Raw genomic sequence first — 55,423 nt, 5'->3', positions numbered from 1 at the left:
TGTTTGAAAGATATTTCTAATTTTATTAAAAAGTCGTATCAGGTGTGGTGCTGATTCTTTAATAGTACGCAGCTAACCTGCCATCGGCAATATAGAGATAAGTACAGATGCAGTGGATCTATGGTTTTAATTTGAACAATCTCCGAGGTGACCTATTAGGCGGACTGACGGCAGCTGTTGTGGCGTTACCCCTGGCACTTGCGTTTGGCGTGTCATCCGGAGCCGGGGCGATTGCCGGGGTATATGGCGCCATTTGTGTCGGTTTCTTTGCTGCTCTGTTTGGCGGGACGCCTTCACAGGTATCAGGACCAACCGGGCCGATGACTGTGGTAATGGCCGCGACTTTCACTCAATACAGCAGCATCGATCCGGAGCAGGGGCCTGTGCTGGCCTTTACGGTGGTCATACTTGCCGGTGTTATGCAGATAGTGTTGGGGCTTTTCAGGCTAGGGAAATACATCACTCTGGTGCCTTTTCCGGTCATATCAGGTTTTATGACGGGTATTGGGGTGATTATTATTTTATTACAACTGGCACCCTTCCTGGGCCATTCTGCACAGGCATCAGTGCTGGAAGCGATCAGGGTATTGCCAGCGGACCTTCGGCAGTTAAATGTGTGGGCTGCGGGCCTTGGCTTGTTGACGCTACTGATAGTCTTTTTCTGTCCGCGTAAGGTTACTCAGGTGCTGCCGTCAGCGTTGATTGCCTTAATTGCGGGCACATTGCTGGCGATACTTCTGGTCCCGCAAGATGCTGTTGCGGTATTGGGTGAGATACCGACGGGGCTTCCTTCGATGGTGTGGCCGCAAATTTCGTCTGCCCTGCTGGGCGATATGCTGCTCTCTGCACTGATGCTGGCGATACTGGGTGCCGTCGATTCACTGCTGACATCACTAGTGGCGGATAATATTACTAAAACCCATCACAGCTCTGATCGTGAACTCATCGGTCAGGGGGTGGGTAATATGGTGGCAGGTTTATTTGGCGGCTTGCCGGGTGCAGGTGCCACCATGCGCACGGTGGTTAATGTTCGGGCCGGGGGTAAAACACCAATATCCGGCGGGTTTCATGCGTTGATTTTGCTGCTGATCGTGCTGGGCGCTGGCCCTTTGGCAGAGCATATTCCCCATGCGGTACTGGCAGGTATATTGCTGAAGGTTGGTATCGATATTATTGATTGGAAGTTTCTCAGCCGGTTACACCGAGCGCCCTTATTTGTCATCTGTCTGCTGTTGCTGGTTCTCTGCCTGACCGTTTTCGTTAACTTGATTGCGGCGGTATTTATCGGCGTATTCCTGGCCAATATAGTGACATTAAAACGCTTGGCGGATAGCCAGATTGATGCGATGTCAATCATAGCGGATCAACCTGAAATATTGCCTGACCTGAATCCAGCGGAGCAGACCCTGTTACGTGAGGCGGGAGGGAAAATGCTGTTGTTTCATTTTGAAGGCCCGGTGAGTTTTGCATCTGCCAAGGGAATGTCCAAAAAGCTTGGGGTGAAGCAGCCTCATGATGTGGTGATTATGGATTTTGTCAGGGTACCGTGGATCGATGTGTCCACCGCGATGGTGATAGAAGACCTTATTGTCGATGCCCGTCAGGCTGGGCGGGAAGTGCTGCTGGTAGGGCTGAACGAGGCGGTGCTGAATGTGTTTGAACGTTTACGTATTCTGGCCTGTATCCCACCGGAACACCTGTTGGCTGAGCGCCAGGCTGCGTTAGAGTATGCCGCCGCGTTAGTGTCGAGTCAGCCCAGCTGACCGGCACCGATATATACCCGGCCAAACCACTTGGGTTGCTCAAGGTGGTCTCGCAACTCGACGATAAGCTGCGTCAGAGTGATGTCAGATGCTTGTAGCGCTTGCCAGTCTTCTTCCAATAGCAGGACTTCCAGATCAATCAGGTCCTTGCGGTAATGCAGGGTTATCCGCCAGGGTTTAAGGGGTGTGGGTAGCGCGGCAAAAAAACGTTCAATATCCGGCTCAAGGCTGCTACGCATGGGTAGGGGAGTGAAGAAGCCTTTCTGGTCAATTTTTGCATCATCATAGGTATCGATATGATAGATGATGTGGCTGATGTCAGTATTGTGCTTGAGCAGTTTCAACATCGCGTTATCGCCAATCTGGTGGCCTTCGGACGCGCTGACAAAGGGTGCCACTTGTATATGCATCTCCAGCAGACTGCTGCTACCCATGCTACGGCTTTTAAAACTGTGCACGCTAAGCACGCCATCGACGGACATAACCAGAGTTTTAAGCCGCTCTACCTCTTCAGCAGGTAAGCCAGTATCCACCAGTTGTCGCAGGCTGTCCCAGGTCAGTTCCCAGCCAATTTTGCCCACCAGTAGTGCTACGATGACCGCAGCCGCTGCATCCAGCCAGAGCCATCCCAGCATGGCACCAGCCACACCAATCAAGACCACCACCGAGGACAAGGCGTCGGAACGGCTGTGCCAGGCATTGGCGATGATCAAGTCGGATTTAATCTCTTGGCCTACCCGCAGGGTGTAGCGGAATATCCATTCCTTACCAATGATAGACAGTGCCGCAATCAGCAGAGCAGGCCACTCGGGAATGGGTAGCGGGTCGCCGCTGAACAGGGTGCTTAAGCTGTTAAATGCCATGGCGCCGGCAACTGCTATCAGAATGCTACCCAGAATGACGGTGGCAACAGTTTCAAAGCGGGCATGTCCCCAGGGGTGGTTTGCATCGGGGGCCTGGCCGGAAAAGCGCAGCACCACCAAAACCAACGCATCAGTGAGGAGGTCGGATAGCGAGTGAATACCATCAGCAATCAGGGCACTGGAGTGAGAAATGACACCAAACAGAATTTTAAGTATGCCTAAAACCGTATCCAGTACTGCGCCATGCAGGGTGACTCTGGTCGCGATAGAGGTGTGTTCGGGGTGCTGATACATAATGAAACTCACACATTTAAGTGATAATAAGTAGCCTAACAGGCTGAGATTAAAAGCATAAGACCTATTGTCTGATAATCTGCTCTGTGGACAGTGTTGTATTCACCCCTTTGCCAGCAACGCCATAATGTGAAAATCAGTGACTTGCAGAGGTTGGTTAACGCGGGAGAATTTTTATGTTTTTTCGCTATTCTCGCCGGTAAAACACTGAAAAATAACAAGTTGTAAATTATCTGTACAAAAAGTGTACAGTTTGAAGTCAGGCCAGTAATGGTGGGGGGTAGATGACGTTTTCGTGTCGGAATTCACAGTGTTATCCACAGCCTGTGTGGGTACAACGCGCGAGACACCGCCAACGCTGACTTTGCTTAATTTTATCTGAATAAATTCATGTTGAGAGAGGGATGATGAGCGCAACCAGCTTAATTCCAGTTATCCTGCCTCTGGCGTTGTTTTGTATCATGCTGGGGGTGGGAATGTCGGTGGAGTTGCATGCTTTCCGGCAAACCCTGCAGCAACCCCGATTGTTGCTCACCGGTGTGCTGTTGCAGTTAATTGGCTTACCCATATTGGGTGGTTTGGTCATATGGCTGTTTCAGTTACCGCCACTGCTGGCATGCGGGTTGATGATTCTAACGCTGGCACCGGGTGGCGCCACTTCAAATATGATTACCTATCTCGCCAGAGGTGATACTGCGCTGTCTATCTGCCTGACCGCGATGGCTGGCATTATCACGCCCATATCGCTGCCATTATTCAGTGCCATGGCAATTGATTTCTGGCTGGGAGACGGTTCAGATTTTGATTTCCCAGTGTTGCAGACTATGGCCAAGCTGGCACTGGTGTCGCTGCTACCTGCACTGCTGGGGAGCGCTTTGCGGCACTTCTATCCAGATTTTTGCCTGCGTTCGGCCTTCGCTGTAAAACTGATTACGGTGCTGTTTATGGTGCTGGTGGTGGTTGGGCTGGTGAAGCAAAATGGTCAGCAGTTGCTTGGTTTGATACCTGACCTGCTTTGGGTTCTGCTCAGTTTGCTGGTACTGGCCATGTTGCTGGGGTGGCTAATAGCGAAATGTCAGGGCAGGAGTCAGCAAAGTGCCGTGACGTTGTCGATTGAGGTGGGCATCCAGAATGCGGCCATTGCTCTGTTATTGACCGCAGGGATTTTGCAAAATACCGAGATGGCAGCAGTTGCACTGTTTTATGGGGTGTTAATGAACCTGCCGGCACTGTTGCTGATTATCTGGCGTAACCGTTTGGGGTTACGTTGGGCCAGTGCTTAGTCGATATGTAAAATCTTGTGCTGTTGCAGACTGAGTTTCCACTTAGGGTGTTGCAGGCAATAATCCAGAGCCTCTTTGGTATGCATGGCCCGCAGTGGACTGTCCATTGGCTGCAGATAAAAATGTGCAAAAGTCATTACTGCAAACCGCTCAGGCGGCGCTAAAGGTTGCGGATAAACTAACTTGAGTTCATCACCTTGGCTGATCACCAGCTCGGTATCTGCTTTTGGGCTGACACAGATCCAGTCAATGCCATTCGGCAGAGGACGGGTTCCATTGGTTTCGATCGCTACCAGACAGCCTGCTTGGTGGCAGCTGTCCACTAACGCCTGATCTAACTGCAAGGCTGGCTCGCCCCCGGTAAAAATTAAGTACGCTGGTTGGTCAGACTCTGGCCAGAATGCCAGCAAGTGCTGAACCAGCTCATCTGCAGACGTAAACTGACCACCGTTCTGACCGTTGGTACCGATAAAGTCGGTATCACAAAAATCACACACCGCTTTGGCTCGATCTTGTTCTCGGCCAGACCATAGGTTACACCCGGTAAAACGGCAGAAAATGGCGGCGCGCCCTGCTTGTGCGCCTTCGCCCTGCAAGCTGAAAAATATCTCTTTTACCGAGTACATATGATAAGGTCGATTCGCTGTTTGTCTGGAAGGCGCAGAGTGTACACCGTACATAATTGTCATGCGACAACTGCACAATAATCAAAATAATATCTGACGATCAGGTTTATGCTATGACATTGCGAGAAATTGATAAGACGCTATATAAGCAAAAGCAACGGAAGCTGGCGCTCTGCCTCTGTGTCATCTTCTTTATACTGGCAATGGTGTTTAGCACCATGCTACGGACTTACTTCGGCAACCCCGAAGGCTCAAATACCTGGGTTAATCTGACCGGCGTTCTGATTGGTTTGGCATTAACCGCAGGGTTATTTACCCTGGTCTCCGGCCATGCCTCTTTGGATGAAATCCGGTATGCCTGGCGTTTGAAACGCCAGACCCTGAAAATTCAGAATAAACTACATCACTGGGAAGCTAATCTGGCGCAAGGTGATCAGACTGCTGCCACGGTTATTGCATTTTATTTCCAGGGGGTATTGCAGCTGCAGAAACTCGAGGGTAACGACTTTGGTTATTCGGAAACCCGAGCCCGGGAGGCACGCTTCCGTAATCAATGTCGTGAGCTTGGCCTGCGTGCCAACCCCGAAGAGTTTGAACAGGATCTGCTGGTCACGCTGAATGCCTGAATAGACTGAGTGTTATTACCATAAAAAACGCGGCTGAAGGGCCGCGTTTTTTATGGTCTAGTCAGCTTACTGACGCTGTAATTCACCACCAAATACCGCAAGTAATTCAGGTAACAGGCGATTAAATTCTAATCCCATCTGTACCATATCGGCATCATACTGGGCGATAGCATCATCAGAAGATTCTGTAGCCATCTGCTCTTGCAGCTGCTCGCTGAGTTTCAGGCGTTTTATAGCCAGATCATCCTGCAACAAAAAGCGCAGTTGCTGGTCCCACTCCAATGCCAGCTTAACGACGCGTTTGCCCGCTTCCAGGTGGGCAATAAATTCTGAATCTTCCAGCTGCTGACCCTTGATGCGAATAACGCCACCTTCGGTCACGCTATCGCGCAGTTCGCACTCATCCAAAGTGGTAAAAGCGGCGGGCTGTGAGGTGGGTTCAGATAACCAGTCTGACAGAACGGCAGAGGGTGAGTGCTGTACATCCAACCGGGTTACCGGCAACGATCCCAGGCTGCCACGAAGGTGGCTAAGCAGAGCTTCGGCACGAGCTGTACTTGAAGAGTCCACCGCGATCCAACCCTGCTGCGGTGCGATAAGTGCAAAGGTCTGTTGGTGGCGACTGAAGGCGCGGGGTAGCAGGTCAAGAATGATTTCATCCTTGAGCTGATCCTTCTCCTTTTTGAAGACTTTACGTTCCTGTTCAATCTTGGCAACACGCTCCTGCAATGCTTCTTTAATCACGCCAGCAGGTAGGATCTTCTCCTCTTTACGGGCTGCAATCATGATAAAGCCCTGAACGTTATGCGCCAGTTCATTGTCTAGCTCGTTGCAGGGTGATACCCAGCCGTAACGGCTTATCTCTTGAGAGCGACAGGGACTGAAGGCCTGCTCCGCCAGCTTGTCCTGCAGATCTGCCAGAGGCAGGTTAAACCCGTCCTGCAACCGATAAAAAATCACATTTTTAAACCACATAAAAGCTCCATGCATTGAGGCCGGGCATCTTAACAAAGTTTTATCTACGGGGAGCGGTAAATCGTATTACCGATCGGAGGATTCAAGCTGCTGCCAGCTTTGCTGTAACGCCTGGTCCAGATAAAAACCATATAATTCCGGTGTAGTGTAACCAATCAGAGGTTCAGACAGTTGCTGCCCAGTCGGGTCAAGTAACAGTAGGCTTGGGGTCATACTGATGGCATAGCGTTTAGCAAATGCATTGGCCGTGATGCTGTTACCGTCGAAGTCGGTAAATTGCTGCTGGGTATTAATCTCGATACGTAAAAACCGGGTACGGTTGGTATAACCCGTATTGCGTTGCATGGGTTGTAACAGGTCATTGCTGAGCTGAATACAATAGATACAATCTGGTTGGGACACCAGCAGTAGAATGACTCTCTGCTGCTGGGCCGGGCTGTCATCAGTGATTTTCGGCGGCATCAGGTCATGAGCGAGAGGAATATCTGCCTGCACATGCCCGCTCAGCAGGAAAAGGACGCAAAGTAGGGAACCTAAGTAATACATATTCAGGGTTCTATCAATGAGATCATGTATTCGACCGCGCCAAGCATAAACTGACTCCAAAACAATGCGATGCCATCAGAAGAAAATATTAAATGCGTGCCTAGTCCGGTTCGCCGGATAATGAACCAGTTGGCATGACAACCCACGGCTAGAGCAGTGTCAGTCATGCCCCTATCGTGGGTCAATCCTTAAACCGGCTTACAGGCCTTCATAAGCGATCAGGGTATGTACCGGAATACCGGATTCCTGAATCAGGGTTGAGCCTTGCAGGTCTGGCAAGTCGATCAGGGCTGCCGCTTCGCTGACCGTAGCACCAAGCTGTTTTACCAGAGTGCAGGCCGCGAGGATTGTGCCGCCTGTGGCGATTAAGTCATCAAATATCAGTACCTTATCGCCAGGGCCGACCGCATCAAGCTGCATCTCTACGGCGGCGCTGCCATATTCCAGCGCGTATTCCTGATGGATGGTCTCGCCCGGCAGTTTGCCTTTCTTACGTACCAGCACCAACGGCAGATTAAGGTGGTAGGCCATGATGGAACTGATCAGGAAGCCGCGGGCATCAATGCTGGCAATATGGGTGATGTCACTGTCGATATAGCGTTGTATAAATGCATCAGACACCATGCGCAGGGCTTTTGGGTCTTTAAAAATTGGTGTGATGTCCCGAAATTGTACCTCTGGCTCTGGCCAATCAGGAATGGTGCGGATTACGGATTTGACATAACACTCGTCATAGGACATCGGGTTCTCCTTGTTATAAAAGCTGGGCGCAGGGGCAAGGCTGCAAGCTGAGCAGATTCATGGGCATCCCTGCGGAGATAGTAATCAGGAACAGTCGGTTTTACGCTGTTCGGTAGGGTCGACTGTGCTGGGACATTCACCAGAAAGCTGGTACAGCTGGTCGAGGTCAGTGAGCTGTACTTCCTTACCCTCAACACCCAACAGTCCACTTTTCTGAAAGCGGGTAAAGATACGGCTGACGGTTTCAACGGCCAAACCGAGGTAGTTACCAATTTCATTGCGGGACATAGACAGGCGGAAGCTGGTTTCTGAATAACCCCGCTGTTTGAAGCGCTGAGATAACTTAATCAAAAAGGTGGCGATACGCTCATCGGCATTCTTCTTCGAGAGTAACAGCATCATCTGCTGCTCTTCGCGGATCTCTTTGCTCATGCTGCGTAGCATCTGGCGGCGCAGTTCCGGCAGTTGTCCGGCCAGGTCATCCAGTCGCTCAAAGGGAATTTCACATACCGTGGTGGTTTCCAGTATCTTGGCTGCTACCGGGTATTCATTGCAGTCGAAACCGCTCATGCCTACCAGCTCACCGGGAAAGAAAAAACCGGTGATCTGCTCTTCACCTTCATTCGTCAGGGTATAGGTTTTTACCGAACCGGCACGAATCGCATAGATGGAGGTAAAAGGCGTTCCCTGGGTAAACAGGTGGTCACCTTTCTTTAACGGCTTACTTTTATCGATGATGTTGTCCAGCCGTTCCATCTCGGTCATATTGAGCGAGACTGGCAGGCACAAACTACTCAGACTACAGGTTTGGCAAGTTACCTGGTGGAGGCTGCGTAATTTACCCTCAGTCGAGTTATGATCCGCCATTGTCCCATCCTGTTAGTAATAGAAACTTGATTATCACCTAATATATTGACGCTGAAAAGCCGTGATCAGATGATCCGGGAGAATCTTTGCAGGGTCTCAGACTTAGGTATATAGGCGTCAAAGCTCATGCAGATGCGGCGAATTAACAGCCGGCCCGCAGGCGTCACTTTAATGTGTTCACTGCTTAATTCTACCAGTCCGTCATCAGTAAACTGCGCCAGTTCACTTAAAGCATCGGTAAAATATTGGTCAAACTGAATACCAAATTCGGTTTCAATTTGGCGTTTATCCAGCTCAAAGTGGCAGATCAACTGGGTGATCACCCGACGCCGCAGGTGGTCATCGGCGTTTAGTTGCACGCCACGCTTGATAGCATGCTGTTCGGATTCAACTGCTTTTGTATACGCGGCGATCTCGTGCTGGTTCTGGTAATAAACTGAACCGATCTGGCTGATGGCGGAAACGCCCATGGCCACCAGATCGCAATCTGCATGGGTGGTGTAGCCCTGAAAGTTTCGGTGCAGGTGTCCTTCGCGCTGAGCAATGGCTAGCTCATCGTCTGGTTTGGCGAAATGGTCCATACCGATATACACGTAGCCGGCCTGCAACAGGGTATTAATGGTGCTTTCCAGAATCGCCAGTTTTGTATCCGGGCTGGGCAGGGTGGCCGCGTCAATATGCTTCTGCGAGCGGAATCTATCCGGCAGGTGCGCGTAGTTGAATACCGATAACCGGTCCGGGTTCATCTCAATGACTGTGTCCAGAGTCCGTTGGAAGCCTTCCAGACTTTGAAATGGCAGTCCATAAATCAGATCCAGGTTAAGGGAGCGGAAGCCTTCAGCACGAGCAGCTTCCAGAATCAGCGCGGTCTGTTCAACACTTTGGACACGGTTGACGGCCTGTTGTACCTCAGGGTCTATATCCTGCAAACCCAGGCTAATGCGATTAAAGCCAATGTCCCGCAGTACTTTGATGGTTTCTACGGACGCTTCCCGCGGATCAATTTCAATCGAGTAGTCACCACTGTCATCATCCAGCAGGTTGAAGTGCTGGCGCATCTGCCCCATCAGTTCACGCATCTGGTCGTGGCTGATAAAGGTAGGAGTACCGCCGCCCCAGTGCAGTTGGTTTACCTGGCGGTTATTACTGTACCACTCTGATAGTTTTGCCATTTCACGATAAACGGTATCCAGGTAGGGCTGGGCTTTATTGCGGTTACGGGTGATGACTTTATTGCAGGCGCAGTAATAACAAACATGCTCACAAAACGGAATGTGGACATAGAGTGACAAGGGTGCGGTCTTATCCAGGGTCGTTTGTGCGACTTGTACAAGATCGGTTGCAGACAGATCTGGATCAAATTGAACGGCGGTCGGGTAGGAGGTGTAACGCGGCCCGGAAAGGTCGTAGCGTTTAATTAGCTCTAAATCCCATTTGATCAGGTTGTTGTCCACGGAGTATACCCTCAAGTCTGTGCAGTGATCGGTGTCAGATCTGCTGCAGGTAATCAATTAGGCCCCGCCAGGGCAGGCTGAATAGCCCCATGGCGATGATTGTCAGTCCGGCCAGTTGCCGGGTTAATTGTTGCTGTAGCAGTTGTTTGACCTGCTGGGCGAACAAGCCGGTTAACAACATCACCGGCAGGGTGCCAAGGCCAAATCCGGCCATCAGCAGTGCGCTGCTACGCCAGTCTGCGGCGGCGGCGGCCCAGAGCAGGGTGCTGTATACCAGTCCGCAGGGCAACCAGCCCCAGACACTGCCTAGCACAAATGCCTGACCGATATTGCGCGCGGGTAGCAGGCGCCCGGCAATAGGACGTAAGCGTTGCCATATTAGCCCGCCGGCGCTTTCCAGCCGGGTAAGACCTAGCCACCACTGACCGATGTACAGGCCCATGGCTACCAGCATCAGGCCTGCCAGAGAACGAAGGGCAAGTTGTAACTCTAAATTACTCAGCAACCAACCGAAACTGCCGAACAAGGCGCCGGCGAGACTGTAGCTTAAAACCCTGCCTCCATTGTAACCAAGCAATAAGCCTAGGCCACGTTTCCCCGCGGGTGCCTGCAGTGCTACCGAACTAGCAATGCCACCACACATGCCGAGACAATGGGTGCCGCCTAATAATCCGAGTATAAATGCCGTTGGCAAGGCCAATGCTTCAGTCATTGGGTTTCCGAGGCGGTTTCGCGTCCTGCGGAATCAGGTCTTCATCATCGTCGAAGAGAATACGGTGGGCGGGAGAGTCCAGGTCATCGTACTGGCCACTGTTTACGCTCCAGAAGAATGCCCATACCCCGCATCCGGCAAGGATCACAGCAATTGGTATCAGCAGGTAGATAATATCCATGGCGTTGGCACTAGATAGCCCTAATAAATATGGGTCTATAGTTTACCTGATTTTGCCGCTGGCAGCAGCCTTGTTTTTAGGTATACGGCCAAGTCTTAATGCGTTGCTGACCACGACTAATGAGCTGAGTGACATGCCCAAAGCTGCCATATATGGGGCAATGAAGCCAAATGCTGCCAGGGGCAGTGCGGTCAGGTTATAACACAGTGACCAGGCCAGATTTTGCTGGATAATACGGCGCGACTTGCGTGCCAGCCGAATGCCGTCCGCCAGACGAGTCAGATCATGATTTACCAGCACTGCATCAGCACTGGTTTTGGCCAGATCGGTTGCGCTGCCCATGGCTATCGATGTTTGCGAGCCCGCCAGAACAGGAATGTCGTTGATGCCGTCACCCACCATGATTACGCGCTTTCCCTGTGCCTGAAGTTGATTGACATACTGCAGTTTCTGCTCAGGACTGGCGCCTGACATACAGTAATCCAGGCGTAATGCGGTGACGGTTTCATTGACTGCGCTGGAGCTGTCGCCTGTCAGCAGGTGACAACTGAGCCCAAGTTGTTGCAAGGCTTGGATTGCGGTACTTGCTTCGGGTCGTAGATGATCATTCAGGTGAAACCAGGCCAGGGGAGAGTGCTCATCACAGAGCAGTAACCATAGACCACTGTCTGTCGGTGGTGTGACCGATTGTGTCGGGCAAATTTCCAGGGCATATTCTGGTTTGCCGATGCGTAACACGGTGGTATCGATACGTCCCTGTAGCCCCAGCCCCAGACTGACTTCAATGTCAGTTGCGGTTAACTCAGGGTTGTTTTCCTGAAAAGCATGGGCGATAGGGTGTTCGCTGTGGCGTTCAAGCGCCGCAGCCAGCTGGGTACATTGTGCGGCGCTAATGTTCGCCAAAGGGATGATCTGCTGCAGGGTCAGCTTGCCTGCAGTCAAGGTACCGGTCTTGTCGAATACAATATCGTCAGCTGCGGCCAGTGCTTCCAGTACATGACCACGGGTGATCAGTAAGCCATGTTCACGCAGGGTGGCGGTAGCGGCAGTCAGGGCTGTGGGAGTCGCCAATGATAGCGCACAAGGGCAGGTGACAACCAAGACTGATAGGGTAATCCAGAATGCATTGGCAGGGTCTAGCAACCACCAGCTAATACCGACCACCGATGCGGTTATCAACACTATTGCGACAAAGTAGCTGGCTACCTTGTCAGCGATTTTGGCCACTGTCGGTTTGTCTGCCTGTGCCCGCTCCAGCAGGCGTACGATGGCGGATAGCTGAGTATCATTACCGGTATTGGTGATTTTTACGGTGAGTGGATTCTCCACATTCATGGTACCGCCAACCACGGGTTCACCAATCTGCTTGGCAACTGGCAGATACTCTCCGGTTAGCGCGGATTCATCAACCGAGCTTTGGCCAGCAATAATCTCACCATCAGCGGGGATGGTTTGGCCGGGCTTGACCAGTATTTGCATGCCGGGGCGCAGGTCACCTGCGGGAATCAGTCGCTCGGTACCGTCAATAAGCTGGATGGCGCTATTGGGAATCAGATTGAGCAGGGCGTTACCAGCACGACCTGATCGGTGTCTGGCTTTCATTTCCAGGAAGCGCCCGGTAAGCAAGAACAGCGTGAACATAGTGACAGAGTCGAAATAAATTTCACCGCTGGCGGTAATGGTCGCCCAGACACTGGCTAGATAAGCACCGCCAATCGCGATGGAAACGGGTACATCCATGGTCAAATGTCGGGTTTTCAGATCCCGTAACGAGGCCTGAAAAAACGATTGCGCGGAATACAAAACGACAGGCGTTGCAAATATCAGGCTGATCCAACGCATGAAGCTTTCATACTGTGCTTCCATGCCTTGCAGCGCACCGCCATAAAGGGCGATGGCCAGCATCATGGTTTGCATCATGCCAATACCGGCAACACCGAGTCGCCGTAGCGCCTTTTTCTGCTCTAACGCCAGTCGCTGCTCTTCGCGGTCGGCCTGATAGGGGTGGGCTTGATAGCCGATGCGATAAATTTCCGCCATGATTTGGCTGAGTTGCTGTTGTGATGAGTCCCAACGGATTATCGCGCGATGATTGGTTAGATTAACCTGCACCTGAAGTATTCCATCTAGTTTGCTGAGATGGTGCTCCAGCAGCCAGATACATGCCGCGCAGGTGATACCCTCAATTACCATGGTGGCTTCGCGTTTCTCATCGCTTGCAACCACAAACTCACGTTGTAAGTCAGGGTTGTCGTATAGCGCGAGCTCCTTGAGAAAATCGGTTTTTAGTTCGCGGGTGCTAATCTCCGGGGCATCGGCGGGACCGGTCCGGTGTTTATAATAGTTTTCAAGGCCGCTGGCGGCGATGGTTTCAGCTACAGCCTGACAGCCGGGGCAGCACATGGCCCGTGGCTGGCCCTGAATCATGGCGCTGTAATCAACACCGGCTGGAACAGGCAGGCCGCAATGAAAGCAGCCAGCCTGACCCTGTGCTGCTGGCACCACCGGAGAAGTTGCAGTCATAGACTCAGTTGTCGGCTCTTAGCTCAATGGTATTCTGGTCATAAGGAGGAAGTACCTCGGCCCGCAGTCGCCATAGCTGGCTTTCTGGCTCCAAGACCAGGTAGCGCTTGCCCTTGAGGGCAGCCTGCAGGCTGCCAGTGTAGGCCATACTGCTGGGTACCCGCCTCAGGGTAATACTTTGATCATACTTTTGATGCGTTGGATGCACGATGCTGAGCTGCAGAGTGTCAGGTGGAGTGTCCTGATTAGTTTTGAAATGTAGCATCAGGTCCCCGGTCATATTATCCAATAACAGGTCACCACTGATGCCCATGGTATGTGCAGCTTCGATTCGGCTGGGGTCTAGCAGATGGTTACGCGCCACCTTGTAATAGTCATCTTTTACCACGCCGTCCATGGTCACAATGGAAAGGTATAGAAAGGTCGTACCGTAGATAAATACGGCGATCAGTGGGGCCAGGATAAACCAGAGCCAGGGCTGTTTGTACCAAGGAGCAGGGGGTGTTTGTTCGTTCATAGCTATACCATATATAAAAAGCTGCCGGGTAACCGTGGTTACGGTACCGGGCAGCTATTCTAACCGATTTTTGTCAGTGTATTGCAATCGCCTTAACGTGCCGGTGCTGGGCCAATAAAGCGACTCTCTTCTGTAATGCTGATGTCAGGCTCATCAACAGCTGTGACAGTAAACATTATTTTCGTATTTGCGGTTTCCAAATACCGAGGGTCGATGTCTAGCCGCACCGGTAGGTCAAGCAATTCCCCTGCGGAGATCAGGACTTCTGACTTGCCGATCAGTTCAAGGCCCTCCAGGCCAGAGACAGCGATAGTGTAACGGTGATTCACCTGCTCTTTATTCGCCAGCTTGAGGGTATAAACGTTTTCGATCATGCCTGCCGGGGTTTCAACAAACAGGTGGCTGCGGTCCCGCAGAATATCGACTTCCAGAGGTACCCTGCTATACAAGGTATAACCAAAAGCAATAAACATGGCACAGAGCACGGCGAAATAACCGATGAGTCGAGGACGGAAGATATGGGTCTTATTGCCATTTAATTGATGTTCGGTGGTGTAGCGTACCAGTCCTTTAGGGTAGCCCATGCGCTCCATAATATCGTCGCAGGCATCTATACATGCGCCGCAGGCGACACATTCGTATTGCAGACCATCACGAATATCGATACCAACAGGGCAGACATGTACACAGTTGCCGCAGTCAATGCAGTCACCCAGCCCCTGTGCTTTATAATCCGCATTCTTTTTGCGTTTACCGCGAGTTTCACCCCGGGTTTCATCATAGGAGATGATCAGGGTGTCCTGGTCGAACATCACTGACTGGAAGCGGGCGTAAGGACACATATAAATACAGACCTGTTCACGGAGCCATCCAGCATTGCCGTAGGTAGCTACCGCGAAAAATGCCAGCCACCAGGTTTCCCAGGGGCCCAGGTTCCAACTGAAAATATCAGGAATCAACTCTTGTATTGGTGAAAAATAACCCACAAAGGCGATGGCTGTTGCCACTGAAAACAGCAACCACAGGGTATGTTTGACGCTTTTGCGCAAAAGTTTTTCGCCACTCCAGGGCTGCTTATCCATGCGCATGCGCTGGTTACGATCACCTTCAGCAAACTTTTCTATCCAAATGTAGACCCAAGTCCAGACAAACTGGGGGCAGGCATAACCGCACCACAGCCTGCCGGCAAATACCGTAAAGAAGAACAGGGCAAAGGCCAGAATGATCAACAACCACGAGAGCAGCATAAAATCCTGTGGCCAGAAGGTCATACCAAAGACATGGAACTGACGGTTAGGCAGGTCAAAGAGCACAGCCTGACGGCCGTCCCAGCTAATCCAGGAGAAGCCAAAAAACATCAGTAACATCAGAAAGCTGGATAGCTGACGAAACTTCTTAAAAAGCCCAGTGTAATTTTTGACATAGATATGCTCACGTTTGGCATAGAGGTCAAAATGCTCGACCGAGTCTTTTTTAGGCGGTTTTGGAGTAATGTTCTGCACCGGGATCTGGTTCATAAGCGTTCTTCTGTAGGCAAAAGAAAAAACGGGGACTAATAAATCATCAGGTTCATTAGATATTGCGCATATTATACTAACGCGGAAATAAAAAAGGCGACATGACCTAGATCATATCGCCTTTCTTTTTAGCATACCCGGTTATTTATTGGATAGGCTATAAACGTAAGCAGTGATCAGATGGATCTTTTCATTGCTCAGCAGGTCTTTGTGAGCAGGCATCATACCAGCACGACCATTTCGGATGGAGTGAGCGACTTTCTCGAAAGTGCCGCCATACAACCAGATATCGTCGGTCAGGTTAGGTGCGCCCAGCATCTGTACACCCTTGCCGTCAGTGCCATGGCAAGCAGTACACAGTGCCTGGAACTGGCCCTGGCCACGTGCCGCAGACTCTTTGTCAGCTTCCTGGCCACTGAGGCTCAGTACATAGCTGGCAACATCACGTACACCTTCTTCACCCAATACAGAGCCCCAAGGTGGCATGCCGCCTGTACGGCCGTTAACGATAGTGGCTTTAATGGTGGCAGGTGCGCCGCCGTACAGCCAGTCGTTATCGGTCAGGTTAGGGAAGCCATAGGCGCCAGTACCGGCGGAACCATGACAAACAGAGCAGTTGTTTGCAAACATGCGCTGGCCCATTTTCAGGCCCTTTTCATTGTCAGGATTCTGCAGTTCTTCTACAGACAGGGCAGCGTATTTTGCGAAAACAGGCTTATACACTTCTTCTGCATGCTGCATCTCTTCTTCCCACTGACCGTGTGAAGACCAGCCCAACAGGCCCTGAAAACTACCCAGCCCTGGGTAAAGAACCAGATAGCCCAGACCAAAGATCACGGTACCCAGGAACATTTTGAACCACCACTGAGGCAGTGGATTGTCATATTCCTCGATGCCATCAAAGGCATGACCTACTTTTTCTTCGGTAGTGTCGTTAAATTTCTGACTCTTACGAGTCGCAAACAGTAACCAGGTACAACCCAGGATAACTGCCAGGGTAATGACGGATACCCACGCGCTCCAGAAAGCACTCATTTTTCAATTCTCCCGTTACTGGCCTCATTACCTGGCTCATCATCAGGCTCGTTAAGCGGCATATTGGCCGCATCGTCATACTTCGACTTGTTCTTCGGGTGCAGAACCCAGGCGAACAGGGCGAAGAAGACCACCATCATGATCACCGGCATGTAAGGACCGTAAACTTCGTAATTCACGCGTTAATTACCGCTTGTTGTTGTACACAGAGTGGGTTTTACCCAACGCCTGCAGGTACGCCACCAGAGCATCGATCTCATACTTGCCCTGAACCATATCCTGAGCACCGGCAATCTGTTCATCAGAGAACGGTACGCCCATTGCGCGCTGTACTTCCAGCTTTTTCGCGGTGTCTTTACCGGATAACTTGTCTTCGAACAGCCAAGGGTAAGATGGCATCTTCGATTCCGGTACTACGTCACGCGGGTTGTACAGGTGCGCCCGGTGCCAGTCGTCAGAGTAACGGCCGCCTACGCGAGCCAGGTCCGGACCGGTACGCTTGGAGCCCCACAAGAACGGATGTTCCCAGACAAACTCGTCAGCAGTTGAAAAGTGACCATAACGCTCGGTTTCGGCACGGAATGGACGAATCATCTGAGAGTGGCAGTTGTTACAACCTTCACGGATGTAAATATCACGGCCTTCAAATTCCAGTGCAGAGTACGTACGCAAGCCTTCGATTGGCTTGGTAGTGGATGACTGGAAGAACAGCGGCACGATTTCAGCCAGGCCACCACCACTGATCGTGATGATGATCAGCAGGATCATGAGGCCGATATTCTTTTCTATCGTTTCATGTTTGATCATGTTAGTTGACTCCTATCGACCTTAAGCTGTCTGTGGCGCGGCTTCAGCAGCTGGCGCTGTGCTGCCTTTACGCACGGTCTGCCAGGTGTTGTAAGCCATCAGAACCATACCTGTCAGGAAGAATACACCACCCAACCAGCGTACAAAGTAGCCTGGGTGAGAGGCTTCCAGCGCTTCAACAAAGCTGTAAGTCAGGGTGCCGTCTTCGTTTACAGCACGCCACATCAGCCCCTGCAGAATGCCGTTCACCCACATCGCACAGATGTACAGAACAGTACCAACAGTCGCCAGCCAGAAGTGGGTATTGATCAGGCTAACAGAGTACATCTGAGCCTTACCAAACAGGCGAGGAATCATGTGGTATATCGCACCGATGGAGATCATTGCTACCCAGCCGAGTGCACCCGCATGTACGTGACCAATTGTCCAGTCAGTGTAGTGAGACAGGGCGTTTACAGTCTTAATGGACATCATTGGGCCTTCGAAAGTGGACATGCCGTAGAAGGACAGAGAGACCACCAGAAAACGCAGAACCGGGTCAGTACGCAGTTTGTGCCAAGCACCGGACAGCGTCATCATGCCGTTGATCATGCCACCCCAGGAGGGTGCCAGCAGGATCAGTGACATCACCATTGCTACAGACTGAGTCCAGTCAGGCAGTGCGGTGTAGTGCAGATGGTGACCACCCGCCCAAATGTAAGTCGCGATCAGGGCCCAGAAATGTACGATAGACAGACGGTAAGAGTAGATTGGACGTTCAGCCTGTTTTGGGACGAAGTAGTACATCATGCCCAGGAAGCCTGCAGTCAGGAAGAAACCTACCGCATTATGACCATACCACCACTGAACCATGGCATCGACGGTACCAGGATACACTGAGTAAGACTTCATGAAGCTTACTGGCAGGGCGGCACTGTTGACGATGTGCAGTACTGCAACCGTAATGATGAAGGCCATGTAGAACCAGTTGCCCACATAAATATGAGAGGTTTTACGCATCTTCACTGTACCGAGGAAGACAATCGCGTAAGTTACCCATACCAAGGTGATCAGAATATCAATTGGCCATTCCAGCTCGGCATACTCTTTGGAAGAGGTGTAGCCCAGTGGCAATGTAATTGCTGCCGCCAGAATGACAGCCTGCCAGCCCCAGAATGTGAAAGCCGCCAGACCGTCAGATATCAAACGACGCTGACAGGTACGCTGTACCACATAGTAGGATGTTGCAAACAGGGCGCATCCGCCGAATGCAAAGATAACTGCGTTAGTGTGCAGTGGACGCAGACGACCAAAGGTCAGCCACGGAGTGTCAAAGTTCAGTGCAGGCCAAACCAGCTGAGCAGCGATCAGGACACCGACGGCCATACCGACGATACCCCATACCACTGTCATGATGGCGAACTGGCGCACCACTTTGTAGTTGTAGGTGGTTGGTTCAGTTGCTGTGCTCATGTCAGGCTCTCATCAACAAGCTTTTGGGAAAATGGAATTTCGCGGGCAATTATCTTGGAATAGCCCCGCGTTTTCAATGCAATTACCCGACTACCTGAGGCAAATTGTCGCATCCGTGTTACATGCATGGCCAAAACACATTCAATTTGGTTGTTTTTTGATCTGTTTTTCAGGTTGTTGATTTATAAAGATATGATAGTTTTTTTATGTACTAAAAAAGGGATTTTATGAAACATTAGTCGCATAAAATCGGCATGTTTTTTGGCCTTTTTTGCGCCGCAGTTAAAAGTCAGTTTTCCGAGTTTAGTTGATATATATCAAAAGCCCAGAAAAGCCCGACCTATGTCTAAAGGTACTGATCAGGCACTGATTATCCGATTCGATGCGGCAATCGGTAGGCTTTGCCGTATAATGCCGGCCTTTTAAAAGACAGGCAGAATCCGATAATGCGAGTTGACGGTGTCCCCGACAAAGGAAGAGTGCTGTTGGCGCATGGTGCCGGAGTCGGCATAGACAGCCCTTTTATGGACGCTGTTGCGGCGGGCATGGTTGATATTGGTTTGCAGGTTGTCCGGTTTGAGTTTCCCTATATGCAGCGGATGCGTGAAGAGGGGCGCCGTCGTCCCCCTGATCGTTTGCCGGTATTGATCGACGCCTTCAGAGCGGTTATTGATCAGTATCACCAACCCGGCACGCCCCTGTTTTTGGCAGGAAAGTCCATGGGTGGCCGTATTGCCAGCATGTTGCTTGAAGACTCACCGGCTGATGCTGGTTTTGTCTTTGGCTACCCGTTTCATGCAGCGGGGAAGCAGCAGTTGCGTATCAACCATTTGCAGACACTGGCAAAGCAGCTGCATATTTTTCAGGGTGAGCGGGATCCGATGGGGTCGCGGCAGGAAGCGGAAAGTTATGAGCTGCCTGCAACAGTTAAGCTGCACTGGCTAACTGATGGTAATCATGATTTAAAACCGAGAAAAGCATCAGGTTACAGTCAGGAGCAGCATATTGCTTGTTGTATGCGATGGCTTGGAGAATATGTGTGAGTTTTTTTGATCGATTAATTTTGCAGTGTCGCGCGGGTTTTGAAAAAGAAGCCGCCGCTGAAATAACGGATCGCGCAGGTGAGCTGGGGTTTTATGGTTATTGTAGCCTGGCAGCAGACAGCGGCTATCTGAACTATATCTTGCCGGAACCAGGTGCTGCGGAGAAGTTGATCGAAGCACTGGCGTTTCGCTCGTTGATCTTTATTCGTCAGTGGGCGGTGTCTGGCCCCTGTCTTGAACTAGATCCTGCTGATCGCATTGCACAGCTATTGCCGCTACTGGAAACCTGTCCCGTATGTACTGAATTGGTTGTGGAATATCCCGATACGGGCGAGGGCAGGGAGTTAGCCGCTTTTGCACGTAAATTTGGCTCAGCGTTGGCGCAGCCCTTGCGGCGTCAGGGGCGCTTACAGAAAGATGCCCAGGCACGGCTGTCGTTATTTGTCCTGTCAGGGCAGCGGATGTATCTGGGTTATATACCCCGCCGTAATGGTTCGGGTTGGTCATGTGGTATTTTACGGCTTAAGTTCCCGCACGATGCACCCAGTCGCTCGACGTTAAAGCTTGAAGAAGCCTGGCATTGGTTTGTGCCGGCTAAACAATGGGATGAGCGTCTCGCATTTGGTGTTACGGCGGTGGATTTGGGCGCAGCCCCGGGTGGCTGGACCTGGCAGCTGGTTAAACGCAATATGTTTGTCACCGCAGTTGATAATGGTCCGATGCATCCTGATTTAATGGCCTCGGGTCAGGTTGAGCATGTACAGGAAGACGCTTACCGTTTTGTGCCTGATAAGCCAGTTCAGTGGATGGTATGTGACGTGGTGGAAAAGCCGGTGCGAACCGCGCAGCTTGCAGTTGATTGGTTGGTGAATGGCTGGTGTCAGGAGATGATTTTTAACCTGAAACTGCCAATGAAACAGCGCTATCAGGAGACCCGCCAGTGCCTTGATCTGATTGCAGACAGTTTAGGTGCGGCAGGGGTGAAATATCAGCTAAGCGCTCGTCATCTGTATCATGACCGGGAAGAGATAACCTGCCACCTGAGACGGTTATAGCTAAACGGAGCGGTGGGCTCCGTTTTTCAGGATCTGCGGTTGTCGGGTGTTTATCAGTGCTCGAAGATGGTGACTTTCTCTTCTGTTTCCATCATCGGGGTTAGTTGCTCCATCATCTCTTTGCGAACATCAGAACTGCTCCAGCGTTGCCAGTCCTGCAGGGTTCGGTAAGTAGCAATGATTATGCGATGGTTGGGGTCTGATACGTTGCGCAGGACTTCGCCAGAGATAAACCCTGGGGACTGCATCGCAAGTTGCAGGGTGGCTTGGGCCGCACGGTCGTAGTGCATGATTAGCTCTTCTGCAATATGGCGCTCAATCAGGACTCGGATCATCGTTATTCTCCTTATGCTAGGATCGGCCACTGTTATTCCAAGCATGGACGATTTTTATGCTGAATGCGAGTTTCAACTTATTGCTTTGGAAAGAACTTTTTCTCAGCCAATGAATTTGAGAGAATGCCAACCAGAGGATAAGTTAGACAGTGAATAAATTGAACACCGATCATATTCTGGATGCCCGTGGGCTTTATTGTCCTGAGCCTGTCATGTTATTGCATGGGCGCATGGATACACTGCAGACCGGAGAGCTGTTGCACCTAATGGCAACTGATCCTTCAACTCAGCGTGATGTGCCTAAGTTTTGTACTTTTCTGGGCCATGAACTGGTTGATCAGTATGTAGAAGAGCTAGTTTTTGGGTATTTTATCCGCAAAGGGCCGACAGCTTGATATGTTGGCTGAGATAGATCGCCTCTGGGCGGTAACTGAAACATTAGTGCAAGATCTTGAAACGCGATTGGGCCAGGCAGAGAGCGTCGCCCGGAGCCGTGAATCGGGGACCCGCAATGAGGCTGAAACAGTGAATGATGAAGTAAAAAACAGTACCAAAGCTAAATCTAAGAATCGTGCAGCAAACATGGCGGCTCTGCAGTTACTGATTGATGCATACCCCAAGACATTTGATCGCCAGAATGTACGACCGCTTAAAATCGGCATTCAGGAAGATTTAGTGGCTGAGGGGAAGATTGCCAAAAACAAAATTAAACGTGCTTTGGCCAGCTATGTGCGGTCCTTAAGTTACTACCGGTCGTTGCGTGAAGGGGCAGAGCGTATTGACTTGAGTGGTGAAGCCGCTGGAGTTGTTACCCAGCCTGAGTCTGAACATGCCCGCGATAAGTTGAAAGAGATTAACAAAAACCGTCAAGTCCAGCGTAAAAAGAAAGAACAGGACGAGCGGCTGCAGAACAAGCTGGAAATGTTGGTTGGCCGTAAGTAATTTTTTTTCTAATCTTTTCATGCTTCCCAAAACTGCCCGTAGGGTTTTCCCTTCGGGCAGCCTCTCGATCTAGGTTGTAAAAAATCCTCACTTAATATGTTGCGTTGCAGCAATATTTCCGTTTGAATAGAGCCAGCACCTAAAATGGATATGTGTGCGGGGTATAAATGATCGTTGTTGCATCTGCACGGATGCGGCCGGTGTTTTGTCGTCGTAGGAAATTACATATTCTTTTTGGAGCTTTATGTTATTCAGTTTTGATACCTACCCAGCAATGTCTTTGCATTGCTCACCGTCAGTGCTTGCTGCTGTTATGCTGGCGGGGGAGTCTGTCATGTGTGTTCATGCTTATCACCAAACTTGTTGTGAAGCCAGCAGGGCGACGGCGCGATGAACCTGCTGCCTCAATTGCTTGCCCACAGTCTTAACCTTATTCTCCTGTTGATAGTTGCCGGTGTATCGTTGTGGCTTATTTGGTATGCCTGTCGACAAGTACGCCTAGCTCAGCGGCGTAAAGCGCAAACTCATAAAAAGTCCATCGATCTCAGTCTTCTGAATAATCAGGTACAGGGTGTGCTGCTGTGTAATGAACAGGGAGAGATGGTATGCAATAGCTTTATTCATCAACTGCTTGGTTGGCCTACCGGTACACCGCAGCCGTTAGAAATTATGTACGCCGTTTTGCAGCCGGTTCACTATCGAGAGTTGATGGAGGCGTTCCAGCAGCGGAGATTTATTTCGCTGCCTGTCACCCTCGGCAAACTGGAATTTCTGTTACAGGGGCAACCGTTAAGGCAGAAAGACGCTGCGGGTAATGGTTATATCATTCGCTTAATGCCGTTGACCGAGAAGCGACTTAATCCCAACTTTGAACGCCTGTGTCGCCACATCAACGATATTGAAGATGGTGCGGTAATTGTTGATCTTGATTTGAATATCTGTGCGGTAAATCGGTGCTTTAGTCAATTGACCGGTTACAGTGCCGCGGATGTGTTATCGCGCAGTCTGACTTTGCTGCGTAGCACCGATAACAGTGAAAATTTTTACCCGTCGCTGTGGCAACAGATACGGGACTGCGGCCACTGGTCAGGCAAAGTCTGGAGTTGTGGCCGTGATGGACAGAAATTCCGCCATCGCTTGACGGTTAGTGAAATCCTGAATGATCAGGGGGTGGCGACACATTATCTCGGTGTGTACGGTGAACTGGCTGAGCCGACTTCTGCCAATTTGATGTCAGGCGATGCGTTGTCATTGGCTGCAGAACATAAACGCTTGGATATTTTGTTTCAGCAACGCCTCCAGCAAGCCGATGAATTCAATCTTATCTTATTGAATATAAATCGCTTTTCTAGAATACAGCAAACTCAGAGTTGGGCTGCTGCACAGGAGGTGCTGCAGCATCTAAGGTTGCGCTTACAGGATGCCTGTTCGGCTCAGGATGCTATCGGTCGATCTGGTCGGGATGAATTTATTGTCCTCTGCCCGGCCAGTGAAGAGTATACCCAAGGCTTATTGCGGGAAATTATCCGCCGGGTCCAGCAACCGATTAAGTTGGACGAGCTGAGTGTCTTTATCTCGGTGAGCCTTGGGGTCGCTCGCTATCCTGATCATGCCGTGGATTTTTCCTCATTGAATAATGCCGCGGGTATTGCCCTGCGCAGCGTTACTCCGGGTGAAAACCGGATCGGATATTACTGTGAAACACTGGGTCAGGAGGCGGCAAAAAACCTGAAAATGGAGAGCCTGCTGTGGCATGCCATTGAACAGGGTGAGCTTACGCTGCATTACCAGCCTATCTTTAATACGCACTGTGAAATGGTTAAGGCAGAGGCGCTGTTACGTTGGCATAGCCCTGAGCTAGGTGTTGTGTCGCCTGGAGAGTTTATTCCCGTAGCGGAACAAAGTTCTTTGATTGATAAACTTGGCTTTTGGGTGATGCATGAAGCGTGTCGGCAGCAGGTTGTCTGGTTGGAAATGGGATTGGCTATTCCGGTTGCGGTAAACATTTCCAGTCGACAATTACGTGATGCTGCCTTTCCTGAGCGGTTGCGGCGGGCGACGCGAATGCATGGGGTCTCCCCGGATCTGTTTCAACTGGAAATTACTGAATCGGCTCTAATGCGGCAGATGGATGCTGGCGCAGAGGTCTTGGACACACTCTGTCAGCAGGGTTTTTCGATTGCTATTGATGATTTCGGTACCGGTTATTCATCATTGGCTTACTTGCAGCGTTTTCCGGCCGAGGTACTGAAAATAGATCGCTCATTTATACGCGATATTACGGTGAATAAAGATACCCGTATTTTGGATTCGATTATTCAGATGGGATGCAGTCTGCAAAAAACACTGGTGGTTGAAGGGGTAGAGAATTCGTCACAACTGCTCTATTTGCAAAGTCGCGGTTGTCAGTTGTTTCAGGGGTTTTTGTTGGCTAAACCTATGCCGGCGGACCAATTGGTTGAAAAGTATCGTAGTGGTGAGCTATTGGTCGGTGCTCAGTTGCAGATTACACCCACTAAGGCTGAACAGGGGAATTTGCAGCTGGTACCGGTTTAAGAATTATTGCTGGGCATTAGGCCGCATTGACGCAGAATCTTTTGCCAGCTCTGGGTATGATTGTTGCGAGCTTGGATGTATTGCTGCCACAGTGCAGTCAGGCGCTGTTGATACTGGTGCATGGCTGCAGGCAACTGCCCTTGCTCAGCAAAGGCCGATAAAATGATCTGATGCAGATTGAACCAGGGCTCGCCTTGGCGTTGTACCAGCGCCATGTACGGCTGTACGTCGCCAGCATAATATTTGCGAAATACATTGTGCAGAATATCTGCCTGAGGTGTTGGTCTGCCTTGCAGGCACATAGGCTTGTCCTTAAGGCGTTGTTCAATGCTCTCACTTACCTGTTGTAAATATGCCGTCAATAGCTTCAGGCTTTGCAGCAGTGAAGCACCGGCATCTGACGCGTGTAGCGCGGCAAAGCTATTGGTCAACTGTTCTAGCGTTATTTCGTTCAATGGTTTGCCAGCTAGAGTCCGCTGTACCGTGACTTGGATCGTAGCAAGGGCGGCGGCAGGTAAAGGCGGTGCCCCTATCTTCAGGGGCGCGGCGTTACGTGCAAAATGCTGTTCCATTTCGGCGGCAGTGTACAAACCGTTCCACAGTTCTAGCGACAGATTACGCTGCTTGACCGCAACAATGTGACTGACTTGCAGCAGTAGCTCCGGGTCTGGTGCTGAGGCCTGCTGCAGAGTTGTATAGCATTGGTGTATTTGTTGATAAAAACGCAGCTCATAAAGTAAACGGCTGGCAGGGGTGTAGACCTTACCCAGGGAACTATTGCGCTCTGCAATCAGGGTTAGCATGCCGCATTGTTTTAATTGCAGAACATCCAGTAAACCTTCACGCAGGGACTCCGTCGGTAGAATTCTTGAACGGCGCGGTGGAAATGCTGGCACAGAAGATAAAGCCAATGGTGGACTCTCAACCTCCAATACTCGGCTGACCCGCTCGCTGTAATTATTCAGCAGTGCCTCTGGGCCGCTGCGATCACAGCCGGCCAAGGTAAGAAGCAGCAAAAGGCTGAAAAATTTATGCCACATATCGTCTGCGCAGAATTGAGTAACGTGCTAACAATAGTATAGCGCCGCATGTAAGCCCCCCCAGTAAACCGTACCAGAATCCCAAAGCGCCCATTGGTTCGACCAGTAAGTCGGTTTTTGCTAATAGGTAGCCCAAAGGTAAACCTAGACACCAATAAGCTAAAAATACCAGTACCAGCGGCACAGAGGTGTCTTTATAACCACGTAGAATGCCTGACGTGGTGATCTGGAGCGCATCGGGGAACTGAAATATCACTGCCACCAAAAGCAGTGTGGCGCTGATCTGCAGTAGCTGCGGATCGTCGGTGTACAGCCCGGCGATATCGTGGCGGAAAAGCCAGATTAAACATGCAGCTGACGCAGCAATCATCAGTGAAAGCTGTAGCCCGCAGCGGGCGGTGAATGATGCGGCGGCGAGGTTTTTCCGCCCCAGCTGGTGGCCAACCCGAATGGTCATGGCCATAGACAGGCTCAGCGGCAACATGAAAATAAGCCCAGTAAAACTGATGGTGATTTGGTGTGCCCCGACCTGAGTTTCACCCAGGTCCGCGAGTAATAGGCCAATCAACGTGAACATGCTGACTTCAATAAGCAATGCTACCCCAATGGGTAAACCCAGTCGTAGAAAAGGCCAGAAAGTGTCTATGCGAGGTTTCTGCCACTGGCTGAAGAGGTGTAGCTGGTTAAACAGTGAGTGCCGCAGTAGATAAAACAGCATGCTGAACAGCATAACCCACATAATTATATTGCTGGCCCAGCCGCAACCTTCTGCACCCAACGCGGGAAAACCTAGCTCACCGTAGATCAAGACATAATTTAGCGGAATATTGCAGAGCAGAGCTAAGGCTGCAATCAACATGGCGGGGCGGGTTTTACCGAAACCTTCTATATAGCAGCGTAATAATTGATAGATAAACAAGGCGGGAAAGCCCCAACTTATCGCTGTCAGGTATTGATGCGTCCGTTGCGCCAGTTCTGGCTTAATGGCCATTGCCTGTAATAGCAGATCACTGTTTTGTAAAAGATAAACGGCAATCACACTTAACACTAATGCCAGTAGCAGGCCGATCTGCAATGGCATACGAGTGGCCTGAAGCTGGCTGGCTCCGACTAAATGCGCCACGAGTGGCGTTGTTGCCATCAAAATGCCTTGGCAGGAGAGGAATATCGGCAGCCAGATACCTGAACCGAGGGCGACGGCTGCCAGATCAAAGGTGCTGTAGTGACCGGCCATGATGGTATCGACAAAACCGATAGCGGTTTGCGCCAGTTGGGCGAGAAAAACCGGCCAGGCCAGAGCGATGATGGCGCGATATTCGTTGCGTGTACTCAGAAGTCGTCTGCCCTACTTAGTGGCTGGGTGCGCCAGTTTAACGGTTCTGGGGCCGGAGTACATAACCCTGTCATTTTGATCCGTGAATGTATTAGCTTTTATCATGGGTCGCCTGAGGCAGTGGGTTGTTGGTCCACAACATTCTCTACCTTGATTCAACGGGTTCAATGCCAGGTATTGGTATGATCAGATGCATCCTGGCAAAGGAGTTTTGGCGTCAGGAAAGGTCATGGGTTGGGCGCAGGAGAGGAAAGAGTCGAACTGGCTGATTTGCTGGTGGAAATAGGCACCATGATAGTGCGTTTGGTCTGAAAATAGTCAAATTATCGATGTATTATACTAAGGTCTAATGCTTAAGGTCATAAAACGTTATAAACCTATGCAAAATGTCATTGATTTGTCCCAGAAGCACGCTATGATCAACCGTGCTAGAAAAGAATACGGCTTGCATTATGGATCAACGTAACTGCCCTGTAGTTCGTCCTACTGATCATAAGTAATTCCATATCTTCTCTGCTTTAACGTTCGGCCTCAGTTGCTAATCCGACTGGGAATGAACAAATTACTCATGTATCAAATAGGGTGTAACAACTATGGCAACTGGTACCGTTAAGTGGTTCAACGACGAGAAAGGTTTTGGCTTCATCGCTCAGGAAAATGGTCCTGACGTATTTGCGCATTTCAGCGCTATCCAGGGTGATGGCTTCAAATCCCTGGCTGAAGGCCAGAAAGTTGAATTCAACATCACTCAGGGTCAGAAAGGTCCTCAGGCTGAGAACATCGTTAAGGTGTAATTGATGCCACCGGATATCTATCCGGTTGAGTATGTAAAAAGGCAGAGTGTATACCCTGCCTTTTTTTGTGCCTGTAATTTGCCGTGACTGCACTTCAGGGCAGGGTGTCGGCTTCCAGTTGAGTCAGCAGTATGAGTGCTTGGCTCCGGCTTTCGCCGCAGTGTTCCTGCAGTGCCTGGAAGGCATCACAGACTTGGGGGCGTTCAGGTTGATTGAAAATGGCACAGCGCATCTCGGCAGTCAGGTGATCGCAGGTGACTCCGGCAGGTTTGTTCAGGCTGGAAATACTGAGTGCAATACAGCAAGCACCGCAGCCTTGGCGACACTCCATAACAATCTCCCGGTTGGTACTATCAAAGGATAGTATCTAAAAAAGCCGGCTTGCGCCGGCTTTTGGTTTAGCTTGCTGCAGCCCTGGGCTTGGCAGTGACTGATAAGTCACCGTCATACAGCTTGAGCGTTGTCAGGGTGCGCTCACGGATGCTGTACATCAGGTCATGTTCTTTAGAAAGGTCATGGCCATAGGAGGGGATCATCTCTTTCAGCTTGTTTTGCCATTGATCAGAACCGAGGTTTTCCTTAAAGCAGCGTTCGATGACATTGATCATGGTAGGCACTGCAGTAGAGGCACCGGGGGATGCCCCCAGCAGTGCTGCGAGCGAACCGTCAGCAGAGGAAATTACCTCGGTACCGAATTCCAGCTTACCTTTACCTTCTGCATCTTTTTTGATGATCTGTACACGCTGTCCAGCGTAGGACAGCTCCCAGTCTTCATCTTTAGCTTGAGGGTAGAAGTTGCGCAGGGCGTCAACACGGTCAGAATGTGACTGCATGACTTCGCTGATTAGATAACGCGTCAGGTCCATGTTGCTCATGCCGACGGAGAGCATGGGTTTGAGGTTGCCAAGCGTGATGCTCTTAGGCATATCAAGCATGGAGCCCTCTTTGAGGAACTTGGTAGTGAAACCGGCAAATGGGCCGAATAACAGCGCTTGTTTGCCGTCAATAATCCGGGTATCTAAGTGAGGTACAGACATCGGCGGTGCACCGATAGGCGCTGCGCCATATACCTTGGCCAAGTGCTGACTAACGATTTCTGGTTTTTTGCAGACTAACCACTGGCCGCTGACCGGGAATCCACCATAACCTTCACCTTCTTCAACTTCGGAAAGTTGCAGCAGGGGTAATGCGCCGCCACCAGCACCCAAGAAGACAAATTTAGTGTTGTACTGCTCTTTATCGCCGTTGGCATGCTTCAGGGAAACTTTCCAGCTACCATCTGCCTGCTTGTCCAGGTCGGTCACGGTACGGCTCAGGAGTAACTCAAAGTTATCATGTTGCTGCAGGTGCTGGACCATGTTTCGGGCCAAGGCGCCAAAATTGACATCGGAACCAAATTGAATACGGGTTGCAGCAAGTTTCTCACTGGGATCACGGTCGACCATGATCAATGGCATCCACTCTTTCAGGACGGCATGATCTTCACTGTATTCCATGTGCTCAAACTGTGGGTGCTGACTTAACGCCGCGAAACGTTTGCGCAGAAATTCGACGTTTTTTTCACCCCAGACAAAACTTTCGTGAGGCACCGGGTTGATGAAATGGCTTGGCTCTGGCAAAGCGCCTTGTTCAACCAGATAAGACCAGAACTGCAGACTCACCTCAAATGCTGAATTGATGGCAAACGCTTTCGCGGTATTGATGGAACCATCTGGCATTTCAGGGGTGTAGTTTAATTCGCAGTAAGCGGCATGGCCGGTGCCAGCATTGTTCATGCCGTCTGTGCTTTCTTTGGCAACGTGATCAAGTCGCTCAACCATGCTGATGGTCAGTGAGGGATCCAGTTGTTTAAGCAGTACACCGAGGGTGGTACTCATGGCTCCAGCGCCAATAAGTAGGACATCTACCGATTTTGTGGTCATAGAAACTTCGCCATTTTGTCTTAGGTAATGGGAATCAAATTTCTAGGAGCACTAAGCTTGTGGCTCGACGGTTTGTGCATTGCCAGAAAAATAGTCAGGTCAATACATAAACCGCTGCGTTCCTAGAATCTACGTGCTGAACATCTTAAAAACTGTAGCTCTATTTAAGCAAATATGTTGCAGCGCAGTTGCTTGATTATACGTAATAAATTTGCAAAGTATCTATAGACCTCCTGAATATGCATTATCCATTTGTTTGATAATACGTCTAAAGTGGCATCGTGGAGTTCAGTAAACTTGGAGGATGGCGTTTGTTGCGAATGGGGGAAGGTGAATTTCAACAACACTTTGCAGACTGTTGAAGACTCGCATTACAATGCTGCAACTATTTCAGGAGAAACCGGTGTGGATGAAACCATTGAACGCTTGAGAGCTGCTCATGTTGCGGTACCAACACCGCTTGAATTACCCGATGAGGATCAACTAGTTGAGTTAGAAGAAGAGCTACTGATTGGTCTGCCAAGAGAATATAAACAATTCTTATTGTCGGTCAGTGATGTCGTGTACGGAGCGCTTGAGCCAGCAACGGCTGCAGACCCTGGTTTGCATACGCACTTGCCTGACCTGGCATCCAGGGCTTGGAATGAAGGGCTGCCTCGTTACTTGATCCCTGTGTGTGAGTCGCCATTGGGGTTTTATGCTATCAGTCAGGAAGGCAATATCCTGTATTGGGCGGAAGGCGAACTGACTGAGGATGACTGGCCCAGTATCTGGGATTGGGCGGAAGAGGTTTGGCTGGAAAGCTGAGCATAAAAAACCGGAGCACAGGCTCCGGTTTTTTATGCTTGTTGGCTGTTACTTGATGCGGGTAGCAACGTAACGGCCTGGTGCAGGTTCAACCGATTTATAGGTCTCATTACCTGGTGCTGTTGGTGCAGGTACTTTGCTGCCGGCACGTTTTTTCAGCCAGTCAGCCCAGTGAGGCCACCAAGAGCCTTCCTGCTTCTCAGCAGTTTCCAGCCAGTGCTCACAACTTTTACCCAGCTCGCCGTTAGTCCAGTAGTGGCGACGATTTTTAGATGCCGGGTTGATAACCCCAGCAACGTGTCCGCTTGCACCCAGAACAAATTCAACCTTACCTTTGAGTAATTCGGTACCGGAGAAAGTACCATTCCACGGTGCGATATGATCCTCATAGGTTGACAGGAAGTAGACGGGAATTTTGATCTTGGAGAGATCAATTTTCTCGCCACAGATAGTCAGGCCGTCTTTTTCTATGAGTTTGTTTTCCAGATACATGTTGTTGATGTAGAAGGTATACATCGCAGCTGGCAGGTTAGTAGAGTCACTGTTCCAATACAGGATATCGAACGGTGGTGGAGTCTGGCCTTTCAGGTAGTTGTTTACAACATAAGACCAAATCAGGTCATTTGATCGCAACATGTTGAATGATGTTGCCAGTTCGCGGCCATTGAGGTAACCCTGGTTGTTTACCTTGTTTTCCAGCTGTTTAACCTGCTGCTGGTCGATAAAGACACACAGGTCACCAGGGTCGGTAAAGTCGAGCAGGGTAGTGAAGAAGGTGGCTGAACCGATAGAGGTATCTTTACGCGCCGCCATAACTGCTAGGGCCGTAGCCAGTAGGGTACCACCTACACACCATGCCACAGCATTCAGCTTGTCACTGCCGGTGATCTCTTTGACAACTTCACTCGCCTGGAGAATGCCGCTTTCTACATAGTCATCCCAGCTGATATAACCCTGTTCTTCTGTTGGGTTAAGCCATGAAATAAGGAAGGTGGTTTGGCCCTGATCAACACAGTATTTGACGTAGGAGTTATGTTCCTGCAGGTCAAGAATATAGAACTTGTTGATGCAGGGTGGCACGATCAATGTCGGTTTGGCATAGGTTTCTTCAGTGGTTGGGCTGTACTGAATTAACTGGAACATTTCGTTCTCGTAAACAACGTCACCTTTAGTGGTGGCAATGTTTTCGCCAAGTACGAATGCATCTTCATCGGTCATGGAGATGCGGCCTTTTTCCAGGTCACCCAGTAGGTTTTTCAAGCCGTCAACCAGACTCTGACCTTTGGATTCCAGCGCCTGTTGCAGTACTTCAGGGTTGGTGAAGGCAAAGTTAGTTGGTGACATCGCATCGATGTACTGCTGAGTGTAAAACTCGAGTTTCTTCTGTTCGCCGTCAGACAATTTGGCATTGGCAGCCATTTCGGACAGCAGTTTTGAACTCAACAGATAAGATTGTTTGATGTAATCAAATACAGGATTTGCGGACCACTCTTCTGCCTGAAAGCGACGGTCGCCTCGCGCAGGTGCTGCAACAGAATCTTCCTGTTGGCCTGTCAGTAGGTTTTTCCACAGGTTCATCTGTCCCTGCTGGTAATCGGTGAATGCCTTAATCCAGACGGTAGGGTCTTCCCAGGAGCGGTTAGCCAGTTCGGTCCATGACTGACTGAATTGACGGAATATGTCATCGCCACCAGAGGCGTAGAACATATCCAGCATTTTTTTGGTTTCAGTGTTCAGAAAATCCACAAATTCTTGTGGATTGGAGAGCAGGTTACTTTTGTTTTGCATGGAATCGCCTTTGTATTCAGTCGCTAAATAGTGGCTTATAGCGCCATGTGCAGCTATTGATATCTTCAGACCAAGACTTCAATATCTATTAAATCGTGTTGCAGTGCAAGTAAACCGCATGCTTCTTGGCCAATAGTAGAATGCTTTAAAACCCAAGGGTATAAGCCTATTACTCCTGACGTGCCGAGGCTTTAGGTGGTTATGGTTTGAGTTTCTATAGTGAGGTGTTAGGGATGCTTTGTGCGTACGCATCATAATTTTTGTGATAGCCGACATAAGAGAAAACAAGTGAAATACAACCTTGAATTACTTGGCACTGCAGGGTGCCACTTGTGTGATGTTGCGGCAGAACTGCTGGTGACGCAGCTTAACCCGGCAGAGTGTGAGCTATATCAGGTTGATATTGCAGAAGAAGATCTGATTGATACCTATGGGTTACGGATCCCGGTATTAAGAGAAGTGCAAAGTGGGGCTGAGTTAGATTGGCCTTTTGATGCAGAGGCAATTTGCACGTTTATGCAGTCGCTTCCCGGTCAGGGTTGAGCGTTTAGTCTGAACAATAGCTCGGTATTGGTTTTAACTTGTGTCGCCAGTGCTGCCAATGGCTGCGCGGTAAGCTCGGCGACTTTGTTGGCAATATGCGGCAGGTATTGCGGCATATTACGGCGTGATTTTGGCTTAGGTTGTATATCTCGGGGGATAAGATAAGGAGCGTCGGTTTCAAGTAACAGGCGGTTGGCCGGGATATCTTTAATAAGTGTTTGTAGCTCAACGCCACGGCGCTCATCACAGATCCAGCCGGTAATGCCAATATACAGATCCAGATCTAAATAGTTGTACAACGCCTGTTTATCCCCGGTAAAACAGTGTGCTACAGCACCGCTAATATGGTTCCGGTAATGCTTTAACATTTCTACTTGCCGCTCATGTGCATCCCGCTCGTGCAGAAAAAGCGGCAGGCCGCTGTCACACGCCAGCTCGAGCTGGTGTTCAAAAGCACTTTCTTGCTGAGCCGGTGTGGAAAAGTTGCGATTAAAATCGAGCCCTGTTTCACCTACAGCCACCACCCCGGGGGAGCGCAACAGTGATGCAAGCTGCCTGAAGTCAGCACTTGAGTGGTCTTTGCTGTAATGAGGGTGAACCCCTACGGTACAGAATAACTGCCCTGGGTAGCGTTCAGCGAGTGCAATGGCCTGTTCTGATTCAGCCAAGCTCGTGCCTGTGAGGAGCATGCGGGTGACACCGGCGGCTGCAGCGGCATCTATGACAGCATTTCGATCCTTGTCAAAAGCACTGTCAGTGAGATTGACCCCGATATCTATCCATTCCAATTCCTCCATATTCTGAACTTACTGCAGCCTGGCGCTGGGTCGGGTCAGATTCAGTGTCAGTTGTGCCAGTTGGCGCTCATTCATCAGGTTAGCCTGACGACCATCAAGCCGGTCATAAATAACCCGATATGCAAGTACGTTTTGCACGTATTTGCGGGTTTCGGAGAAGGGGATGGTTTCAATCCAGACATCCAGTGGCAGGTGCCCGCGGTCCTTGAGCCAGCGCTTAACTCTGTGTGGGCCTGCGTTATAGGCCGCAGCGGCATATGCCGGGTTGCCCTGAAATCTTTGCATCATGTCACTTAGGTAGGCAGATCCTAGTGCCACATTGGTATTAGGGTTATTGAGCTGGCTGGTGTTGCGGTAAGGTACCTTATGTCGCTTGGCCGTCATTTTGGCGGTTGCTGGCATCAGTTGCATTAAGCCGCGTGCGCCTGCATGCGAGTGGGCGTTACTCAGGAATGCGCTTTCCTGGCGGGCAATGGCAATGGGAAAGCTTAGGTCCAGCCCCTGTTTGATAGCATGAGACTTAAATAAACTGGCATGCGGCTGAGGAAACCGGTGACTGATGTTATCCCAGTCTTCAGTTTGTGCCGCAATGATGATTGCCTGAAGGTGCCAGCCCCACTGATGAGCCAGTCTTGCGGCCAACCTTTGCTGCGTTTGGTTGAGCGTTTGTTTCACTGCGTACCATTCGCGGTTGGCTTCAATCAGTCGGCCGAGCTGGTATAGCTCTTTAGCGCGTGTGATAGCGGGTAGATTGGCGATATTCTCAAGTGCTTCAGGGTCCAAGGGCGTGGCTTGTGGGTTAAGTTGAAAACGACTGTTGCTGAGTTCTGCAGATAAAAATCCATAATAACTGCGATCCTGAGCCAGTTGTTCCAGCTGTGGCTGAATATCGGCTGCCGGGTCTAGGTGTTGTTGGGCGATGAGTGCCCAGTAACGCCAGGCAGGATTGTCTTTTTTGTCTGCCGGCAGATGCGCAATACCTTGTGTCACGGCCCGCCAGTCCTGTTCTCGTAACGCATTTCTTATACGGCTTTCAGTCAGCAATGGCAGGGTGTATTCAGGATCTAGCGCAGCGCTGAAACGAATGGCATCAGGGTGGTAGCGCCAGTTATGTCTGAGGGCAATATATTCGGTAATTGGCAGCTGCTGGTCGCGTGGCAGCAGCTTATCTCTGAGTTTTAGCCATTGCTCGGTAGCACTGATTGGGTGCTGCTTAAACCAGCCTTTGAAGATCAGACTCAGCGCAGCGGGGCGGTGAGATTTGTCGATGCTTTGCAGTGAATTAGCCGTGATCTGCGCTGGGTTGTGATACAGATTCCAGAAGTGCTTATGCTGTTGCTGCAATGACGGCTCAGTTACGAAGCGTGAGGCGTACTTGGCAATACCTAGCTCCTCATCTGCCAAGGCATTCCAAAAGCGGTTGTTGGCTTCATGTGTGGTTGGGTGGCCCTGTTTCATCCATGCACTAAACAGCGGGTCGCAACTTTTCGGTTGGGAATAGCCAACCTGCCAGAGTTCAGCAGCCTGACTAAGCGCCTGTTGCGCCTGGCCAGTGTTTAATTCCGCAACCAGTTTTTGGCAGATATAGTGGGTTTCTGGCAAGGGACTAATGGCATATTGGGTCAAATAGGTTTCCCAGCGTTGCTGCTTCGCCAGATGATTCAACCATTTCTTATGCAGCCGCTCCGCCAAAGGGGAATCGCTGGCGCGGTTGATAAAACTAACAATCTGGCCCTGGGAAACATGGTTTAGATTTTTCAGCAGGTAGTGGTAGTCAAGGTAAATGGCTAAAGGATAATCCTGTAATTCTTGCTGTAGAGCACGAAACTCGGTCACTTGGTTCTTGTTCAGGTGACTCAGTGCCTGTTCGAATTGCGTGCGGTCGTGGCGTAGTTGCTTGGCAGAAGGTGCTGCAAGCGCCAGATGACTGGGGAGGGCAAAAACAGCCAATAACATCGTTGTAACGGTAAGCTTCATCCTTTGGGCCTGTGTCCGTTTTTATTGTAATAAGTACATCTGTTCCCTGTTTATACGGCAGAAACGGCGATAACTGAATGGGATTTTGCCAATATGCAGGAATTTCATGCAAGGGTGCTGATTTCCAGTAGAATAGCGCCTTTGTAGCCACTTTTCATGAAAAAATATGCCACTGATTCGACTCGATAAAATCTCTATTGCTTTTGGCGATAAACCCCTTCTGCAGAACGTTGATTTCCAGATAGACCCAGGTGAACGGGTTGCACTGGTTGGTTTGAACGGCGCAGGCAAGTCCACCATGTTGCGGCTTATTTCTAGTCAGCATGCCGCTGATAGTGGTGAATTCTGGGTCGACCCCGCCTGCCAGATCGCAGAGCTATCACAGTCCATGCCGACAGCGGATGAACGTAAGGTGGTTGATGTGGTGACGGAGGGCTTAGCCTCCATTCGTGTTATGCGTGAAGAGTATGACCGTATCGCTGGTGCAGGTGAGGCCGCTGACCTGAAAGCGCTAGAGCGTTTGCAGCATGAACTGGAAGCGGTAGACGGCTGGCATATGGAACAGCGGGTACAACGGGTGATTGAACAGTTAAACCTGCCTGGGGACCGGTTAATGTCCGAACTGTCGGGTGGTTGGCGCCGCCGTGTGGCATTGGGTGCTGCGCTGGTACAAAGCCCGCAACTACTGTTACTGGATGAGCCGACTAACCACCTTGATATTGAAACTATCGAGTGGTTGGAGCAGCGGTTACTGGAGTTTAAGGGGGGGTTGATGATGATCTCCCATGATCGTGCTTTAGTTGATAGGTTGGCGACCCGAATCGTTGAATTGGATCGGGGTACTCTCAGCTCTTTTCCCGGTTCTTACAGCACCTATCTTGAGCGTAAGGAGAAAATGCTCGAAGACGAGGCGAGACAGAATGCTGAATTTGATAAAAAACTGGCGCAGGAAGAGACTTGGATCCGCCAGGGTATAAAAGCACGCCGGACCCGAAATGAAGGTCGAGTGCGAGCGCTGAAAGCACTGCGTAAGGAGCGCTCAGACCGGCTCGAGCGACAAGGTAAAGCGCGTTTCAATCTGGAAGAAGCCAACCGCAGTGGCAAGCTGGTTGCAGAACTTACCGATGTCAGCCTTAGCTTTGAAGGCAAGCAATTGTTCAGTGGCTTGGATTTCCTGCTGCAACGGGGCGATCGTGTGGGTTTGATTGGTCCCAATGGTGCCGGCAAAAGCTCACTGTTGAATGTGTTGCTGGGCAAGCAGGAACCAGATAGCGGCAAGGTGCGTTTGGGCAGTAACCTTAAAGTTGCGTATTTCGACCAATTACGGGCGCAGCTTGATCCGGAAAAATCGGTCATGGACAACATCGCTGAAGGGCGGGAATCAATCACCCTTAATGGCCGCAACCGCCACCTGATCAGTTACCTCAGCGACTTTATGTTTGCGCCTGAACGTGCCCGGACTCCGGTTAAAGCACTGTCCGGCGGCGAAACGAACCGAGTGCTATTGGCCAAACTGTTCAGCCAGCCAGCTAACCTGCTGGTATTGGATGAGCCTACCAACGACCTGGATGTTGAGACGCTGGAGTTGCTGGAAGAGATCATCATGGATTTCGACGGCACACTTCTGTTGGTCAGCCATGATCGAACTTTCCTGGATAATGTAGTGACTAGCACGCTGGTGTTCGATGAGCCGGGTGTGGTGAATGAGTATGTTGGTGGTTATAACGATTGGCTGCGGCAACGCCCGGTGAGCAGCAATAATAAATCTGCAAAGGCCGAGATTAAACCCGTTGTAACTGAGCCACGCCCAGCGGTAAAAAAGCTTAGCTATAAGTTGCAGCGTGAGTTGGATGAGTTGCCCGAGGTGTTGGAACTTGCCGAGTCGGCACTGGCTGCACTGCAACAGGAGACCAGTGATCCAGCGTTTTATCAGCAGGAGGCAAACCACGTCACTGCCCGGCTGCAGGCGTTACAGACGCAGGAAGAGGAGGTCGAGCGACTGATGGAGCGTTGGGTCGAACTCGAGGCCATGCAGCAGGGAGAGTGATCAGGTACTGATTCTTACCGCCAGAACATCGCATTTTGCACCATGTAAAATGCCATTGGCGGTAGATCCCAGCAGCAAGGCTAGACCATGGCGACCATGGCTGCCGACCAGGATAAGATCAACCTCACGCTCTTCGGCGATACGGTGAATCTCAGTTTCAATGTGCCCGGTGATCACCATTTGCTCGGTGATGGGATAACCCAGCTTATCAGCATAGCTGGCAAGGCTTTTGTGGGCATGTTCGTCCAGCTGCTGCTGGATGACGCCTAAATCAATGGGCACGTCACCACCGTAGGCGAAGCTTAAAGGCTCAATGACATGCGCTAGATAGAGTGCTGCATCATTCGCTTCTGCCAGCATGCGCGCTTTTTCCCTGAGTTGCGCGCACTCCTCAGTAAGGTCCAGCGCCAATAGTATCTTTTTGTAGAGTTGCATGATGACTCCTTCTGTTTCTTCTCTTTTGAGATTAGCATAGCGCGGCAATTTGGCGTTGCTGCTGCGGCAGTGGGCTGACCTAAGTCAAATTATAGTGAAGCAGCAAAATAAGCAGGGTTTCCCCTAAGGCGGAGCATAAATATGAAATGGATGATTATTGTATTAATCATGATGTCCCTGATCGGGTCGATGATGTGGGTGATGCCGACTGCGCGCCAGAAATATCAGGCTGCTCTGCGCCTGCATGCCAAAAAAGAGGGCTTCCGGGTGCAGTTGGAACGGATTACGCTACCGCGGGCAAAAGGTGAGATGGAGGGAGAAACCACCAATGTTACCTCTTACCGGTTAACCAGGAAGTCGCGTGATAAGAGCCAGAGAACTCAGCACACACCCTGGACCGCAGTCAGGGTTGAGTCATTGGCAAATCTGGGTTTGCCAGAGGGCTGGAGTTGGTTATTGGGCGAGAAAAGTCTTTCCGAATCGCAGCTGGCACTGTTGACTGATGTTATTGCCCAGATGCCGGGAGATGTCACCGCGATCGAATCTAGCCCGGTGGAAGTCGGTGTGTTCTGGCAAGAAGAGGGCGGCGAAACGGCGTTGGCAGAGATTAAAACACAACTAGAAAGGCTGTTAGATGCCAACTTCTGAAATACCACACTTACCCGCTGGGCGTTATCGCCATTACAAAGGCGCTGAATATGAGGTGTTCTATCTGGCACGTCACTCGGAAACCGAGGAGTGGCTGGTGGTCTACCGACAATGTTATGGCGATGAAGCGGTTTGGGTCAGGCCGTTATCACTGTTTCTGGCGTCGGTAACACAGCCTGATGGATCTGAAATCACACGTTTTGAGTATCTGGAAAGTTAAAGTATCCGGTCAATGGTGTCAGCCAGAGTGCCACGGGATTTTGGTCGTTGCGGCTGAATGTTGCTGATCAGTTGTTGGACGCGTTCCATCATGGCCGTTTTTCGTTGGCGGGGCAGTGAGGCGCGTACCAAGAGGGCTTTAGCATGTTTAAAGTGTGAAAGCGCAGTCATGATTTCACCGGTGCCCTCAAATCGGGTGCCCTGGTTTATATGTGCTTCAACCACCACATTTATACGCAGGCTGTAGAGTTCTTGCTGATAGCTGCGTGCCAGAATAGGGGTTAATTTACCCCCCCGCGCCAGCTGTACCACCAACTTTCCAGCAAAATTAATGTATATTTGCGCTCGTTTTAGCGCTTTATCATTTGCAAAGACTGCAGGGTTTGGTCGAGCACTATCTGCATTGCGCTGTAAGCGGGTGGTGGCCTCGAGGAGTTCTGAGTCGGGGGCGAGAAGACTGATTTCGTCCAGCAATGAAACTGCATGTTCATTAAGTTTTGTAACAATTTCAGGTTTACAGTTGGCCTCACGCAGAATGGCAATGGCATGAAACAGGTGCTCTGATTGTCCCTGCAGCCAGCTCAGGCGTTTTTGGCGCGCGGCTTCCTGCTCTTCTCGGGTAGTGATAATAAAGTTCACTGTCAGAGCAGCCAGGCCGACAATCGCGATTAAAACTACATATATAAGATTATCTTGTAGCATTTGGCCTGATTACTTGCGTAAAAGTGTTGAAATTTGAATGGTTTATTGATTCTACTAGTATACGGTTGCATTCGTGCTTGTCGATCGATACATACTAAGAAATCGCAAATCCAGCTTGACCCCTGTATTTTCAGCACTTATATATGCAGCCAATCTGACAGGGTGGGCTTATTAAACTGGCCGATGTACTCTGCGTCAATGTATGACCTTACGCAATACCATTTAAAAGGTCATAAATGAGCGAAACGGATCGCTCTGAGGAAAAGTTATAGTCCATGGGAAAATCACTCGTTATTGTTGAGTCGCCAGCCAAAGCCAAGACGATTAACAAATATCTGGGTAACAATTTTGTTGTTAAATCCAGTGTTGGCCATATACGTGACTTGCCTACCAGTGGTAGCGCACCGAAAACTGACGCCAAAGAGCGTGCCCGGCAAGCGGCCATCACCCGCAAGATGACGCCAGAACAAAAAGTTGCGCACAAGCAGGCGAAAGCCAAAGAGCAGCTCATTACCCGCATGGGTATCAATCCCGAAGCTGACTGGAAAGCGGATTATCAGATTCTACCAGGCAAAGAAAAGGTGGTGGATGAGCTGAAGAAGCTGGCTAAAAACGCAGATACTATCTATCTCGCAACCGACCTTGACCGTGAGGGAGAAGCGATTGCATGGCATTTGCGCGAATCCATTGGTGGCGATGAAAGCCGCTTCCGCCGGGTGGTCTTCAATGAAATTACCAAAAAGGCCATTACTGAAGCGTTTGACCAACCCTCCAGCCTGGATATGTACCGCGTCAATGCCCAGCAAACTCGACGGTTTCTGGATCGTATAGTCGGCTACATGCTCTCACCCCTATTGTGGGCAAAGGTGGCACGTGGTTTGTCTGCCGGTCGGGTACAGTCCGTTGCCGTAAAACTGGTGGTAGAGCGTGAGCGTGAGATCCGTAGTTTTATCCCCGAAGAATTTTGGGAAGTTCATGCTGATACCCACACGGTTTCTGGTGATGCCCTGCGTTTGCAGGTCCACCGTCTGCAGGGAGAGTCTTTCAGGCCCACTACCGAGGCAGACACCAATGCACACCTGGAACAACTCAATCAGCTGAACTACAAAGTTATCAGTCGTAAAGACCGGCCGACTTCCAGTAAGCCCTCTGCACCTTTCATCACCTCAACATTGCAGCAGGCCGCCAGTACACGGTTAGGCTTTGGTGTGAAAAAGACCATGATGATGGCGCAGCGGTTGTATGAGGCTGGTTATATTACCTACATGCGAACCGACTCGACCAACCTGAGTGCTGAAGCAGTTGAAGGCTGCCGTGAGTATATTCAGGACCAGTTTGGCAAAGCCTATCTGCCAGAGCAGCCTGTACGCTACAGCAGCAAAGATGGTGCTCAAGAAGCACATGAGGCTATTCGCCCCTCCGATGTGAGCCGTAAGAGTAGCGCGTTAGCTGGGATGGAGCGCGATGCAGAACGTTTATATGATCTGATTCGTAACCAGTTTTTAGCCTGTCAGATGACACCGGCTAAATATCTGAGCTCACGTATTACTGTTGCTGCGGGTGACTTTGAGCTGGTTACCAAGGGACGTATTCTGCAGTTTGATGGTTATACCCGGGTAATGCCTTCCAAGGGTAAGGGTGAAGAGGATGTCATTCTTCCAGATGTTAAAGATGGTGAGCAATTAACGCTGCAAAAACTTGATCCTAAAAAACATTTTACGAAACCTGCGCCACGTTATACCGAAGCCAGTTTGGTTAAAGAACTGGAAAAGCGGGGTATCGGTCGCCCATCCACTTATGCTGCGATTATCTCGACAATTCAGGATCGTGGTTATGTTGAAGTACAAAACCGCCGTTTCTATGCCCAGAAGATGGGCGATATTGTTACTGAACGGTTGAATGAAAATTTTAACGATTTGATGGACTACAGCTTTACTGCCCGAATGGAAGAGCGATTGGATGAAATCGCCCAAGGCGAAGCGGACTGGAAAGACCTGTTGTCACGTTTCTATCGGCATTTCACCAATACCCTGGAAGAAGCTCAGGGCGGTGAGCATGAAATGCGTCCGAATGCACCTACCGAAACAGATATTGACTGCCCTGACTGTGGCCGCAAGATGATGATTCGTACCGGCACTACTGGGGTGTTTCTGGGCTGTTCAGGTTACAGCTTACCTCCAAAAGAGCGGTGCAAGAGCACCATTAATCTTATTCCTGGTGATGAGATTGTTAGTGTCGATGGTGACGATGAAGAAGAATCAAGGATTTTGCGCAACAAGCATCGCTGTAAGCTTTGCGACAGTGCAATGGATTCTTATCTGGTGGATAAAAACCGCAAATTACATGTGTGTGGCAATAATCCTGACTGCAGCGGCTTCGAAATTGAAAAGGGCGAATATCGTATCAAGGGGTATGAAGGCCCGACCATAGAATGTGATAAATGTGGTGCTGAGATGCAGCTCAAAACCGGTCGCTTTGGTAAATTCTTTGGCTGTACGGGTGAAGGTTGTAAAAACACCCGTAAGTTATTGAAAAGCGGGGAGGCTGCGCCACCAAAAATGGACCCAGTGCCGATGCCGGAGCTGCAGTGTGAAAAGGTAGAGGACACCTATGTGTTGCGGGATGGTGCGTCAGGGCTGTTTCTTGCTGCCAGTCAGTTCCCGCGTAAGCGTGAAACCCGGCCGCCAAAGGTTGCTGAGCTGCTGCCTCATAAGTCAGAAATCGATCCGAAATACAGCTTTATCTTTTCGGCACCTGTACAGGATGAAGATGGTAATCCGACCGTAATCCGTTATAGTCGCAAGAGTAAAGAGCAGTACATCATGACGGAGGTCAATGGCAAGGCGACCGGTTGGAAGGCATTCTACCGGGGTGGAAAGTGGGTCGTTGAGTGATCCACAGCACATGATACTGACCTTAAGTGAGTGATGCATGAGCGGAATATATCTTGCCAGAACCAACCAGAAGTTGAATTTCAGTCGGATTCATCTGGAGTGCCTGAAGGCGGCTCAGGATGATAGTAGTTGGAACAAACACGCTAAAATCGAGTCATTTAATGAATCAGTATTGTTTCACTTGGCGGCAACCTATGATGCGTTTTTACGCGAGGTAGCTGAGTATTACCGGGTTGATACAGAACAGTTAGATGGTTACCGGTCCCTGGCGGCGACGATCGAAGCCACCGGTGTTGAAAGCCCGGAATTGAAACGACTAAGTCAGTTAGAAGCGGATCAAAAAAACTGGCTGCATCAGTTGCTAGCAGCTTATGAAGCCTGTTGGCATGGTGCTGATAAGCAACAACCAAAAGCTGAAGTCAGTAGCGTGTCCGAGATTCATGTATTACAGATCAACCCGGATCATGCTGAAGATGCTGAGTTGATTGCGGAATATGAGCGCTGGTTGTCTGAGCTGTCGGCTCTGATTGCCAGCCTTCGAGAATCCATGCAAGAGTGGTAAATAACGTGACGGATAAACATTCAGAAATGGTGTTGGAAATCGTAGAGCTTGATAACGGTGAGTTGGCAGTCCGTTCTTCTGAGCTGGACGCTGAGCCAATGATTAAAATCGAATTTTCAGCTGCGCTTAAAGATCAGTTGAGCGAACAGTATCTGGATGTTGCCCGCGTTATGCTGACTGCAGGCATTCAGTTGGCGGTAGAAAATGGGGCTGATTTAAAACCAGAAGCGCCTGAGCCAGAGATAATACATACATTGCATTAATTGAAATAAGGCAGCCTGTTGGCTGCCTTATTTTTTAACAGTAACGAATCACGATGGCATGACTTTGGCCTAGCCGTGCCGCATCTTTCAGGGCCGCCATCTCTTCAGTATCAAACCCTTGCTCAGTTGAAATAACCAGATGACTGGTGCCAGTCTGCAGGGCTCTACATGCAAGATTATGCAAAGTATGTTGGTTTGCAGGGCTGAGCATCATCACCTTAGTCAAATCGACACCTGCATTTTGCAACACGGGTTTTGCCAGTCCCGCCGGCGGTGCCAGCCATAAGAACCAGCGCTGATCAAAACTGAGTTGCGCCAGCAATGGCAGCAGCATCGCCAGGGTTTGAGGCTCCCGATCCTGAACCACAATTTCGGTCACTTTACCGGCCAGCGCTTGATGTTGCGGTGTATGGGTGACCTGAATAGAGTGCAGTGGCTTGCGCTCAGAGACAACACGAATGTTCGCAGGGTGCTTATAAGTAGACTGTACAGCAATCATGATCAGTTACCTCGTCTGATGACACCAACACCCAGACCTTCGATGGTCAGGTTGTGTTCGGAAAGGTCTATTACGATAGGGTCATAGGCTTCGTTTTCTGCAATCAGATAAACGGTTTGCCCCTCTTTTTTAATGCGTTTGACTGTGACTTCATCTTCGATACGTGCCACGACAATTTGTCCGTCACGGGCTTCGCGGCATTGATGTACGGCCAACAGATCACCGTCGAGAATACCGACATTCTTCATGCTGTCGCCCCTGACTTTGAGCAGGTAATCAGCCTGTGGGTAGAAAAAGTCGGCTGATATGGTGCAGTGCTCTTCAATGTGCTGCTGAGCCAGAATAGGTGAACCGGCTGCAACCTGACCAACTACGGGTAAACCCAGGTCTGGTTCAACTTCGGGTAACCGGATCCCTCTGGATGTGCCGGGAATGATCTCAATAGCGCCCTTACGTGCCAGTGCTTTCAGGTGTTCTTCCGCTGCATTTGCAGATTTGAAACCCAGGTCTCGAGCGATATCGGCACGTGTCGGGGGGTAGCCGGTATCTTCTATATGCTGCTTGATGCACTCGAGTACTTCGTTTTGTCGCTTGGTCAATTTCATGGCATTTGTCTGTCTGTTTATACAGTACTTGTATTTTTATACAGTATTTTTGCTGTTGTAAAGCGTGATGTGTATTTTTATCCAGTATTTTTATGATCTCTGGTAAGATGTGCCACAAATTCAGCATCGGGGTAAGGCGTGGATCAGGCGCTTAAAACAACCATACAAGAGGCGTATAGCACTTTTCTGGCATCCAGAGAGCTGAAGGCTCGCTATGGTCAGAAATTGATGATTGCTGAAATTGCTCGCTGTTTTGCTGCAATAAATGCTACCGCTGATACTGCAGAGAGTGCTCATATTTGTCTGGTAGAGGCGGGCACTGGTACCGGTAAAACCATTGCCTATCTGCTAGCGGCCGTTCCTGTGGCACAGCAGCAGAACAAAAAGTTGGTAGTCGCTACAGCGACCGTGGCGCTGCAGGAACAGCTGTTGCTGAAAGACCTGCCCATGCTTATCTCCGATGCCGGTATCGAATTGACCTATGGTCTAGCTAAAGGCCGCGGGCGTTATTTTTGCACCAGTAATGCGGAGCAGCTTGTCACCCAGCAGACTGATCTGGGTCAAGTTGCTTTATATGAAGACGAAGCGGCAAGAAAAATTGATCAGGCTGATTTGGATAAAGCGAAAACGCTGCTTAGCCTATATGTTTCGGGCGAGTGGGATGGTGATCGTGACAGTTTGCCTGACCCATTAGAAGATGTGTTGTGGTACTCCCTGACGAGTGATCATATTCGATGCACGAACCGTCGTTGTCGGCACTTTTCCAGTTGTCCTTTTTTTCAGGCTAGACAGGAGCTGGAAAAAGTTGATCTGGTTGTTGCCAATCATGATTTGGTACTTGCAGATTTGGCACTGGGTGGCGGCATGATCCTGCCTGCGCCTGAAGATACGCTGTATATTTTTGATGAGGGCCATCACCTGGCGGCCAAGGCCCGGGGCCACTTTGCTTATCAGTTGTCGATCAAGGCCAGCCGTCGCTGGTTGAACAGGACGTCGCGAAGCCTCAATAAATTGTTAAATGAGGCTAATAACCATGCCTTGTTGGCAGAGAAAGTCGCCCGGCTGACCACGCCGATGGCTGAGATGGAGCAAAACCTGCAACAGTGGGAGCAGCTGTTGCAGCAGCTGCTGGCGGATAAATCGCATCAGGAGCAAAAGTACCGTTTTGCCGGGGGGCGTATCCCTGAGCCTTTGCAAATGTGTTGTGATCAGTTTTCTCGCAGCTCGCAGCGAGGTTTGCAAATTCTCGAACAGATAACAGATCTGCTGAAGCAGGCGATGGATGGCGAAGTTGCAGATCTCAGCCAGGCGCTGGGTGAAATTTGGTATGCCCAACTCGGCGCGTTGGTGTTCAGGTTACAGGGCATGTATTGGCTTGCCCGTTCTTACGCCACTCCAGACCAACCCTCGATAGTACCTACAGCACGCTGGATAGCACTGGTTGATGGTAATGATGGACAGGATATAGCGTGTCATAGCAGTCCGGTATCTGCGGCAGAAACGCTGCAGACTCATCTCTGGAATGCCTGTTATGGGGCGGTGGTGACCTCTGCAACGCTGACTGCTTTAGGTCATTTTGAGCGGATAAGAGAAGACCTTGGTATAGGGCCACAAGCGGCAAGCCTGCAAGTACCTAGCCCGTTTGACTTTGCCAATGCAGCTGAACTGCATATTCCAGCCATGCGTTCCGATCCAGGACAAGCTGAAGCGCATACCCGTGAGGTGGCTGAGTACATTCAGCAGCAGTTAGGCGATGCCACAGCGTTGCTGGTATTGTTCAGTTCTTGGCAGCAGATGCGTTATGTGCTTGAACAGATACCGGATAACATGAACAATAACATTCTTGTTCAGGGTCGATTGGCAAAACACGAGATTCTGCGCAGGCATCGTGAACAGGTTGATAAGGGTGAAGCCAGCGTCATTTTTGGTCTGGCTTCGTTTGCTGAAGGCGTCGACCTGCCCGGTGATTATTTAACCCATGTCATCATTACCAAGCTGCCTTTTAGCGTGCCGGATGACCCGGTTGACGCAACCCTAACCGAGTGGATGTCGGGCAATGGGTTGAATCCTTTTGAACATTGGGTTGTACCGATGGCCTCTATGCGATTAACGCAGGCTACGGGGCGACTATTAAGAACTGAACATGATCGGGGGCGCATAACCCTGCTGGATCGACGAATGCTTACACGCCGCTACGGCCGCCAGCTACAGGCAGCGCTGCCTCCGTACCGATTGATCACTGCCTAGGATAAACAATTGAGCGAACCTAACGTGCCAGAGATGGAAGAGAACAGTAATAAAAAAACCGCATCTGGACGCCGTAATGAACGGCCGCGGCGCAAGAGCGGGAAGTCAGCTGATAGCTGGCAGCCGAAAGAATTTGAGGTGCCGAAAGTTGAAGGCAAACTTCGCTTTCACGATTTTAATCTGCCAGATGTTGTCATGCATGCGATTGCTGACCTGGGGTTTGAGTATGCATCACCTATTCAGGCTGAAACTATCCCAGCGGCATTGTCAGGTAAAGACATAATCGGCAAAGCGCAGACGGGCACCGGCAAAACGGCGGCCTTTTTGCTGGGTATCATCACTGACCTGATTGACTACCCACTGGATGATAATAAACGCTTAGGTGAGCCGCGAGCATTAATTGTGGCACCTACGCGGGAACTGGCACTGCAGATTGCAGCGGACGCCAATGACCTGTCCAAATACACTGATTTGCATGTGGTCAGCTTGGTCGGTGGCATGGATTATGATAAGCAGCGGCAGCAGTTGAAGAAGTGTCCTGTGGATATTTTAGTAGCAACACCAGGTCGGTTGATCGATTTCATCAATCGCAAGGATGTGGATCTGTGGAATGTAGAAGTGCTGGTGCTGGATGAAGCTGATCGTATGTTAAGTATGGGCTTTATTCCGGATGTACGAACCATTATTCGTAATACCCCTCGCAAGGGTACTGACCGGCAGACCCTGCTTTACAGTGCAACGTTTACTGACGATATTTTAAACTTGGCTGCGCAGTGGACATTTGATGCCATCAAAATGGAGATTGAGTCAGAGCGCAAAACCACTGATAACATCACTCAGCAGGTGTATCTGGTATCCAGCAGCGAAAAATACCGCTTACTGCGTAACTACATGGATAAAGATCATGCTGAAAAGGTGATCGTATTCTGTAATCGCCGTGATCAGACGCGCAAGCTGGCTGAACGCCTGACGCGTGACGGTATAAAGGCTGCTTTGATGTCAGGTGAGATCGCTCAGCAGAAACGTGTGCGCACTCTGGAAGATTTCCGCAGTGGCAAGATACAGGTATTGGTTGCGACTGATGTTGCAGGCCGTGGTATTCATATTGATGGGGTAACTCATGTTATCAATTATCAATTACCTGAAGATGCAGATGATTATGTGCACCGTATCGGTCGGACCGGGCGGGCGGGAGCCACCGGTACCTCGATCTGTTTCGCTTGTGAAGATGACTCTTTCCTGATTCCAGAGATTGAGTCTGAAACTGGCGTAAAACTGGATTGTATCCACCCTGGGCCTGAGCTGCTGCAGGCAGTTAATAAACCACCGCAAGCAGAGCAGGGTGATCAGGAGCAAAATGATGTCGAGCAGCGACCGGCATAATCTGAGCACTATCAGTCGGTGGGTTGCTGTCGTTTTTAGTGCGCTCCTGGCGGCGATCGGTGTGGCTGGCTACCAGCGCACTGACGATGCAGTGCAATTAGTGTTGTTTTTGGGCATCGCAGTGATTGGCTATTTCGTGGTGCAGTTTTTGTTTTATGGCATTGGTCGTTTGCTGGATAGCCTGGATAACGATCAGGGCAAAGAGTAATTCTACAGGCTGGAAACATGTCGAATCGGTTAAAAATTGCAGTCTTGGGTGGCGGTAGCTTTGGTACGGTACTAGCCAATATTGCAGCTGAAAATGGTCATCAGGTGAAACTATGGCTAAGGGATGACGCCCGTGCGGCAGAGATAAATGCCAAGCATGAAAATAGCCGTTATTTGCCGGGTTACGAGCTCGCCCCAGTGCTTGAGGCTTCAGCCGTTTTGTCAGATGTGCTGCAAGCTGCTGATTTGGTATTTGTTTCTATTCCCAGTGCTTCTTTTCGCTCAGTGGTTAAACTGGCGGCACCCTATTTGAAAGCTGACCAGATGATTGTCAGCACCACTAAGGGTATTGAATCGCAAAATTTCAGTCTGATGAGTGAGATACTGCGGGATGAACTGCCGGATGCCAGAATCGGTGTCCTTAGCGGTCCTAATTTAGCTAAAGAGATTGCCTGCCGTCAGTTAACGGCCACCGTGATTGCTAGTGATGATAATGCACTGCGTATTCGGGTGCAGCAGGTGCTACACCGTGATTATTTCAGGGTCTATGCCAGTTCAGACAGCTACGGTGTGGAATTGGGCGGCACCTTGAAAAATATTTATGCTATCGCTGCTGGGCTAAGTGCAGCGCTTGGCATGGGTGAAAATACCAAGAGCATGCTAATGACGCGCAGCCTGGCAGAAATGAGCCGGTTTGCAGTCTGCATGGGTGCCAACCCGATGACTTTTATCGGTCTGGCGGGAGTCGGAGACCTGATTGTGACCTGTATGTCACCGCTGAGTCGTAATTACCGGGTCGGATATGCGCTGGGGCAGGGTAAGTCATTGGATGAAGCGGTATCCGCTTTGGGCCAGGTGGCTGAGGGTGTTAATACCATCAAGCAGGTGAAAGAGAAGGCTGCCGAGATGGATGTCTATATGCCACTGGTCACTGCGCTATATGCTGTTGTCTTTCAGCAGGCACCGATTGCGGACGTGGTTAAGATGCTGATGACCAATGAGCAGAGCACCGATGTTGAGTTTGTGCTGCCGCGGCAGCAACAATGATTTTCTATTTGATGCGGCATGGCGAGGCAGAAAGCTTTGCCGTCACGGATGCGCAACGTCGCCTGACAGAGACCGGGCGCTTGAAACTTGAACGCCAGTTAAAACAGATTGATGCCGAACTGCTGGATATTGACTGCATCCTGCATAGCCCATATCAGAGAGCGAAAGAGACTGCGGCGCTGGTCAGCGCACAGTTAGGTATTTTACCTGAACCAAGCTTATCAGCATGGACACCGGACGCCTCGCCGAGTGCCGCCCTGGACAGTCTTGAGGCATTTGCTGATCGCACACCGCTGGTTGTCACCCATCTACCACTTGTTGGCTATGTCACTGCCCTCTGTTGTGAGGGCAGTACACAATATCCTGCTGTGTTTGGTTGTGGCGAAATTGTCAGGATTAAGGCTGACTGGCCGGCGGCTGGCTTAGGTCAGCTTCAGCAGCAGTGGCGTCCGGTTTAGGCCGGTCAAAGCGCTGCCGCAGTCCCTGCAGTGATTTATTGCTGTCATAGATAGCCATTGCCTCCTGCATAACCCTGTCTCTTTGTTCGACCCTGCCTAAAGCACCGTAGGCGACCGCCAGATCCATATAAACCGGTACCTGTGGTGACATAGTTAAGTGGCGATCTGCCCAGGCAATATATTTCAGTGCTGGCTGGGGGTCGTTTTGATCAAAGCCCTTATACATCTGCTGTTTTAAGGTTAGGTAGACGGCGTAATTGCGATAATAAGGATTCAGCAACGCCGACTCGAGATACTCTAAAGGTCGCTTATTGTCACGCAGATAAGCGATCATGCCGGAATAAGCATAGAGAGAGTGGATTAGAAATACATTAATCAAAACTGTGCTAACCAACATTAGCGCGGGCACAGTTTTTTGTGCAGCGAGGGACATGCCATCGGTTGTGTGTCGCTGTGATCGCTGTTGATGGACCACAAACAAGAGATACAGTAGTAAAACCCAATGGGTGTTGCTGATATAGAAGGGCAGTTCAACCTGGCTGTGCAGGGTTAGTGGAATCAGCAATGCTGCATAGCCTGTACCGCGCTGCCAGCCGGTTTTATACAGCTGGTAAAAAGTGGCTACCGCAGCAATAACAATGCCTGCTAATGAAATTAGCCCAGCTTCCACCAGCCACAGCATCAGCTCGTTATGGGGATGGGTAAAGCGTGGTTGTGTTCCCAGGCTTAACTTACCATCCGCTTGATACTCCGCGCGTTTATCCTGAAAAACCTTCTGGAAACTGCCAACACCGTGACCTACAAGCGGCTTTTCCAAAAACAGATCCAGCGAGATACGGTAGACCTTCCAGCGCACATCGCTGTCCATGCCACCTATGGCTTGATCAAATTTATTAAAGGTCTTGGTCAGCCCAGAACTGCCGAGTGCGCCGCCACCAATGCAACAGGCGATGACTGCCGCTAGTACGTATTTGTGATTAAACAGTAAACGCCAGCGACCTAAACATAGTACCAGTAAGCCAGCAGTCGCGCCGAGTAGGCCCACCCGGGAGCCACTATACGCGATGATAAAACAGCTGATAAATCCGGTTAAGCAGAGAGCAATTTTAACCACCCAGTGCATGCCGGAGATGGTAGGGCGGCTTATCAAGTAAAACAGCAAGACCAGGGTTGTTGCCATCAGTGAGGCTTGCAGATTGATCTGCTGAAAAATACCAAACGGCGTTTTATTACCACTGAGTGGCATGTAGGGTGCCAACTCAATTCTCGGCACTAACTGTACTAAGCCATAACATCCGGATATCAAACCGGTGATGAGAAGGATGTAGAGACTGCGTTCAATCTGTCTGGGTGTCAGACGAAATTGGTAGAGGCTGATTAACAAGCAGTAACTGCCAATCAGTACCAGAATGCGTGTGGTCCACTCAGTTGGATTGGTGTTGTCCGTGATAAAACCACTGACCAGCGCTCCGATGGGCAACATGGCTAAGGCCAGCCAGTGGCGGGGCAGAAGTATGCTGCCACTGCGTATCAAAATAAAACACCCGCTGGCAATCACCCAACTCGCTACAAGCCAGATTGTGCTGTTGAAGGGGAGGTACAAACCCTCGCCACCCAGATTAGGCTGGTAATAAAAAGGCGCAATCAGGAACAATAGACTTATCAATGCAAAAAATAACTTTTGCGGTGCCTTGAGGGAAGGGTCCTTCTCCAGCTTCAGGCCTAATTTCATCTATGCGCCTCACGGTAATAACGTTAGTATCTTATTATGTTACCTGATTTTTTTGCTCCTGGGGTGAACCGTCAGTGCCTGCATCTAACTCAGTCATTACGCCAATAGAAATAACCGTAAGTGCCAACGGCTATCAATTTTCCGGATTCGAATATGGCAACTCTAATGGTATCCCAGTGCTGGCACTGCATGGTTGGCTGGATAATGCAGCCAGTTTTCATTGGGTAGCCAAATCTTTGCCAGAGATGAGGTTTATTGCTATTGATCTGGCCGGTCATGGTGCTTCGCAGCACCGGCCGCTCGGTATGCCATACCAGATCTGGGATTATGCCGTGGATATGTTAGCGGTCGCGGATAGTCTGGGCTTGACTCGGTTTGCCCTCCTGGGGCACTCCATGGGTGCCAGTGTGGCGATGCTCATGGCTGCGCTGGCACCTGACCGGGTGAGCCAACTGGGGTTGCTGGAGGGGCTGGCGCCTCTGGTATATCCGGAAGCGCGGCTGCCTGAACTAATGGCGGGTGCGATACGTAAACGAAACAAATGGTCACAACGTCCGGTCAAACCATTCAGTGATCCACAACAAGCGATTGCTGTACGTATGTCAGGGCGCTGGCCCGTGAACGAATCGATGGCTGCGGCGTTAGTTGACCGCGGGTTACGGCAGACAGGTCAGGGCTGGATCTGGAGTCATGATCCATCGCTGGTGCAGCCATCTCTGCTACGCTTTTCACAGTCACAGGTGCGCGCTTTTGTGCAGGCGGTAAAAGCGCCAGGTTTTATTTTGCTGGCCACTGATTTTGCGCGCAAATCTTTGGTTGAACCTTGGCGTAGCGACTTGGTTAGTTTGCAAATAGAGCAGGTGCTCGGCGAGCATCATTTTCATATGACTGATACAGGTGCGGCTCTGGTAGCGGCACGCGTACGACACTGGTTGGATCAAAAAAATAACTAACAAGGAACTCGAATGCGTTTAGTAATCAGCGGTATTACCCTGTTATGTATCTGGTCTGGCGCAGCATTTGCTGAACCAACAGGTGCGCGTGACTATCCGCAGCTGCAACGGTTTAGCAAGTCAGAAATTGTTCAGTACGACAGCGTTGCGGTGACGGATTACCGGTTTATTCTGGGCGGTCTGGAAAAAGTAAACGGTTTGTTACGGCCGGAACAAGAGCAACGGATTGATGGCCAATTGACCCAGATTACTTACCGTATCCCGGATAGCCATACTGCTGCTGAAGTCTTCCAGTACTTTCAGGCACAGATTGAGTCACTGGGCGCTGAAGTGCAGTTTCAATGCCAGGGTCGGGCCTGTGGCAGCAGTAATCATTGGGCCAATGATATTTTTGGATATTTCCGGCTATATGGATCGGATGCAGGGCAGTATTTTGCAGCCCTAAAAAACGGTGATCGATATTTTAGTCTCTACAGTATTACTCGTGGTAATAGACGGGTGTTTACCCGCCTTGAAATCGTTGAAACCGGCCAGCAAGTTAAATCCTCGGCCCAACATGCTATTAGCCTGTTAACCCAGGCAGATATTGATGACTTGGCCGCGCAACTCCTGCAGAGCGGACAATCTATTTGGTTGGTGAGTTATGCCGTTGACGGAAGCTCTCATACAGAGAACCTGGCAAGTGCGCTTGGGCAACTGGAACAGATGCGTGATCGGCTAGTCGCTGCGGGTGCGCCGGCGGAATTGATCAAGCTCCACCCCCTTGGCAGTTTTATACTGCCAAGTACTCAATCTCCACCGAATGGTATTTTTGCCTACACTGATTCCTATCAGGAGTCAGAAACGGAATAAACATGACTAGCGTATCTCTGGTACTCGGAAGTGGCGGAGCCAGGGGCTATGCCCATATCGGTGCCATTGAAGAGATCCGCCGTCGCGGATACGACATTGTCGCGGTTTCGGGCAGTTCTATGGGAGCGTTGGTTGGTGGTATGTATGCCGCCGGTAAACTCACGCAATACCGCGATTGGGTCTCCTCTCTTAATTGGATGCAGGTGTTAAGGCTGCTGGACTTTACTCTCAGTCGTGGCGCAATCAGAGGCGATCGCCTGTTCGTTAAACTCGCAGAGTTGCTCGAAAACGCGCCGAATATAGAGGAGCTGGCTATTCCTTTCACCGCGGTGGTCACAGATATCACCCGGCAAAAGGAGATCTGGTTTCAGCGAGGCTCTTTATTGGAAGCTCTGCGGGCCTCTGCCGCCATACCCGGGCTTTTTACGCCGGTTGAGCGGGATGGGCACCTGCTGGTGGATGGTGGTGTATTAAATCCTCTGCCTATTATTCCGGTGGTGGCAGCCCAGGCAGATTTGATTATTGCAGTAGATCTGAATATGCCTGAAGGCTGCTACGGCAATTTGCAGTGGCCGGAAACGCGTTTTCTCGAGCGCAGCGGTATGAGTGATGATTGGCCAGTGGCTGACACTCAGCCGGAGTCTGTAACCAAACATGTTCTGGCTTCGGAAAAGGGCATTGGTGGTCGGTTGGATATCTTGCTGAATTCTGTTGAGGTTATGCAAGCGAGCCTGTCTGAATACAAGATTGCCGGTTACCCGCCAGATTTGGTGATTCGTATCCCCAAGAAAATATGCAGCTTTTATGAGTTTCATCGCGCGCGTGAGGTGATTGAGTACGGGCGTTTGGCAACCCGGGAACACATGCAGGAGTTAGAGCGCAGTGCGGGTTGATTAGCGTTTTAGCAAGATATATACAGCACCATTGCCACCATCGGCAGGTTGGGCAGAGCAAAAGGCTAATACGCCGGGAATGCGTCGTAACCACTCATTGATATAAGACTTAAGTAAGGCCTCGTTGCTGTGGGCCTTGCCATGTACCAGCAACAGGCAGCGCTGTTTATGCTGGCGCGCGTCGCGAATAAACAGGCTGAGCTGGTTGCGTGCCTGGTCGACAGTGTAACCGTGTAAATCCAACCCTTGATCCCAAGGGATATGCCCCTGACGCAAACGCTGCAATAAACGCTGCTGAACGCCGGGCAGGGCAAATAACAGCGGTTGTTCAGGGCCAACCTGATCAACTGCCGTATCAGATAACCCATCGACGATAAGCTCGTCGGTGCGCACCGCCGCCGTTCGACGGTATGAACGATTTTTAGCATCAATTCGTTTTGAGACAGTTACATCCGCCCGATCATGTTGGTGCGGAGTCACATCCTGCATCGCATCTGTGAAGTTGATGTCATTGTCTGACGGGTCTGAATTCATGGTATTAGCGGTAGGTTTTATTTACTATAGCGGCCCAGAATTCTGATTATCGGTTGCCCCGGATGAGTGATCAAGCCCAAGCTGTTGTAATGTCTAACCTGCATACTCTGCGTGACTATGTACGCTATGCCATGAGTCAGTTTTCTCGGCACCAGATATTTTTGGGGCATGGCACCGATAACAACTGGGACGAGGCGGTTCAACTGGTGTTGGCTGCAGTAAATCTGGCGTGGGATGTGAATCCTGCTGTGTTGGATGCCAGGTTATTGCCAGAAGAAAAACAGCGGATACTGACGTTTATTCAGCAGCGAGTTGAAGATCGCAAACCTTTACCCTACATCACGCAGCAAGCATGGTTTTGTGATCTGCCATTCTATGTTGATGAACGGGTATTGATTCCACGTTCCCCAATTGCTGAATTAATTCAGCAGCAATTTTCACCCTGGTTAGCTGAGGGTTCAGTGGCTCGTATTCTGGATATGTGTACCGGAAGTGGTTGCATCGGTATTGCCTGTGCTTATGCGTTTGC

General features: G+C 50.3%; 58 protein-coding genes (1 of these 58 cut by a window edge). 27 read left to right on the top strand and 31 right to left on the bottom strand.

The window, feature by feature from the left end:
- The first annotated feature begins 107 nt into the window (after nt 1-107).
- Complete coding sequence (locus ACFVYJ_RS04000) at nt 108-1,763, top strand: SulP family inorganic anion transporter (RefSeq protein WP_419413597.1); 1,656 nt, start codon at nt 108-110, stop codon at nt 1,761-1,763.
- On the opposite strand, the gene ACFVYJ_RS03995 is transcribed toward ACFVYJ_RS04000, so the two are convergent.
- Nucleotides 1,751-2,920 carry a cation diffusion facilitator family transporter gene (locus tag ACFVYJ_RS03995; RefSeq protein WP_419413598.1) on the bottom strand — a complete coding sequence of 390 codons (1,170 nt, stop codon included), beginning with the start codon at nt 2,918-2,920 and terminating at the stop codon, nt 1,751-1,753. The two genes, ACFVYJ_RS04000 and ACFVYJ_RS03995, sit on opposite strands and share 13 nt — an antisense overlap.
- A gap of 404 nt (nt 2,921-3,324) precedes the next feature.
- On the opposite strand from ACFVYJ_RS03995, the gene ACFVYJ_RS03990 reads away from it, so the two are divergent.
- Nucleotides 3,325-4,203 carry a bile acid:sodium symporter family protein gene (locus ACFVYJ_RS03990; protein WP_419413599.1) on the top strand — a complete coding sequence of 293 codons (879 nt, stop codon included), beginning with the start codon at nt 3,325-3,327 and terminating at the stop codon, nt 4,201-4,203.
- On the opposite strand, the gene queE is transcribed toward ACFVYJ_RS03990, so the two are convergent.
- Nucleotides 4,200-4,892, bottom strand: a complete 693-nt coding sequence (queE, locus tag ACFVYJ_RS03985; protein ID WP_419413600.1) for a 7-carboxy-7-deazaguanine synthase — start codon at nt 4,890-4,892, stop codon at nt 4,200-4,202. The genes ACFVYJ_RS03990 and queE overlap by 4 nt on opposite strands.
- 50 nt (nt 4,893-4,942) lie before the next feature.
- Here queE and ACFVYJ_RS03980 point away from each other — a divergent pair, with 50 nt between their 5' ends.
- A complete protein-coding gene (locus tag ACFVYJ_RS03980; protein ID WP_419413601.1) occupies nt 4,943-5,455 on the top strand; it encodes a DUF3087 family protein in 513 nt (170 codons plus the stop codon).
- Nucleotides 5,456-5,521: 66 nt separating this feature from the next.
- Here ACFVYJ_RS03980 and rdgC read toward each other — a convergent pair whose 3' ends face one another.
- The 15 genes from rdgC to ccoN all read right to left on the bottom strand — a co-directional run bounded on the left by rdgC (nt 5,522) and on the right by ccoN (nt 18,782).
- Nucleotides 5,522-6,430 (bottom strand): recombination-associated protein RdgC, encoded by a 909-nt coding sequence (rdgC, locus tag ACFVYJ_RS03975; protein WP_419413602.1) that lies wholly within the window; start codon nt 6,428-6,430, stop codon nt 5,522-5,524.
- Between the two features lie 66 nt (nt 6,431-6,496).
- Nucleotides 6,497-6,976 (bottom strand): thioredoxin fold domain-containing protein, encoded by a 480-nt coding sequence (locus ACFVYJ_RS03970; RefSeq protein WP_419413603.1) that lies wholly within the window; start codon nt 6,974-6,976, stop codon nt 6,497-6,499.
- Between the two features lie 2 nt (nt 6,977-6,978).
- Entirely contained in the window at nt 6,979-7,143 is a 165-nt protein-coding gene (locus ACFVYJ_RS03965; RefSeq protein ID WP_463254924.1) for a hypothetical protein, read from the bottom strand.
- 31 nt (nt 7,144-7,174) lie between these two features.
- Complete coding sequence (locus ACFVYJ_RS03960) at nt 7,175-7,717, bottom strand: adenine phosphoribosyltransferase (protein ID WP_419413604.1); 543 nt, start codon at nt 7,715-7,717, stop codon at nt 7,175-7,177.
- An 84-nt stretch (nt 7,718-7,801) separates the two neighbouring features.
- Nucleotides 7,802-8,584 carry a fumarate/nitrate reduction transcriptional regulator Fnr gene (gene fnr / locus ACFVYJ_RS03955; RefSeq protein ID WP_419413605.1) on the bottom strand — a complete coding sequence of 261 codons (783 nt, stop codon included), beginning with the start codon at nt 8,582-8,584 and terminating at the stop codon, nt 7,802-7,804.
- A gap of 65 nt (nt 8,585-8,649) precedes the next feature.
- On the bottom strand, nt 8,650-10,038 hold the full coding sequence (gene hemN, locus ACFVYJ_RS03950; protein ID WP_419413606.1) for an oxygen-independent coproporphyrinogen III oxidase: 1,389 nt from the start codon (nt 10,036-10,038) through the stop codon (nt 8,650-8,652).
- A 34-nt stretch (nt 10,039-10,072) separates the two neighbouring features.
- Entirely contained in the window at nt 10,073-10,750 is a 678-nt protein-coding gene (locus tag ACFVYJ_RS03945; protein ID WP_419413607.1) for a sulfite exporter TauE/SafE family protein, read from the bottom strand.
- On the bottom strand, nt 10,743-10,931 hold the full coding sequence (ccoS, locus tag ACFVYJ_RS03940; RefSeq protein WP_419413608.1) for a cbb3-type cytochrome oxidase assembly protein CcoS: 189 nt from the start codon (nt 10,929-10,931) through the stop codon (nt 10,743-10,745). The genes ACFVYJ_RS03945 and ccoS overlap by 8 nt, the downstream gene beginning before the upstream one ends.
- A gap of 42 nt (nt 10,932-10,973) precedes the next feature.
- The gene (locus ACFVYJ_RS03935; RefSeq protein ID WP_419413609.1) at nt 10,974-13,454 is read right to left on the bottom strand and encodes a heavy metal translocating P-type ATPase; all 2,481 of its coding nucleotides are present in this window, start codon (nt 13,452-13,454) and stop codon (nt 10,974-10,976) included.
- A gap of 4 nt (nt 13,455-13,458) precedes the next feature.
- On the bottom strand, nt 13,459-13,971 hold the full coding sequence (locus tag ACFVYJ_RS03930; protein ID WP_419413610.1) for a FixH family protein: 513 nt from the start codon (nt 13,969-13,971) through the stop codon (nt 13,459-13,461).
- 92 nt (nt 13,972-14,063) lie between these two features.
- Complete coding sequence (gene ccoG / locus ACFVYJ_RS03925; protein ID WP_419413611.1) at nt 14,064-15,488, bottom strand: cytochrome c oxidase accessory protein CcoG; 1,425 nt, start codon at nt 15,486-15,488, stop codon at nt 14,064-14,066.
- A 141-nt stretch (nt 15,489-15,629) separates the two neighbouring features.
- Complete coding sequence (ccoP, locus tag ACFVYJ_RS03920; RefSeq protein WP_419413612.1) at nt 15,630-16,523, bottom strand: cytochrome-c oxidase, cbb3-type subunit III; 894 nt, start codon at nt 16,521-16,523, stop codon at nt 15,630-15,632.
- Entirely contained in the window at nt 16,520-16,702 is a 183-nt protein-coding gene (locus ACFVYJ_RS03915) for a cbb3-type cytochrome oxidase subunit 3 (protein ID WP_419413613.1), read from the bottom strand. The genes ccoP and ACFVYJ_RS03915 overlap by 4 nt, the downstream gene beginning before the upstream one ends.
- 7 nt (nt 16,703-16,709) lie before the next feature.
- On the bottom strand, nt 16,710-17,330 hold the full coding sequence (gene ccoO / locus ACFVYJ_RS03910; RefSeq protein WP_463254920.1) for a cytochrome-c oxidase, cbb3-type subunit II: 621 nt from the start codon (nt 17,328-17,330) through the stop codon (nt 16,710-16,712).
- 21 nt (nt 17,331-17,351) lie between these two features.
- Nucleotides 17,352-18,782, bottom strand: a complete 1,431-nt coding sequence (ccoN, locus tag ACFVYJ_RS03905; RefSeq protein ID WP_419413614.1) for a cytochrome-c oxidase, cbb3-type subunit I — start codon at nt 18,780-18,782, stop codon at nt 17,352-17,354.
- Between the two features lie 446 nt (nt 18,783-19,228).
- On the opposite strand from ccoN, the gene ACFVYJ_RS03900 reads away from it, so the two are divergent.
- Both ACFVYJ_RS03900 and rlmM read left to right on the top strand, forming a co-directional pair.
- Nucleotides 19,229-19,825 carry an alpha/beta family hydrolase gene (locus ACFVYJ_RS03900; protein ID WP_419413615.1) on the top strand — a complete coding sequence of 199 codons (597 nt, stop codon included), beginning with the start codon at nt 19,229-19,231 and terminating at the stop codon, nt 19,823-19,825.
- Nucleotides 19,822-20,880: a 23S rRNA (cytidine(2498)-2'-O)-methyltransferase RlmM gene (gene rlmM, locus ACFVYJ_RS03895; protein ID WP_419413616.1), complete on the top strand. Its 1,059-nt coding sequence runs from the start codon at nt 19,822-19,824 to the stop codon at nt 20,878-20,880. The genes ACFVYJ_RS03900 and rlmM overlap by 4 nt, the downstream gene beginning before the upstream one ends.
- Nucleotides 20,881-20,933: 53 nt before the next feature.
- On the opposite strand, the gene ACFVYJ_RS03890 is transcribed toward rlmM, so the two are convergent.
- Complete coding sequence (locus tag ACFVYJ_RS03890) at nt 20,934-21,215, bottom strand: antibiotic biosynthesis monooxygenase family protein (protein ID WP_419413617.1); 282 nt, start codon at nt 21,213-21,215, stop codon at nt 20,934-20,936.
- Between the two features lie 149 nt (nt 21,216-21,364).
- Here ACFVYJ_RS03890 and tusA point away from each other — a divergent pair, with 149 nt between their 5' ends.
- The 3 genes from tusA (at nt 21,365) to ACFVYJ_RS03875 (ending at nt 24,713) form a co-directional block, all read left to right on the top strand.
- Complete coding sequence (gene tusA / locus ACFVYJ_RS03885) at nt 21,365-21,610, top strand: sulfurtransferase TusA (RefSeq protein ID WP_419413618.1); 246 nt, start codon at nt 21,365-21,367, stop codon at nt 21,608-21,610.
- Nucleotides 21,611-21,656: 46 nt separating this feature from the next.
- A complete protein-coding gene (locus tag ACFVYJ_RS03880; RefSeq protein ID WP_419413619.1) occupies nt 21,657-22,157 on the top strand; it encodes a ProQ/FINO family protein in 501 nt (166 codons plus the stop codon).
- Nucleotides 22,158-22,547: 390 nt separating this feature from the next.
- Entirely contained in the window at nt 22,548-24,713 is a 2,166-nt protein-coding gene (locus ACFVYJ_RS03875; RefSeq protein WP_419413620.1) for a putative bifunctional diguanylate cyclase/phosphodiesterase, read from the top strand.
- On the opposite strand, the gene ACFVYJ_RS03870 is transcribed toward ACFVYJ_RS03875, so the two are convergent.
- Together ACFVYJ_RS03870 and ACFVYJ_RS03865 are read right to left on the bottom strand one after the other, a co-directional pair.
- Nucleotides 24,710-25,753 (bottom strand): DUF3080 family protein, encoded by a 1,044-nt coding sequence (locus ACFVYJ_RS03870; RefSeq protein WP_419413621.1) that lies wholly within the window; start codon nt 25,751-25,753, stop codon nt 24,710-24,712. The two genes, ACFVYJ_RS03875 and ACFVYJ_RS03870, sit on opposite strands and share 4 nt — an antisense overlap.
- Nucleotides 25,743-26,987 carry an MATE family efflux transporter gene (locus ACFVYJ_RS03865; RefSeq protein ID WP_419413622.1) on the bottom strand — a complete coding sequence of 415 codons (1,245 nt, stop codon included), beginning with the start codon at nt 26,985-26,987 and terminating at the stop codon, nt 25,743-25,745. Before ACFVYJ_RS03865 ends, ACFVYJ_RS03870 begins: the two co-directional genes overlap by 11 nt.
- On the opposite strand from ACFVYJ_RS03865, the gene ACFVYJ_RS03860 reads away from it, so the two are divergent.
- Nucleotides 26,976-27,272, top strand: a complete 297-nt coding sequence (locus ACFVYJ_RS03860; protein ID WP_419413623.1) for a hypothetical protein — start codon at nt 26,976-26,978, stop codon at nt 27,270-27,272. The two genes, ACFVYJ_RS03865 and ACFVYJ_RS03860, sit on opposite strands and share 12 nt — an antisense overlap.
- A 407-nt stretch (nt 27,273-27,679) precedes the next feature.
- The gene (locus ACFVYJ_RS03855) at nt 27,680-27,880 is read left to right on the top strand and encodes a cold-shock protein (RefSeq protein WP_419413624.1); all 201 of its coding nucleotides are present in this window, start codon (nt 27,680-27,682) and stop codon (nt 27,878-27,880) included.
- A gap of 94 nt (nt 27,881-27,974) precedes the next feature.
- On the opposite strand, the gene ACFVYJ_RS03850 is transcribed toward ACFVYJ_RS03855, so the two are convergent.
- Together ACFVYJ_RS03850 and mqo are read right to left on the bottom strand one after the other, a co-directional pair.
- Entirely contained in the window at nt 27,975-28,211 is a 237-nt protein-coding gene (locus ACFVYJ_RS03850; RefSeq protein ID WP_419413625.1) for a YkgJ family cysteine cluster protein, read from the bottom strand.
- A 67-nt stretch (nt 28,212-28,278) separates the two neighbouring features.
- Nucleotides 28,279-29,802, bottom strand: coding sequence for a malate dehydrogenase (quinone) (mqo, locus tag ACFVYJ_RS03845; RefSeq protein ID WP_419413626.1), 1,524 nt, complete (start codon nt 29,800-29,802; stop codon nt 28,279-28,281).
- 330 nt (nt 29,803-30,132) lie between these two features.
- On the opposite strand from mqo, the gene ACFVYJ_RS03840 reads away from it, so the two are divergent.
- Entirely contained in the window at nt 30,133-30,609 is a 477-nt protein-coding gene (locus tag ACFVYJ_RS03840) for an SMI1/KNR4 family protein (RefSeq protein WP_463254911.1), read from the top strand.
- A gap of 48 nt (nt 30,610-30,657) precedes the next feature.
- Here ACFVYJ_RS03840 and ACFVYJ_RS03835 read toward each other — a convergent pair whose 3' ends face one another.
- Nucleotides 30,658-32,397, bottom strand: a complete 1,740-nt coding sequence (locus ACFVYJ_RS03835; protein ID WP_419413627.1) for a PHA/PHB synthase family protein — start codon at nt 32,395-32,397, stop codon at nt 30,658-30,660.
- Between the two features lie 288 nt (nt 32,398-32,685).
- Here ACFVYJ_RS03835 and ACFVYJ_RS03830 point away from each other — a divergent pair, with 288 nt between their 5' ends.
- Entirely contained in the window at nt 32,686-32,940 is a 255-nt protein-coding gene (locus ACFVYJ_RS03830; RefSeq protein WP_419413628.1) for a glutaredoxin family protein, read from the top strand.
- On the opposite strand, the gene ACFVYJ_RS03825 is transcribed toward ACFVYJ_RS03830, so the two are convergent.
- Together ACFVYJ_RS03825 and ACFVYJ_RS03820 are read right to left on the bottom strand one after the other, a co-directional pair.
- A complete protein-coding gene (locus ACFVYJ_RS03825) occupies nt 32,931-33,737 on the bottom strand; it encodes a TatD family hydrolase (protein WP_419413629.1) in 807 nt (268 codons plus the stop codon). The two genes, ACFVYJ_RS03830 and ACFVYJ_RS03825, sit on opposite strands and share 10 nt — an antisense overlap.
- Before the next feature lie 9 nt (nt 33,738-33,746).
- A complete protein-coding gene (locus ACFVYJ_RS03820; RefSeq protein WP_419413630.1) occupies nt 33,747-35,714 on the bottom strand; it encodes a transglycosylase SLT domain-containing protein in 1,968 nt (655 codons plus the stop codon).
- A 166-nt stretch (nt 35,715-35,880) separates the two neighbouring features.
- On the opposite strand from ACFVYJ_RS03820, the gene ACFVYJ_RS03815 reads away from it, so the two are divergent.
- Nucleotides 35,881-37,761, top strand: coding sequence for an ATP-binding cassette domain-containing protein (locus tag ACFVYJ_RS03815; RefSeq protein ID WP_419413631.1), 1,881 nt, complete (start codon nt 35,881-35,883; stop codon nt 37,759-37,761).
- Here the strand turns inward: ACFVYJ_RS03815 and ACFVYJ_RS03810 are convergent, their stop codons facing one another.
- The gene (locus ACFVYJ_RS03810) at nt 37,762-38,196 is read right to left on the bottom strand and encodes a universal stress protein (RefSeq protein WP_419413632.1); all 435 of its coding nucleotides are present in this window, start codon (nt 38,194-38,196) and stop codon (nt 37,762-37,764) included.
- A 141-nt stretch (nt 38,197-38,337) separates the two neighbouring features.
- On the opposite strand from ACFVYJ_RS03810, the gene ACFVYJ_RS03805 reads away from it, so the two are divergent.
- Nucleotides 38,338-38,844, top strand: a complete 507-nt coding sequence (locus ACFVYJ_RS03805; RefSeq protein ID WP_419413633.1) for a hypothetical protein — start codon at nt 38,338-38,340, stop codon at nt 38,842-38,844.
- Entirely contained in the window at nt 38,831-39,064 is a 234-nt protein-coding gene (locus ACFVYJ_RS03800) for a DUF1653 domain-containing protein (RefSeq protein WP_419413634.1), read from the top strand. The genes ACFVYJ_RS03805 and ACFVYJ_RS03800 overlap by 14 nt, the downstream gene beginning before the upstream one ends.
- Here ACFVYJ_RS03800 and ACFVYJ_RS03795 read toward each other — a convergent pair.
- Nucleotides 39,061-39,765: a hypothetical protein gene (locus tag ACFVYJ_RS03795; protein ID WP_419413635.1), complete on the bottom strand. Its 705-nt coding sequence runs from the start codon at nt 39,763-39,765 to the stop codon at nt 39,061-39,063. The two genes, ACFVYJ_RS03800 and ACFVYJ_RS03795, sit on opposite strands and share 4 nt — an antisense overlap.
- 275 nt (nt 39,766-40,040) lie before the next feature.
- On the opposite strand from ACFVYJ_RS03795, the gene topA reads away from it, so the two are divergent.
- The 3 genes from topA to ACFVYJ_RS03780 are packed head-to-tail and all read left to right on the top strand — an operon-like array spanning nt 40,041 to nt 43,484.
- A complete protein-coding gene (gene topA, locus ACFVYJ_RS03790; RefSeq protein WP_419413636.1) occupies nt 40,041-42,659 on the top strand; it encodes a type I DNA topoisomerase in 2,619 nt (872 codons plus the stop codon).
- Between the two features lie 37 nt (nt 42,660-42,696).
- On the top strand, nt 42,697-43,221 hold the full coding sequence (locus tag ACFVYJ_RS03785; protein WP_419413637.1) for a DUF6586 family protein: 525 nt from the start codon (nt 42,697-42,699) through the stop codon (nt 43,219-43,221).
- A gap of 5 nt (nt 43,222-43,226) precedes the next feature.
- Nucleotides 43,227-43,484: a hypothetical protein gene (locus ACFVYJ_RS03780; RefSeq protein WP_419413638.1), complete on the top strand. Its 258-nt coding sequence runs from the start codon at nt 43,227-43,229 to the stop codon at nt 43,482-43,484.
- Nucleotides 43,485-43,518: 34 nt separating this feature from the next.
- On the opposite strand, the gene ACFVYJ_RS03775 is transcribed toward ACFVYJ_RS03780, so the two are convergent.
- Both ACFVYJ_RS03775 and lexA read right to left on the bottom strand, forming a co-directional pair.
- A complete protein-coding gene (locus ACFVYJ_RS03775) occupies nt 43,519-43,983 on the bottom strand; it encodes a cell division inhibitor SulA (protein ID WP_419413639.1) in 465 nt (154 codons plus the stop codon).
- A gap of 2 nt (nt 43,984-43,985) precedes the next feature.
- Nucleotides 43,986-44,588, bottom strand: a complete 603-nt coding sequence (lexA, locus tag ACFVYJ_RS03770) for a transcriptional repressor LexA (RefSeq protein WP_419413640.1) — start codon at nt 44,586-44,588, stop codon at nt 43,986-43,988.
- A gap of 138 nt (nt 44,589-44,726) precedes the next feature.
- Here lexA and dinG point away from each other — a divergent pair, with 138 nt between their 5' ends.
- Genes dinG through sixA form a run of 5 tightly spaced genes read left to right on the top strand, consistent with a single transcriptional unit; the run spans nt 44,727 to nt 49,930 of the window.
- Nucleotides 44,727-46,835 (top strand): ATP-dependent DNA helicase DinG, encoded by a 2,109-nt coding sequence (gene dinG, locus ACFVYJ_RS03765; RefSeq protein WP_419413641.1) that lies wholly within the window; start codon nt 44,727-44,729, stop codon nt 46,833-46,835.
- A 9-nt stretch (nt 46,836-46,844) separates the two neighbouring features.
- The gene (gene rhlB / locus ACFVYJ_RS03760) at nt 46,845-48,218 is read left to right on the top strand and encodes an ATP-dependent RNA helicase RhlB (protein ID WP_463254905.1); all 1,374 of its coding nucleotides are present in this window, start codon (nt 46,845-46,847) and stop codon (nt 48,216-48,218) included.
- Nucleotides 48,193-48,426, top strand: a complete 234-nt coding sequence (locus ACFVYJ_RS03755; RefSeq protein ID WP_419413642.1) for a hypothetical protein — start codon at nt 48,193-48,195, stop codon at nt 48,424-48,426. Before rhlB ends, ACFVYJ_RS03755 begins: the two co-directional genes overlap by 26 nt.
- 17 nt (nt 48,427-48,443) lie before the next feature.
- Entirely contained in the window at nt 48,444-49,472 is a 1,029-nt protein-coding gene (locus tag ACFVYJ_RS03750; protein WP_419413643.1) for an NAD(P)H-dependent glycerol-3-phosphate dehydrogenase, read from the top strand.
- Nucleotides 49,469-49,930: a phosphohistidine phosphatase SixA gene (sixA, locus tag ACFVYJ_RS03745; protein WP_419413644.1), complete on the top strand. Its 462-nt coding sequence runs from the start codon at nt 49,469-49,471 to the stop codon at nt 49,928-49,930. Before ACFVYJ_RS03750 ends, sixA begins: the two co-directional genes overlap by 4 nt.
- On the opposite strand, the gene ACFVYJ_RS03740 is transcribed toward sixA, so the two are convergent.
- Nucleotides 49,869-51,662, bottom strand: coding sequence for a PglL family O-oligosaccharyltransferase (locus tag ACFVYJ_RS03740; RefSeq protein WP_419413645.1), 1,794 nt, complete (start codon nt 51,660-51,662; stop codon nt 49,869-49,871). The genes sixA and ACFVYJ_RS03740 overlap by 62 nt on opposite strands.
- A gap of 74 nt (nt 51,663-51,736) precedes the next feature.
- Here ACFVYJ_RS03740 and ACFVYJ_RS03735 point away from each other — a divergent pair, with 74 nt between their 5' ends.
- The 3 genes from ACFVYJ_RS03735 to ACFVYJ_RS03725 are packed head-to-tail and all read left to right on the top strand — an operon-like array spanning nt 51,737 to nt 54,360.
- Nucleotides 51,737-52,615, top strand: a complete 879-nt coding sequence (locus ACFVYJ_RS03735; protein ID WP_419413646.1) for an alpha/beta hydrolase — start codon at nt 51,737-51,739, stop codon at nt 52,613-52,615.
- Between the two features lie 12 nt (nt 52,616-52,627).
- Nucleotides 52,628-53,467, top strand: a complete 840-nt coding sequence (locus ACFVYJ_RS03730) for a DUF4892 domain-containing protein (RefSeq protein ID WP_419413647.1) — start codon at nt 52,628-52,630, stop codon at nt 53,465-53,467.
- Nucleotides 53,468-53,469: 2 nt separating this feature from the next.
- A complete protein-coding gene (locus tag ACFVYJ_RS03725) occupies nt 53,470-54,360 on the top strand; it encodes a patatin-like phospholipase family protein (RefSeq protein WP_419413648.1) in 891 nt (296 codons plus the stop codon).
- On the opposite strand, the gene ACFVYJ_RS03720 is transcribed toward ACFVYJ_RS03725, so the two are convergent.
- Entirely contained in the window at nt 54,361-54,894 is a 534-nt protein-coding gene (locus ACFVYJ_RS03720) for a Smr/MutS family protein (protein ID WP_419413649.1), read from the bottom strand.
- Between the two features lie 62 nt (nt 54,895-54,956).
- On the opposite strand from ACFVYJ_RS03720, the gene prmB reads away from it, so the two are divergent.
- Nucleotides 54,957-55,423 carry the 5' portion of a 50S ribosomal protein L3 N(5)-glutamine methyltransferase gene (gene prmB / locus ACFVYJ_RS03715; protein WP_419413650.1) on the top strand. Its footprint extends 454 nt past the window's final position, so the window shows 467 of its 921 coding nt (coding positions 1-467); its start codon is at nt 54,957-54,959; its stop codon lies off the right edge, out of view.

Origin of the sequence: Pontibacter sp. JAM-7, assembly GCF_048548695.2 — a bacterium.
In the GTDB taxonomy this organism is placed as follows: domain Bacteria; phylum Pseudomonadota; class Gammaproteobacteria; order Pseudomonadales; family Balneatricaceae; genus Neptuniibacter.
The sequence above is the reverse complement of the archived record's forward strand: the minus strand, read 5'-3'. Positions and strand labels throughout refer to the sequence as shown.

What these genes read in the sequence shown, in the direction of transcription:
- rdgC (WP_419413602.1), bottom strand. Translation starts at nt 6,430, where the DNA reads ATGTGGTTTAAAAATGTGATTTTTTATCGGTTGCAGGACGGGTTTAAC.
- ACFVYJ_RS03970 (WP_419413603.1), bottom strand. Translation starts at nt 6,976, where the DNA reads ATGTATTACTTAGGTTCCCTACTTTGCGTCCTTTTCCTGCTGAGCGGG.
- ACFVYJ_RS03725 (WP_419413648.1), top strand. Translation starts at nt 53,470, where the DNA reads ATGACTAGCGTATCTCTGGTACTCGGAAGTGGCGGAGCCAGGGGCTAT.
- ACFVYJ_RS03750 (WP_419413643.1), top strand. Translation starts at nt 48,444, where the DNA reads ATGTCGAATCGGTTAAAAATTGCAGTCTTGGGTGGCGGTAGCTTTGGT.
- ACFVYJ_RS03865 (WP_419413622.1), bottom strand. Translation starts at nt 26,987, where the DNA reads ATGGCCGGTCACTACAGCACCTTTGATCTGGCAGCCGTCGCCCTCGGT.
- ACFVYJ_RS03870 (WP_419413621.1), bottom strand. Translation starts at nt 25,753, where the DNA reads ATGTGGCATAAATTTTTCAGCCTTTTGCTGCTTCTTACCTTGGCCGGC.
- ACFVYJ_RS03850 (WP_419413625.1), bottom strand. Translation starts at nt 28,211, where the DNA reads ATGGAGTGTCGCCAAGGCTGCGGTGCTTGCTGTATTGCACTCAGTATT.
- mqo (WP_419413626.1), bottom strand. Translation starts at nt 29,802, where the DNA reads ATGACCACAAAATCGGTAGATGTCCTACTTATTGGCGCTGGAGCCATG.
- ACFVYJ_RS03825 (WP_419413629.1), bottom strand. Translation starts at nt 33,737, where the DNA reads ATGGAGGAATTGGAATGGATAGATATCGGGGTCAATCTCACTGACAGT.
- ACFVYJ_RS03875 (WP_419413620.1), top strand. Translation starts at nt 22,548, where the DNA reads ATGAACCTGCTGCCTCAATTGCTTGCCCACAGTCTTAACCTTATTCTC.
- ACFVYJ_RS03835 (WP_419413627.1), bottom strand. Translation starts at nt 32,397, where the DNA reads ATGCAAAACAAAAGTAACCTGCTCTCCAATCCACAAGAATTTGTGGAT.
- ACFVYJ_RS03945 (WP_419413607.1), bottom strand. Translation starts at nt 10,750, where the DNA reads ATGACTGAAGCATTGGCCTTGCCAACGGCATTTATACTCGGATTATTA.
- ccoO (WP_463254920.1), bottom strand. Translation starts at nt 17,330, where the DNA reads ATGATCAAACATGAAACGATAGAAAAGAATATCGGCCTCATGATCCTG.
- ACFVYJ_RS03785 (WP_419413637.1), top strand. Translation starts at nt 42,697, where the DNA reads ATGAGCGGAATATATCTTGCCAGAACCAACCAGAAGTTGAATTTCAGT.
- ACFVYJ_RS03805 (WP_419413633.1), top strand. Translation starts at nt 38,338, where the DNA reads ATGAAATGGATGATTATTGTATTAATCATGATGTCCCTGATCGGGTCG.
- fnr (WP_419413605.1), bottom strand. Translation starts at nt 8,584, where the DNA reads ATGGCGGATCATAACTCGACTGAGGGTAAATTACGCAGCCTCCACCAG.
- ACFVYJ_RS03755 (WP_419413642.1), top strand. Translation starts at nt 48,193, where the DNA reads ATGATGTCGAGCAGCGACCGGCATAATCTGAGCACTATCAGTCGGTGG.
- lexA (WP_419413640.1), bottom strand. Translation starts at nt 44,588, where the DNA reads ATGAAATTGACCAAGCGACAAAACGAAGTACTCGAGTGCATCAAGCAG.
- ACFVYJ_RS03855 (WP_419413624.1), top strand. Translation starts at nt 27,680, where the DNA reads ATGGCAACTGGTACCGTTAAGTGGTTCAACGACGAGAAAGGTTTTGGC.
- ACFVYJ_RS03740 (WP_419413645.1), bottom strand. Translation starts at nt 51,662, where the DNA reads ATGAAATTAGGCCTGAAGCTGGAGAAGGACCCTTCCCTCAAGGCACCG.
- sixA (WP_419413644.1), top strand. Translation starts at nt 49,469, where the DNA reads ATGATTTTCTATTTGATGCGGCATGGCGAGGCAGAAAGCTTTGCCGTC.
- ACFVYJ_RS03800 (WP_419413634.1), top strand. Translation starts at nt 38,831, where the DNA reads ATGCCAACTTCTGAAATACCACACTTACCCGCTGGGCGTTATCGCCAT.
- ACFVYJ_RS03890 (WP_419413617.1), bottom strand. Translation starts at nt 21,215, where the DNA reads ATGATCCGAGTCCTGATTGAGCGCCATATTGCAGAAGAGCTAATCATG.
- ACFVYJ_RS03730 (WP_419413647.1), top strand. Translation starts at nt 52,628, where the DNA reads ATGCGTTTAGTAATCAGCGGTATTACCCTGTTATGTATCTGGTCTGGC.
- ACFVYJ_RS03815 (WP_419413631.1), top strand. Translation starts at nt 35,881, where the DNA reads ATGCCACTGATTCGACTCGATAAAATCTCTATTGCTTTTGGCGATAAA.
- ACFVYJ_RS03935 (WP_419413609.1), bottom strand. Translation starts at nt 13,454, where the DNA reads ATGACTGCAACTTCTCCGGTGGTGCCAGCAGCACAGGGTCAGGCTGGC.
- ACFVYJ_RS03810 (WP_419413632.1), bottom strand. Translation starts at nt 38,196, where the DNA reads ATGCAACTCTACAAAAAGATACTATTGGCGCTGGACCTTACTGAGGAG.
- ACFVYJ_RS03995 (WP_419413598.1), bottom strand. Translation starts at nt 2,920, where the DNA reads ATGTATCAGCACCCCGAACACACCTCTATCGCGACCAGAGTCACCCTG.
- topA (WP_419413636.1), top strand. Translation starts at nt 40,041, where the DNA reads ATGGGAAAATCACTCGTTATTGTTGAGTCGCCAGCCAAAGCCAAGACG.
- ccoG (WP_419413611.1), bottom strand. Translation starts at nt 15,488, where the DNA reads ATGAACCAGATCCCGGTGCAGAACATTACTCCAAAACCGCCTAAAAAA.
- ACFVYJ_RS03980 (WP_419413601.1), top strand. Translation starts at nt 4,943, where the DNA reads ATGACATTGCGAGAAATTGATAAGACGCTATATAAGCAAAAGCAACGG.
- ccoN (WP_419413614.1), bottom strand. Translation starts at nt 18,782, where the DNA reads ATGAGCACAGCAACTGAACCAACCACCTACAACTACAAAGTGGTGCGC.
- queE (WP_419413600.1), bottom strand. Translation starts at nt 4,892, where the DNA reads ATGACAATTATGTACGGTGTACACTCTGCGCCTTCCAGACAAACAGCG.
- ACFVYJ_RS03720 (WP_419413649.1), bottom strand. Translation starts at nt 54,894, where the DNA reads ATGAATTCAGACCCGTCAGACAATGACATCAACTTCACAGATGCGATG.
- ACFVYJ_RS03820 (WP_419413630.1), bottom strand. Translation starts at nt 35,714, where the DNA reads ATGAAGCTTACCGTTACAACGATGTTATTGGCTGTTTTTGCCCTCCCC.
- ACFVYJ_RS03775 (WP_419413639.1), bottom strand. Translation starts at nt 43,983, where the DNA reads ATGATTGCTGTACAGTCTACTTATAAGCACCCTGCGAACATTCGTGTT.
- ACFVYJ_RS03930 (WP_419413610.1), bottom strand. Translation starts at nt 13,971, where the DNA reads ATGAACGAACAAACACCCCCTGCTCCTTGGTACAAACAGCCCTGGCTC.
- ACFVYJ_RS03900 (WP_419413615.1), top strand. Translation starts at nt 19,229, where the DNA reads ATGCGAGTTGACGGTGTCCCCGACAAAGGAAGAGTGCTGTTGGCGCAT.
- ACFVYJ_RS03795 (WP_419413635.1), bottom strand. Translation starts at nt 39,765, where the DNA reads ATGCTACAAGATAATCTTATATATGTAGTTTTAATCGCGATTGTCGGC.
- ACFVYJ_RS03960 (WP_419413604.1), bottom strand. Translation starts at nt 7,717, where the DNA reads ATGTCCTATGACGAGTGTTATGTCAAATCCGTAATCCGCACCATTCCT.
- ccoS (WP_419413608.1), bottom strand. Translation starts at nt 10,931, where the DNA reads ATGGATATTATCTACCTGCTGATACCAATTGCTGTGATCCTTGCCGGA.
- ACFVYJ_RS04000 (WP_419413597.1), top strand. Translation starts at nt 108, where the DNA reads ATGCAGTGGATCTATGGTTTTAATTTGAACAATCTCCGAGGTGACCTA.
- ACFVYJ_RS03990 (WP_419413599.1), top strand. Translation starts at nt 3,325, where the DNA reads ATGATGAGCGCAACCAGCTTAATTCCAGTTATCCTGCCTCTGGCGTTG.
- ACFVYJ_RS03965 (WP_463254924.1), bottom strand. Translation starts at nt 7,143, where the DNA reads ATGACTGACACTGCTCTAGCCGTGGGTTGTCATGCCAACTGGTTCATT.
- ccoP (WP_419413612.1), bottom strand. Translation starts at nt 16,523, where the DNA reads ATGAGTGCTTTCTGGAGCGCGTGGGTATCCGTCATTACCCTGGCAGTT.